The sequence below is a fragment of the Pseudomonas sp. CNPSo 3701 genome, from assembly GCF_028674975.1.
Taxonomy (GTDB): Bacteria; Pseudomonadota; Gammaproteobacteria; order Pseudomonadales; family Pseudomonadaceae; genus Aquipseudomonas; species Aquipseudomonas straminea.
This window is the reverse complement of the sequence record NZ_JAQZSI010000009.1, coordinates 1-54,872: the sequence shown is the minus strand read 5'-3', so window position 1 is coordinate 54,872 and position 54,872 is coordinate 1. Positions and strand designations below refer to the sequence as shown.

The following is a 54,872-nucleotide window of genomic DNA, read 5'->3' as shown; positions in this document are numbered from 1 at the left end:
ATGGCAGGATCAGCTTGGAAACGGCGGTGAGCATCTGCGCCGGCTGGAAGGGTTTGACCACCCAGGCCTTGGCGCCCGCGGCGCGGCCTTCTTCCTTCTTGGCTTCGCCGGCTTCGGTGGTCAGCATGATCACCGGGGTGAACTTGTAGGCAGGCATCTGCTTGACGTTCTTGACGAAGGTGATGCCGTCCATATTGGGCATGTTCACGTCACTGATGATCAGGTGCACCTTGCGGCCGTCGAGTTTGCTCAGCGCATCCTTGCCGTCGCAGCCTTCGATGACCTGATAACCGGCCCCTTTGAGCGTAATGCTGACGACCTGGCGGATGGAGGCGGAGTCGTCGACGATGAGTACGGTCTTGCTCATGGGAAACCTCAAAAAAACGTGATGTCGGAGTCGTTGCTTTTGGCGCTGCTTTTTTCACCCCGATGAATCTGGTGCTGCTCGGGGGTGGTGTAGGTCTGAGACAGCTCGGCTAGCCAGCGGTCGGCGTCCAGCGCGGGGGGCGCGAGATTCTGCTGGCGCTGCACGCTGCGGTTCTGGATGTGGGCGTGCAGCTTGTCCTGGTCGGCGGCGATATGGCCGAGTGTCTGGCTGATGCGGTCCTGAAACTGCAGCGATACCAGCACTTCGGAGATGTCCTGGGCGACCGACTCGCTCTGCGTGCGCATGGTTTCGTTGTGTTGAACGATGTCGCTGGCGTTTTGCTTGAAGCGACTGATCACCCCGGCGATTACTTCGCTGGCCTTGTTCAGGGTGGCGGTGTCGGTCTTGGTGTACTCCTGGGAAATGTCCAGGGTCTTGTGGATCGCATCGTTGACGATTACCACGGTCTCGCCGATGCGCTGGCCGGTATCCCCGGACATCGAGGACAGCTTGCGCACTTCATCGGCAACCACCGCGAAGCCGCGGCCACTCTCGCCAGCGCGGGCGGCTTCGATGGCGGCGTTGAGGGCCAGCAAGTTGGTCTGCTTGGCGATGTTGGCCACATCCTGGGCCATGTCCTGCAGCTGGTCGGTGAAGCTGGAGAGTTGGGTGATCTCCTTGAGCAGCGACTCCTTGCTGGCCAGAGCGTCGCGCAGGGCGACGATGATCATATCCAGCTCGTATTCGCTGCTCGACAGCAGCGCCACCAGACGCTTGCCGGCGTCGCGCTCGGTGCTGCCACCCAGGCTGCTCTGGATCCGCGTGGCCAATTGGGCGAAGCGCTCGCTCAGGGAGCTGATGGATTCTTCGGTATGGCTGCGGGCGTTCTCGATTTGCTGCGACCAAAGCGGCAGCACCTGCTCGCACAGCTGTTCGACGCTTTCGTCCTGATTAGGCTGTGGCTCGTGGCTATGCAGCTGATCCGAGGATGTCGAACCAGCGCTCCTCCGGCGCAGGGCAAAAACGATGACGGCGCTGGCGACCAGCAGAATGGCCAGGGCCGGCAAGGTGCCGAGCACTTGTTGGCCAACCAGAATCACAGCGGCGATGCCTGCAAGGACGATCAATAGGGGGGCTAGCAGAGGGGTGGAAAGGTCACGCATGTGAGGCTCCGTGGCGGACTGGGCGCAGACTCCACGGAACCGGCAAGGGGTGGGCTGGGCTCCAGCGCAGTGACCAAGCATTCCTTTGGATATCGGCAGCATGCATCAAGCATCTTCTTGGGGTGCATCGGTGTTGACTGATATTTCTCTGGGTTTAGGCGCCGTAAAGACCTAGGGATTTCCTTAGGCTGTATCGGAATTCATTTGGTTAGAAGCAAAACGAATCAGGTCTGCATTCGTTGCAAAGTGCATCTTTTCCATCAGATTTATCTTATGGGTGCTGACTGTCTTGTTACTGATCGTCAATTGTTTGGCTATGTGATTAACGCTCAAGCCGGCCGCCAGTAGGCGCATGATCTGGAACTCTCGGTTGGTCAAACTGTCCAGTCCGCTCCTGTTGGCAGGCTTCAAGCTGCTCAAGGCAATCGGCTCGACCAGTTCTGGATCGATGAAACGATTGCCGGTACTCACTTTTCTGACTGCATCCACCAACACTTCCGGAGACTGGCCTTTGGTGAGATAGCCCGCCGCGCCGCTGCGCAGCGCGCGCAGGGCCAGTTGGGGATCGTGGTGCATGCTCAACACCAGTATGGGAGTCTTGGGGTATTGATGGCTGATGCGGGTGATCAGTGCTTCGCCGCTAAGGCCCGGCATACTGAAGTCGAGCAGGAGCAGATCTGCCAGGGTACTGCGCAGCTTGTCCAGCGCCTGGGCGCCATCGGCAGCCTCCGCGACGACGCGGATGTCATCGTAGAGTTCGAACAGACGCTTGAGGCCGGCGCGCATCAGCGCATGGTCGTCGGCGATCAGCAGCTTGATCATCAGAAAATCCTTAAAAACGCTGTGTAGCGCATGGGGCTGAAAAGTCTTGTCGGCTCGCCGCGTCGCTGGTGGTGCGCGGGCTTGTCGGTTGCGGCGGCAGATGAATGTCACGGGGGAGCGCGCTGATTCGTTGTAAGTCGTCGAACAGGCGAAGCGAGGTTGTTTTCAGGCCGCCTTGCGCACGGCTGACAGGGCTGCCGAACTGCGAAGCCATCAAGGTTTTGAAACGCAAGCAAGAGGTACGCTTGCGCTGCCGGTCGCGGACTGTCGTGTGGTTTTTTGCGCCGCGCCTGCGGTGGCGCAGGATGTCCGCTGCCGCGTTATCTGACGCGGGTTTCGGATGGCGCAGGTGGGAGAGTGTCGTCGCGTGTTTCACCTGAACTCTTCTCGCTTCCTATGCGGCGGTTGAACGGCGTGCTCTGGGCCTACGCAGAATCTGCCGCTTTCTTAAGCGTAGACCCTGCAACCAGTGACGCCTGACGCGACTGCGTTGACGCCGCTGAAACAGAGAGCAAACGTCATGCCTATATGTCGGCAGCTGATGTCAGAACTGCAATGCGCACGAGTGGGATTTTTCGAGGCAGGGGAATCGACCCATTGTCCGGGCGATCGGTAGCGGCGAGGTGCGGGATCACGACACTGCGCCTAGGGGGCGCATCAGCTGAGCGGGCCTGGGGTCGCCAGGTACCGCTCTGCTGGAGTGGGCCTGCCGCGAGGCGCGGCAGGCAATGCCGTCAGCTGTTGGGCAGCAGCCGGCAGGTCAGGCTCTTGATGTAGCGGGTTTCGGCGATGGCTGGGTGCACCGGATGATCCGGGCCCTGGGCGCCGCGCTCGAGCAGCTGGATGTTGCGGTCCAAGTGGCGGGCGCTGGTCAGCAGGATGTTCTGCAGGTTGTCTTCGTCCAGGTGCATGGAGCAGCTGGCGCTGACCAGAACGCCGTCCTTGTTGAGCAGGCGCATGGCGGTTTCGTTGAGGCGGCGATAGGCGGCCTCACCGTTCTTGATGTCCTTCTTGCGCTTGATGAAGGCGGGTGGGTCGGCGATCACCACGTCGAAACGCTCTTCGGCTGCCTTCAGCTCACGCAGGGCGGCGAACACGTCGCCTTCCACGCAGGTGACCTTTTCGGCGAAACCGTTGAGTGTGGCGTTGCGCTCCACGCCGTCGAGGGCGAACGCCGAGGCGTCCACGCAGAACACTTCGCTGGCGCCGAACGCCGCGGCCTGTACGCCCCAGCCGCCGATGTAGCTGAACAGGTCGAGCACGCGCTTGCCCTTGACGTAAGGCGCCAGGCGCGCGCGGTTCATGCGGTGGTCATAGAACCAGCCGGTCTTCTGGCCTTCGATCACCGGCGCCTCGAACTTCACGCCGTTCTCTTCCAGGGCCACCCACTGCGGCACGACGCCGAAGGCGGTGTCGACGTAGCGCTCCAGGCCCTCGGCATCACGGGCGGCGGAATCGTTCTTGAGCAGGATGCCGCTGGGCTTGAGCACCTGGATCAGTGCAGCCAGCACGTCGTCCTTGTGGCGTTCCATGGTCGCCGAGGCCAGTTGCACCACCAGAATGTCGAAGAAGCGGTCGACTACCAGGCCCGGCAGCAAATCGGAGTCGCCGTACACCAGGCGGTAGCAGGGCTGGTCGAACAGCCGCTCGCGCAGGCTCAGGGCGACGTTGAGGCGGTGCACCAGCAGGGATTTGTCCAGTACGTGTTTGACGTCGCGCGACAGCAGGCGGGCGCAGATCAGGTTGTTGGGGCTCAGGGCAACGATGCCCAGGGGCTTGCCACCGGCAGCCTCGAGGATGGCCTGGTCACCGGCTTCGAACGCGTTGAGCGGCGTGACGGCAACGTCGATCTCGTTGCTGTAGACCCACAGGTGGCCGGCGCGCAGGCGTCGGTCGGCGTTGGCTTTCAGGCGCAGGCTAGGCAGGGACATGGTGGGCTCCGTCGCAAAAAACGCGCATTCTAAACGAGGAGCCCGGTAGCTGCTTGCCGCAGTTGCAACGCGTGGACGCGCGGCTGCATCACCGCGACGTACACGGCCGCGGCTCAGGCGGCGAGCGCAGCGATCAGCTTCTCGTTGAAGGCTGGCAGGTCGTCCGGCGTGCGACTGCTGATCAGCTTGCCGTCGACCACCACTTCCTTGTCCACCCAATTGGCACCAGCGTTCTTCAGGTCGTCGGTCAGCGAAGGGTAGCTGGTCAGGGTCTTGCCCTTGAGCAGATCGGCACTGGCGAGAATCCAGGCGCCATGGCAGATCACCGCGATCGGCTTGTTGGCCTTGGCGGCGTCCTTCACCAATTCCACTGCCATCTCGTCGAGGCGGATGGTGTCGGCGTTGACTACGCCGCCGGGCAGCACGATGGCATCGTAATCGTCGATCTTCGCGGTATCGAAGGTCTTGTCGACGGTGAACGCATCGGCTGGCGTGGTGTGGTTCCAGCCAGTGACCTTGCCGGATTTGCTGGACAGGATCTCAGCGGTGGCACCAAGTTCTTCGAGTGCCTGTTTGGGGCCGGTCAGTTCGACCTGCTCGAAACCGTCGGTAACCAGCAGAGCGATACGTTTGCCTGTCAGGGACTTGCTCATCGAAAACACCTCTCTGAAATGTGCTGAGTGAGCAATATTCGGGGATGTGTCGGGCTGCTTAGTTCAGGTCAGGCGACGACCTGCAGTTTTGTTCTGTAACCGCTGACGCAAAAGTCGCCACGCTCAGGGTAGACTGAGTACTCCATCATCTTCACTTCGCCGCCTCCATGGACAAAGAACTTTCGGCCGAGCAGATACAAGCGTTTCTGCAAGGCATCAGCGTGCCGCCACAACCGCAGATCATGGTCGATCTACAGTTCGAGCAGTACATGCCCAACCCGGACCTGAAGGCCATTGCGCGGCTGATCAGCCAGGATCCGGGGCTGTCCGGCGCCTTGCTGAAAATCGTCAACTCGCCGTATTTCGGCTTGGCCAACCGCATCGGTTCCATTCAGCATGCGGTCAATCTGCTGGGTAGCCGCTCGGTCATCAACATGGTCAACGCCCTGTCGATCCGTGGCGAGATGACCGATGAGACCATCGTCACCCTCAACCGCTTCTGGGATACCGCCCAGGACGTGGCCATGACCAGCCTGACCCTGGCCAAACGTATCGGTTACGAGTCCGTGGACGAGGCCTACACCCTCGGCCTGTTTCACAACTGCGGTATTCCGCTGATGCTCAAGCGCTTTCCGGATTACATGAGCGTGCTCGAGGAGTCCTACGCCAGCGCCAGTGCCGAGCGGCGCGTGGTCGACACCGAGAACCGCCTGCTCAATACCAACCACGCGGTGGTCGGCTACTACACTGCCAAGTCGTGGAACCTGCCGCTGCACCTGTGCCAGGCCATCGCCAATCACCACAACGTGCTGGCCATCTTCGCCGAAGACAACGACAACGACGCCCAGCTCAAGAACCTGCTGGCGATCCTCAAGATGGCCGAGCACATCTGCCGCAGCTATCAGGTGCTGGGTAACCAGGATGAGGATCATGAGTGGCAGAGCATCGAGGCGCTGATCCTCGATTACGTGGGGCTCTCTGGCTATGACTTCGAGAACCTGCGTGAGAGCATCCGCGACCTGGGCGCTGCCTAAGGCGCCGTCCCTGAATCCGTTTCGAGTCCGTCATGCCTGAATTGCCAGAAGTCGAAACCACGCGCCGTGGTATCGCCCCCCATCTGATCGGCCAGCGCGTCAGCCGGGTCATTGTTCGGGAGCGGCGCCTGCGCTGGCCGATCCCCGAAGACCTCGACGTGCGCCTGTCCGGTCAGCGCATCGAAGCCGTGGATCGACGTGCCAAGTATCTGTTGATCAAGGCCGAGGTCGGCACGCTGATCAGCCACCTGGGCATGTCGGGTAACCTGCGCCTGGTCGAGGCCGGGCTTCCGGCGGCCAAGCACGAACATGTGGATATCGAGCTGGAATCCGGCCTGGCGCTGCGCTACACCGACCCGCGCCGCTTCGGCGCGCTGCTGTGGAGCGAGCTGCCGCTGGAGCACGAGCTGCTGGTGCGCCTGGGGCCTGAACCGCTGACCGAGCTGTTCGATGGCGAGCGTTTGTATCAGCTGTCGCGCGGCAAGGCGGTGGCGGTCAAACCGTTCATCATGGACAACGCGGTGGTGGTCGGCGTGGGCAACATCTACGCCACCGAGGCGCTGTTCGCCGCTGGCATCGACCCGCGCCGCGCGGCTGGTACGGTGTCGCGGGCGCGCTACGTGCGCCTGGCTCAGGAGATCAAGCGCGTGCTGGCCCACGCCATCGAGCGCGGTGGCACCACCCTGCGCGATTTCATCGGCGGCGACGGCCAGCCCGGTTACTTCCAGCAGGAGTTGTACGCCTACGGTCGCGGCGGTGAATTCTGCAAGGTGTGCGGCAATACCCTGCGCGAGGTGAAGCTGGGCCAGCGGGCCAGCGTTTATTGCCCGAAGTGCCAGCGCTGAGTCGCTTCGTCCGATAACGTGACCACTTGTTCAGCGATTGACGGCCATCACGCGACAATTGCCGGCGCGCTGTTATAGTTAGCGGCATCGTCCCGTATACCTCTGAAGGATCGCCCCATGAAACTGTTTCGCTCTTGCGCTGCTGTTCTGGCGCTGACTGCTGCCTCGCTGGCGCACACCGCCCATGCGCAAGAAGTGCAGCAGAACGCCAGCGGTGACCCGCTCTACACCGTCAATGCCCCGGATGGTTTCGCCATGATCGGCGACCTGCTGATCGCTCGCCCGCTGCTGATCGGCGCCACTGCCATCGGCGCGGCCGCTTTCGTCGTCGCCTTGCCGTTCTCGGCCATGGGCGGTGGCATCGGTGCTACTGGCCGTGCGCTGGTGGTCGAGCCGGGTAAGGCGGCTTTCGTACGCTGCCTGGGTTGCACCGGTGACGGTTACAACCAGCGCCAGTGATCGCGGATTTCTTGCAATAAAAAGCCCCTAACCGAGGGGCTTTTTATTGCCTGACATCTTTCAGCGCATTGTCTGCACCGCGCTGCTGCCGATACCGCGCGGATCGCTGGCGGCTTCGACCTGGCCGCTGGCCTTGTTCCAGCGCAGCACCTGCCCGTTGCCGTACTCGCGCTCGACATTCTTGAGTTGATAGCCACGTGCCTGCAGCTCGGCTGCCTGGGCAGCGCTGAAGGCCTGTGGCTCGTGCTCGATGACGTCCGGCAGGTACTGATGGTGGTAGCGCGGCACGGCTGGCCAACTGGCGATGGGCTGACCGTCCAAGTACTGCAGGATCGACAGCAGCACCATGCTGGGAATGCGGCTGCCGCCCGGTGTGCCGAAACTGGTGAAGTCGCTCGGGCTGTCGATGAAGGTCGGGCTCATGCTCGACAGCGGGCGCTTGCCGGCGGCGATGGCATTGGCCTGGCTGCCGGCGAGGCCATAGGCGTTGGCACCGGCAAGGTCGGCGGCAAAATCGTCCATCTCGTCATTGAGTACCACGCCCGTGCCCGGCACCGTGAAGGCCGCACCGAACGGCAGATTGATCGACAGGGTGGCACTCAACGCGTTGCCATCGGCGTCCAGCACGGTGAAGTGAGTGGTGTGGTCGCCTTCCTTCCAGGGCTTGGCTGGCGGCAGCTCGCTGCTCGGCGTAGCGTGCTGCAGATCGATGCTGGCGCTCAGGCTTTTCAGGTAGTCCGGGTTGAGCAGGGCGGCTGCGGGATTTTCGACGAAGTCCGGGTCGCCCAGTTGGCCGCGGTCGCGGTAGGCGCGGCGCAGGGTTTCCACCACCAGGTGGGTGCGCTGCACCGGCTCGGCCGCCTGCCAGGGCAGGTGCTGCAGCATCAGCAGGCTTTGCGCCAGTGCCACACCGCCGGCCGAGGGTGGCGGCGCGCTGATCAACTCGCGGCCTTCGGCCAGCGGTACGCGAATCGGCTGGCGATTCACGGTGCGATAGTCGGCCAGATCCTGCAGCGTCCAGATACCGCCCGCAGCGCGCACCCCGGCGACCAGACGCTCGGCCACGGGGCCGGAGTAGAAGCCGTCGCGGCCGTGATTGGCCAGCTTCAACAGGGTGTCGGCCAACTCCGGCTGGCGCAGCAGCGCGCCTTCAGCGGGCACCTCGCCACCGCTCAGGAACAGCCGCGCGGTCTCCGCATCGTCACGCATCGCGGCTAGGCGCATGGTGGCGCGGTCGCGGTACACGCGGTCGACCGGGAAACCTTCGCGCGCCAGGCGAATGGCCGGCGCCAGGCTGTCGCGCAAGGGCAGTTTGCCGTGATGCTCGGCCAACTCGACCAGCGCGGCGGGTAGGCCAGGAATGGCGGCGGCCAGCGCACCATCGCGGGACAGCGCCGCCTGCACCTGGCCATCGCGGCGATAGAGATCGGCGTGGGCAGCGCCAGGTGCGCGTTCGCGGGCATCGAGAAAGTCGTAGCGGGCGTCGGCGCTGCGCAGCAGGAAGAAACCACCGCCGCCCAGGCCCGAGCCGTAGGGCTCGACCACGGCGAGCGCAGCGCTGATGGCGACGGCGGCGTCGAAAGCATTACCGCCGAGGGCCAGGGTTTCCTTGCCAGCGACCGTGGCGGCGGGGTGGGCGGTGGCGATGGCGCTGCTGCCGGGGCGCTCGGCGGCCTGCAGGCCGAGGCTGAGCAGCAGAAGCAGCGCGCCGGAGAGAGCGCGCAGGGAGTGGAAGCCGCGAAGGGAGCGGCGCACCCTCAGGCCTTGCCGGTAAGGGCTTTGTACTTGGCCATCAACTGCTCCTTGCTCTCGACGTTGTTCTCGTCGAGGGGAATGCAGTCCACCGGGCAGACCTGCTGGCACTGCGGCTCGTCGTAGTGGCCGACGCATTCGGTGCACAGGTTGGGATCGATCACGTAGATCTCCTCGCCCTGGGAAATCGCCGCGTTCGGGCACTCAGGTTCGCAGACGTCGCAGTTGATGCAATCGTCGGTAATGATCAGGGACATGAAAGGCAAGCTCCTGCCGGGCCAGCGGCCCCGACATATTCAAACGGATAGCCGCGATTGTGCCGGATTGTCACCGCTAGCGCACGCCTGTGCGCCATATGGCGCGCAGGCATGCCAGTGTTGGATCAGCGGTTCTTGAAGCGTTCGGTCAGCGCATCGGCGACGGCCGGGTGCACGAACTTGCTGATATCGCCGCCCAGGTTGGCGATCTCGCGCACCAGGGTGGAAGATATGAAGGAATACTTTTCCGACGGGGTGAGGAACAGGCTTTCCAGGTCCGGCGCCAGTTGGCGGTTCATGTTGGCCAGCTGGAATTCGTACTCGAAATCCGACACCGCGCGCAGGCCGCGCAGCAGCACGTTGGCGCCCTGTTCCTTGGCGAACGAGGCGAGCAGCGTGGAAAAGCCGATCACTTCGACGTTGGGCAGGTGCTTGGTGACTTCCCGGGCCAGCTCTACACGCTGCTCAAGGGAGAACAGCGGGTTCTTCTTCGGGCTGGCAGCGACCGCGATGACCACGCTGTCGAACAGGCGCGCGGCGCGCTCGACCAGATCGCCATGCCCCTTGGTAATGGGGTCGAAGGTGCCTGGGTATAACACTCGATTCATCGTGACGTCCTGGCAGGCGCGTTAGGGAGTCGGATGGTAGCGCAGCAAACCGGCACGGGCCAAGTCGCGGCCCGGCGAGCGGTGGCGGTTGTGGGCGTTAATCGCGCTGCCGCTCAGCGGATGAACAGCTTGTAGACCAGCTTCTGCAAGGCTTTGCCGTAGGGCGGATAGATCAGCCGCGCGAGGTTGAGGCGCTGCTTGATCAGCACGCCCTTGGCCTTGCTGAAGGTCAGAAAACCCTCGTGGCCGTGATAATGGCCCATGCCCGAAGCACCGATGCCGCCGAAGGGCATGTCGTCCTGCGCCACGTGCAGCAGGGTGTCGTTGATACAGACCCCGCCGGAGTGGCTGTGGTGCAGCACGTGCTGCTGCTCGCGACGGTCGTAGCCAAAATAGTAGATAGCCAGCGGACGCGGGCGCGCAGCGATATAGGCCAGGGCATCGTCGAGACGGTCATAAGGCACCACGGGCAGCAGCGGTCCGAAGATTTCGTCCTGCATCACCAGCATGCTGTCGTCGACGTTCAGCAGCAGGGTCTGCGGCATGCGCCGCTCCGTTGCTTCAGCCGTAAGAGCGATCACCTCGGCACCCTTGTGGCGGGCGTCGTCCAGATAGCCTTGAAGGCGCTGCTGCTGGCGCGTGTTGATGATGCTGGTGTAGTCCGGATTGCCCTCGATCTGTGGATAAAATCGCTGCATCACACGGCGGTAGGCATCTACGAAGCCGTTGACCCGCTGGCGCGGTACCAGCACGTAGTCCGGGGCTACGCAGGTCTGTCCGGCGTTCAGGGTCTTGCCGAAGGCGATACGCTCGGCGGCGTGTTCCAGCGGCACGTCCGCCGAGATGATGGCCGGGGATTTTCCGCCCAGTTCCAGGGTCACCGGTGTCAGGTTGTCGGCCGCGGCACGCATCACATGGCGGCCGATGCTGGTGGCCCCGGTGAACAGCAGGTGATCGAAAGGCAGCTTGGCGAAGGCCATACCGATCTCGGCCTCGCCCAGCGCTACGCTCACCAGGTCCTCGGGGAAGATGCTGGCCAGCAGTTCCTTGAGGTGTTGCGAGGTCTGCGGCGTGGCTTCGCTGAGTTTGAGCATCACCCGGTTGCCGGCGGCCAGTGCGCCGACCAGCGGGGCGATGGCGAGGAACAGTGGGTAGTTCCACGGCACGATGATGCCGACCACGCCCAGCGGCTGATAAATCACTCGTGCCGAGGCGGGCATGAATGCCAGGCCCACATGGCGCCGCGATGGTTTCATCCAGCGGCGCAGGCGTTTGCGCGTATAGCGGATGCCCTGCACGGTGGGCAGCATCTCGGCGAGCAGGGTTTCATCGGCGCTGCGATTGCCGAAGTCCTCGCTGATGCAGCGGATCAGCGCGTCCTGATCGGCGAGCAGGGCGGACTTGAGGCTGTCGAGCCAGGCGATGCGCTGGTCGGCCGAGGGCATGGGATTGGCCATGAAGGCCTCGCGTTGGGCCTGGAAACACTGCTGCAACTCGGCAATAGCCTGCTCGACCGGGCCGAAAAGGGTGACCATGCCGGTGTCCTTATCCACTCACTGGAGCTGCTGTGTACCACGTTCGATGGCCTGTAGCCATTGGGCGCGCGGCGTTCCAAGTGGTAGCCGTTGTTCCGAAGTGGTAGATCCGTTCAGGCCGTGGCAGTGCCTATACGTAGATGCAGGATGAGCGAGGCCAGCAGACACGCCAGGGCGATCCAGTCGGCAATCACCACGCGCCGCAAAGCCTCGTTGTAAGCGGGCTCGCTCCAGGCCAACAGGAGAAAGGACAACACGCTGACCAGGCCACCGATCAGGGCAATGCCGCGCAGGCCGGGCAGGAAGGCCGCGGCCACCAGTAATGCGCCGATCAGGCCGAAGAGCACGGCGCGATGACGCATGAGGATATGCAGGTTGGGTTCGTCGAAATTCAGACCGTAGAGTGCGTTCAGTCGCTCACCACCGAGTACTCCGGCTAGCGGGAGCAGGTGGATGATGCCAGCGACCAGCAGCAGAAAACCGATCAGCTTGCTCATCTCCAATGCTCCACTAAGGCTCCAGGCGATTCGGCCCGGCGGGATTCGATAATCATCGGGGTCTTCCTCAAGCTCCAGCGGGCAGCACGAGAATGGCGCAGCTGGAGTTCTAGGATAAGCATCGCAATGCGTCAAACAGGCTACGACGCAGCCGCTTGTGATTACCGCCGATCAGGCATGCCGCAGATGGGTTGGGCTCAGGTCTTCAGGCTTGCCAGCCACGCCGGGATACGTCTTTCCAGGTAATAGCCGGGCCGGCTCGGAGAGCCGTCGACGAAGCCGACATGGCCGCCCTTGGCGTGCAGCTCGAAGGTGATGCAATCAGCCAATTCTTCGGGCTCGGGCAGGCTGTGGGGATAGACGAATGGGTCGTCGCTGGACTGAATCATCAGCGTCGGCGTCTGGACTCGCCCCAGGTAGTAGCGGCTCGACGAGCGCCGGTAATAGTCGTCGGCGTTCTCGAAGCCGTGCAGCGGTGCGGTGATGCGGCCGTCGAAATCCCAGAAGGTACGCATGCCGTCCAGCGGGCCGAGCTTTTCCAGGATCGACAGCCGATCGGCCTGGCCCTGGTGGGCGAACAGGCGCTGCTTGTCCTTTACGTAGGCAACCATCGCGCGCATGAAGTGCGCCTGGTAGACCCGCGAAAAGCCAACGCCGATACGGTCGGCGCACTGGTCCAGGCGAAACGGCACCGACACCGCGGCTGCGCCTTGCAGGCCGCTGTCGGCGCCAGTTTCCCCCAGGTACTTGAGCAGCACGTTGCCGCCCAGCGAATAGCCCACGGCATACAGCGGCGCCAGGGGATGCTTGGCCTGCAGATGGCGGATGGTTTCGGCCAGGTCTTCGCTGGCGCCGGAGTGATAGCCGCGTGGCAGCAGGTTGGGCTCGCCCGAGCAGCCGCGCCAGTTCAGCGCCACGCTGGCCCAGCCCTGGGCCGCCAGCTGGCGTTGCAGACCGAGCGCGTAGTGGGAACTGGAGGAACCGGTCAGGCCGTGCAGCACCAGCACCAACGGCGCGTGGGCTTCGTGGGGGCCGTGCCAGTCGAGGTCGAGAAAGTCGCCGTCCTCCAGCCACAAGCGTTCGCGTTGGCGTTCGAGCATTGGCGAGCGACGGCACAGCGAGCCCCACAGGGTTTGCAGGTGCGGCCCGGGCAGCCACCAGGCGGGCTGGAAGCTGCTCGTCATCGGCGCGCGCTCACCCATCTGCAGGCCGCCATCGGCAGTTACGCCGAACGGCGCTCCCATAGTGCGTAATGCACCTGGCCAGCCTTCTGCTCACGGTGCAGGCGCCAGTTGCCGGGCATGCCGAGGCTGGAGGGCACTTGCTCGCTCTCGGTGTACACCCAGGCGTCGTCGGCCAGCCAACCGCGCTCTTCCAGCAGTGTGCAGGCAGGTAACAACAGATCCTGGCTGAACGGCGGGTCGAGGAACACCAGATCGAATAGTGTGGCTGGCTGGCTCTGCAGGTAGGCGAGGGCATCGCTCTGCAGCACCTGGCCGTTGTCGCAGCGCAGGGTGGCCAGGTGGCCGCGCAGGCTGGTCACTGCCGCCGGGTTGAGGTCCAACGCCAGGGCGCTGCCGGCACCGCGTGACAGCGCTTCGAGAAACAGCGCGCCGCTGCCGGCGAAGGGGTCCAGGACCCGTGCAGCTTCCACGTAGGGCGCGAGCCAGTTGAACAGAGTCTCGCGCACGCGGTTGGGTGTGGGCCGCAAGCCGTGTGCCATGGGGAAGGCGAACTGGCGACTGCGCCATTGCCCGGCAATGATGCGCAGTTGCCCGTCGCCACCATGGGTGACGGGCGCTTTGCCGGAAATCGGTCGTCTGGCCATCAGTGCTCCGGTACGGCAGCGGGTTGTTCAGCCGGCTTGTCGGTGGGTGGTGGCAGCTCTTTCTGCTCGACCTTCGGCCCAGCCGTGACGATCACCAGTGCCTCGGGGTCGAGATGCTTGGCCATGGCGGCTTTCACCTGCTCGACGCTGAGCGCCTGCACCTGGGCCATGAAATCTTCCAGGTAGGTCAGCGGCAGGTCGTAGAAACCGATGGCACCGAGCTGGCCGACGATGGCCGAGTTGCTGGCGGTGGACAGCGGGAAGCTGCCGGCCATCTCGCGTTTGGCGGCGTCCAGTTCTTCCTGGGTCGGGCCGCCCGCGATGAAGTCGCGCAGCAGATCCTTGACCAGCTGCAGGGTGCCGTCGCTGAGCTCGGCGCGGGTCTGCAGGTTGATCATGAACGGGCCGCGGGCCTGCATGGCGGTGAAGCCGGAATACACGCCGTAGGTCAGGCCGCGCTTCTCGCGCACTTCGGTCATCAGCCGGGTACCGAAACCGCCGCCGCCGAACACCTGGTTGCCCAGGTAAAGGGCGGCGTAGTCCGGGTCTTCACGGGTGATGCCGAGCTGGGCGATCAACAGGTGAGTCTGGTTGGAAGGGAAGTCGATATGGGTCAGGCCGGGCTTGGGCGCCTCGGGTTCGACGGTCTTGGTCAGGGCCGGGCCTTTGGGCAGCGATGCGGAAACCTCGGCTGCGATGGCTTCGGCTTCCTCGCGAGACAGGTCACCGACCAGGGCAATCACCGCGTTGCCGGCGGCATAGGCCTTGGCGTGGAAGGCCTGCAGCTGTGCGCGGCTGATGTCGGGCACCGACTGTGCTGTGCCTTCGCTCGGGTGTCCGTACGGATGCTTGCCATACAGGCGCTCGAACAGCTCCAGGCTGGCCAGCTTACCGGGGTTCTGCTTCTGGAATTCGAAGCCGGCGAGAATCTGGTTCTTGATGCGCGCCAGCGAGTCGGCCGGGAAGGTCGGTTTGCCGATCACCTGCTCGAACAGCTTCAGGGCCGGCTCGCGCTGCTCGGCGGTGCTGAGGCTGCGCAGGCTGGTGACCGCCATGTCGCGGTAGGCACCATTGCCGAACTCGGCGCCCAGGCTCTCGAAGCCGGCGGCGATGGCGCCGACGTCCTTGCCGGGCACGCCTTCGTTGAGCATGGCGTTGGTCAGCAGCGCCAGGCCGGGCACGTCGCCGTCCTGGCTGCTGCCGCCGGCGTAGGTCAGGCGCAGGTCGAACATCGGCAACTCGCGGGCTTCGACGAACAGCACCTTGGCGCCTTCGGCGGTCTTCCAGCTCTGGATATCCAGTTTGCGGCGCTCGGGCTCCTTGCCGTCCAGCTCGGCCAGTGACTGCAGTTTGCTGTCGTCGGCTTGTGCGGCTTGTGCGGCTTGTGCGGACTGGGCAGTGGGCTCGGCAGCGTCCGGTGCGCGTTTGACGGTGAAGGCCAGGGCCGCCAGCAGGGCGATCAGGAACAGCCCCAGCAGGGCGTAGCGCGGGCCGTTGCGCTTACTCATCGCGCTTCTCCTCGGGCAGAACGTGGGCGACGCTGAGGCGATCGCGGGTGAAGTAGGTCTTGGCGGCGTTCTGGATGTCGGCCGGGGTCACGGCCTCCAGCTCGGCGAGTTCCTGGTCGATCAGCTTCCAGGACAGGCCGACGGTCTCCAGCTGGCCGATGGCGGTGGCCTGGCTGCTGATCGAGTCGCGGTCGTAAACCAGTTCGGCGATCAGCTGGGCGCGTACGCGGGCCAGTTCCTCGGCCGACGGCGCTTTGTGCTGCAGGTCCTCAAGCTCGCGCCAGATGCCGGCCTCGGTTTGCTCCAGAGTCTTGCCGGTCTGCACGTTGGGCGTCGCGGAGATCGTGAACAGGCTGTCGCCGCGTGTGTAGCCGTTGTACCAGGCGCTGGCGCCGGACACCAATTCCTCGCCGCGCTCCAGGCGGCTGGCCAGGCGCGCGCTGTAGCCGCCGTCGAGCAGGGCGGCGATCAGGCGCAGCGCATGCACGTCACGCGGATTCTTGGCGGTGGCCAGGCCCGGCACGTTGAAGCCCATCATCAGGGTGGGCAGTTGGGTCTTCAGATGCAGGGTGATCTGCCGCTCGCCGGGCTCGGCCAGCTCCAGGGGGACCTTCGCAGCCGGTACGTCGCGCTGTGGGATCGCGCCGAAGTAGCGCTGGGCCAGGGCTTTGACGCCATCGACGGTAACGTCACCGACCACCACCAGAGTGGCGTTGTTGGGCACGTACCAGGTTTCGTACCAGTGACGCAGCTCCTGCACGCTCATGCGGTCCAGGTCGGCCATCCAGCCGATGGTCGGGATGCTGTAGCCGCTGGCCGGGTAGGCCATGGCCTTGAAGCGCTCGTAGGCCAGGCCCGAAGGTTTGTCGTCGGTGCGCAGGCGGCGCTCTTCCTTGATCACCTCGATCTCCCGGGCGAACTCTTCCGGCGGCAGGCGCAGGCTGGCCAGGCGGTCGGCTTCCAGCTCGAAGGCCACGCCCAGGCGGTCGGCGGCCAGCACCTGGTAATAGGCGGTGTAGTCGTCGCTGGTGAACGCGTTCTCTTCAGCGCCTAGGTCGCGCAGCACCCGCGAGGCTTCGCCGGGGCCGAGCTTGCGGCTGCCCTTGAACATCATGTGTTCCAGGGCGTGGGACAGGCCGGTCTGGCCAGCGGTCTCGTAGCTGGAGCCGACCTTGTACCAGATCTGCGAGACCACCACGGGGGCACGGTGATCTTCGCGGACGATGACCTTGAGGCCGTTGTCCAGGGTGAATTCGTGGGTCGGTTGCGGTGCCGCGGCGTGCGCACCGAATGGCAGGGCGCAGACGGCCAGTAGCAGGCCGGCGAGATGGCGGGCAAGTGAAGTGGACAAACCTCTCTCCTCGTTGAACCACGCCGGGCGTGGGGTTGCGGTCGGGTATGAGCGCGGTGCAGCGTCGCCGCGGCAGGCCGTCAGGGCGGTCGCGTGGCTTAGCCGTGGTGGCTGCGGAGGTGCTAGGATACGCATCCGTTTTAACGGCGACCACGTCTAGCAATGGCAGTTTGCAACTAATCAGCTGCCCAACTGCAAGCCCTCAGCCCCTCGTGCCCAGGCGCCATGGCGTTCGCCCCAGTGAGATAGCCGTCCTCCATGTTTGGTTCAAAAGACGACAACAAGACTCCGGCCCCCGAGCAGGGCGCCGAGAAAGCCGAGAAACGTGGCCTGTTCGGCTGGCTGCGCAAGAAACCGGCCGAGCCTACCGCTGCCGAGCCCGCGCAGCAGGCCGAGGTGCCCGAGGTAGCGGCGCAGAGCCAGCCAGAGCCGTCGCCACAAGCGCAGCCGGCTGAGGCCCCTCAGGTTTTGCAGAGCGCTACCGTCGATAGCGACCCGGGCAGCCGTGACCCGGTCGAGACATCTGCGCTCAGCGGGGCCGTCACCGCCGAGCCCGTGGTGGGCGACGCCACCCGCCATGGCCCTGAAGCCTTGCCTGAGCCGGTTGCCGAACAGCCGGCGGCGCAGCCTGAGCATTCGCCTGAGCTGGCCACCGGCAGCGACGTGCAGCATACCGTGCCTGCCACGCCAGCCGTGGTGCTGACCACCCCGGTCGAAGCGCTCGCCGAGCCAGTGGTCGAGCAGAACAAGCCGTCTGACAACAAGGGTGGCTGGTTCGCCCGCCTACGCCAGGGCCTGTCCAAGACCAGCGCCAGTATCGGCGAAGGCATGGCCAGCCTGTTCCTCGGCAAGAAGGCCATCGACGACGACCTGCTCGACGAGATCGAGACCCGTCTGCTCACTGCCGACGTCGGCGTCGAAGCCACTACGGCGATCATCGGCAGCCTGACCCAGAAGGTCGCGCGCAAGCAGCTGACCGACAGTGATGCGCTGTTCAAGGCGCTGCAGGAAGAACTGGCCGCCATGCTGCGCCCGGTCGAGCAGCCGCTGCAGATCGACAGCGCCAAGCGGCCCTACGTGATTCTGGTGGTCGGCGTGAACGGCGCCGGCAAGACCACCACCATCGGCAAGCTGGCCAAGAAGCTGCAGGGCGAGGGCAAGAAGGTCATGCTCGCCGCTGGCGATACCTTCCGGGCCGCTGCCGTCGAGCAGCTGCAGGTGTGGGGTGAGCGCAACAAGATCCCGGTGATCGCCCAGCACACCGGCGCCGATTCGGCCTCGGTGATCTTCGACGCCGTGCAGGCCGCCAAGGCCCGCGGCATTGATGTGCTGATCGCCGATACTGCCGGCCGCCTGCATACCAAGGACAACCTGATGGAGGAGCTCAAGAAGGTTCGCCGGGTGATCGGCAAACTCGATGACAGCGCGCCCCATGAAGTACTGCTGGTGCTGGATGCCGGTACCGGCCAGAACGCCATCAACCAGGCCAAACAATTCAACCAGACGGTGAACTTGACCGGGCTGGCCCTGACCAAGCTGGATGGTACGGCCAAGGGTGGGGTGATCTTCGCCCTGGCCAAGCAGTTCGGCCTTCCCATTCGCTACATCGGCGTTGGTGAAGGCATCGACGATCTGCGCACCTTCGAGGCCGAACCTTTCGTTCAGGCGCTTTTTCAGCAGCGGGAGCAGTGATGATCCGATTCGAGCAGGTCGGCAAGCGTTACCCCAACGGACATGTCGGGTTGCATGAGTTGAGTTTTCGCGTGCGGCGCGGCGAGTTTCTGTTCGTCACCGGCCACTCCGGCGCCGGCAAGAGCACCCTGCTGCGCCTGCTGCTGGCCATGGAGCGCCCGACCTCGGGCAAGCTGCTGCTGGCCGGGCAGGACCTGGGGCAGATCAGCAACGCGCAGATTCCCTTCCTGCGCCGGCAGATCGGCGTGGTGTTCCAGAACCACCAGCTGTTGTTCGACCGCAGCGTGTACGACAACGTGGCGCTGCCGCTGCAGATCCTCGGCCTGTCCAAGAGCGATATCGGCCGTCGTGTCGGCTCCGCGCTGGAGCGGGTTTCGCTGAGCGACAAGGCCGAGCTGTACCCCGGCGACCTGTCGACCGGGCAGCAACAGCGTGTCGGCATCGCCCGCGCCATCGTCCACCGGCCCGCGCTGCTGCTGGCTGACGAACCCACCGGTAACCTCGATCCGCGTCTGGCGGCAGAAATCATGGGCGTATTCGAAGACATCAACCGTCTCGGCACCAGCGTGTTGATCGCCAGTCACGACCTGGCACTGATCGCGCGCATGCGTCACCGCATGCTCACGCTGCAACGCGGCCGCCTAATCGGCGATGGGGAGGCCGGCGAATGAGCGCATCCCGCATCCCGCCACCGCAGCCGTCCCAGCGCGTAGGCGCGGCACCCAAGAATGCCGAACCGCAAGGCCCGGACAACGAACCGGATTTCCGCACCCTGGCGCGCGCCTGGGTGGAAAGCCACCGGGCCAGCCTGGTCGACAGCTTGCGTCGCCTTGGAAAGCACCCGATCGGCAGCTTCTTTACCTGCCTGGTAATGGCCGTGGCGCTGAGCTTGCCCATGGGCCTTTCGCTGCTGCTCGGCAACGTCGAGCGTCTTGGCGGCACCTGGGAGCGTGCTGCGCAGATCTCGGTGTTCCTCAAGATCGATGCCAGCGATAGCCAGGGCCAGGCCCTGCGCGAAGAAATCGCCGGCATGGACGACGTGGCCGAAGCCGAATGGATCAGTCGCGAAAAGGCCCTGGAAGAGTTTCAGCAGCAGTCCGGGCTGGGCGAAGCCCTCAAGGAGTTGCCGAACAATCCGTTGCCCGGCGCTGTGCTGGTAACGCCCAAGGAAGTCGACAAGGCTACTCTTGAGGCGTTGCGTTTGCGTTTAGCAGAGCTGCCCAACGTGGAGCAGGCACAGCTGGACTTGGTCTGGGTCGAGCGTTTGAGCGCAATCCTCAAGTTGGGCGACCGCTTCGTCTTCGGCCTGACGGTGCTACTGGTCATGGCGCTGCTGCTGGTGATCGGTAATACCATTCGCTTGCATATCGAGAACCGCCGTACCGAGATCGAAGTGATCAAGCTGGTCGGTGGCACCGATAGCTACGTGCGCCGCCCGTTCCTATATATGGGCGCGTTGTATGGCTTTGGAGCGGGTGTGCTGTCGTGGCTGGTGCTGGCCTTTGGGCTGAACTGGTTGAACGATGCCGTGGTGCACCTGTCGGGATTGTATGGCAGCGATTTCGCCCTGGCCGGTGTGCCCGCCGGCGACGGTCTGTCCCTATTGCTGGGAGCCGTGCTGTTGGGTTATATCGGTGCATGGCTGGCGGTGGCGCGGCATCTTCGTGAGTTGGCGCCCCGTTGAGGCGCTAGTTTGACGCCTCGCCAAGTTATTGATTTGGTTGATATTGACTATTGATCGGGGAACCAGGATGGTGGCTTCCGGTCATATTGCGCAGTGCTACACTGCGTACGTTTCGTGAATCGGAGGATTCGAATGTCCACTTCTTTGCAACCTGTTCATGCTCTGGTTCCAGGCGCCAACCTGGAAGCTTACGTGCATGCCGTTAACAGCATTCCGCTGCTGACGCCCGAGCAGGAGCGTGAACTGGCCGGTAATCTCTTCTACAAGCAGGACCTCGACGCGGCCCGCCAGATGGTATTGGCCCACTTGCGTTTCGTCGTGCATATCGCGCGCAGTTACTCCGGCTATGGCCTGGCCCAGGCCGACCTGATCCAGGAAGGCAACGTCGGCCTGATGAAGGCGGTCAAGCGTTTCAACCCGGAGATGGGTGTGCGCCTGGTTTCGTTCGCCGTGCACTGGATTCGTGCGGAAATCCACGAGTTCATTCTCAAGAACTGGCGGATCGTCAAGGTCGCGACCACCAAGGCCCAGCGCAAGCTGTTCTTCAACCTGCGCAGTCAGAAGAAGCGCCTGGCCTGGTTGAGCAATGACGAAGTCAACGCCGTGGCCGAAAGCCTCGGTGTCGAAGCCCGTGAAGTGCGCGAGATGGAAAGCCGCCTGACCGGTCAGGACATGGCCTTCGACCCGGCCGCCGATGCTGATGACGACAGCGCGTTCCAGTCGCCCGCTCAGTACCTGGAAGATCATCGCTACGATCCGGCCCGGCAGATGGAAGACGAGGACTGGAGCGATACCTCCAGCGCCAACCTGCACGAGGCCCTCGAGGCGCTCGACGAGCGTAGCCGCGATATCCTGCAGCAGCGCTGGTTGGCCGAAGAGAAGGCCACGCTGCATGAGCTGGCAGCTAAGTACAACGTCTCCGCGGAGCGTATCCGTCAGCTGGAGAAGAATGCGATGAACAAGCTCAAGGGCTCCATCGCCGCCTGATCCGGTCAGCAATACCCAAGCCGCCCCGACTTGTTCGGGGCGTTTTTGTTTGGGCGGCATAGAGACTGCGGATGTTGCCTGTTCTGGAATTGTGGGAGCGGGCGGGGATGCTTAGTTCATGCCCGCGAAATGGATTTCCCTGGAAGTTGAGTTCGCGGGCATGGCCCGCTCCCACAGGAAAAGACTAGGTTTTTTCCAGCCTTGCGCCTGCTACTTCGCCCACCAAGCCGGCCGTGGCGCTTGCAGCTGGCTCAGGTAATGGCTGCCGCCCAGCTGACGCATCTGGCGACGAATCCAGTTGGCGCGCTGATTAACGTAGCCGCTCGGGCGGCCGGCATCGAACTGTCGCGGATTGGGCAGCACTGCGGCGAGCAGACTCGCCTGGCGGGCCGACAGGTAGGACGCACCGATATTGAAGTGGTGCCGGGCGGCGGCTTCCGCGCCGAACACGCCGTCTGCCCATTCCGCGCTGTTGAGGTAAACCTCAAGGATGCGCTCCTTGGGCCACAGCAGTTCGATCAGTCCGGTAAACCACACTTCGATGCCCTTGCGCAGCCAGCTGCGGCCGGACCACAGGAACAGGTTTTTAGCTACCTGCTGGCTCAACGTGCTGGCGCCGCGCACCGAGCCGCCCTCTTGGTTGTGCGACAGCGCCGCCTTGATCGCCTCCACATCGAAGCCCCAGTGATAGGCGAATTTCTGGTCTTCACTTGCGATGACCGCGATCTTCAGGTCATCCGGCAACTGGTCCCAAGAGCGCCAGGTGCGCTGCAGGTCGATAGGCTTGCCGTCGACCCAGGACTCGATCTTGCGCTCGACCATCAGCGCCGTGCCCGGTGGTGGCACCCAGCGCAGGGCGAGCACCAGCAGGAAGGAGCCGGCGATGAACCAGAGCAGCGACTTCAGCAGGAGGCGGCGAAGGGATCGGAGCATGGGCAGGGAGCCGGGCTTGTTTGGCCGCTTAGTATAAGGTGCCTGGCGCCGTTGCGGGCAATGCAGCGGCCCGCTGCGGCAATCCAGGAGGCGCGCCGAGGCGTGTGGCGGCGTAAACTGCGTCTTTGTATTGGCAATCGGTGAGAGCGCTATGGTTCGCTTGTGGTTGTTGCTGTCGGCTTTCGCCGGCTTTTCCGGGGTCGCGTTGGGCGCGTTCGCGGCCCATGGTTTGAAGAGCAGGTTGAGCGCCGAGTACCTGGCCGTGTTTCAGACCGGCACCCATTACCAGCTGATCCACGCATTGGCCCTGCTGGGCGTGGCCATTCTGGCGCTGGTCGCGCCGGGGCGTCTGGTCAACCTGGCCGGTGCCTGCTTCGCCATCGGCATCCTGCTGTTCTCGGGCAGCCTGTACGCGCTGACCCTCAGCGGTATCGCCAAGCTGGGTATCATCACGCCGTTCGGCGGCCTGGCCTTTCTGGCCGGCTGGGCCTGCCTGGGGCTGCTTGCCTGGCGTATGGCCTGAGACTAATGGCGGGCCTGCGCCTTGGTCATCGCCGGGGATCGGGCTAGAATGCCGGCCCTTTCTCCTGTCATGACGGGTTGCCATGCATATCCAGTTGAACGGTGAAACCCTCGAGCTGCCCGAAGGCGCCAGCGTCGCCGACCTGATCGAGCGTCTGGAACTGACCGGGCGCCGCGTGGCGGTCGAACTTAACCTCGATATCGTCCCGCGCAGCCAGTACGCCAGCACAGCGCTGGCCGACGGCGACCGCCTCGAAGTGGTCCATGCAATCGGCGGCGGTTGAACTCGGCGCCGCGCCCTTCCAACTTTCTGCAGAGGAATCACCATGAGCCACGCAGTCAACGACAAGCCTTTTACCCTGGCTGGCCGCACCTATCAGTCGCGCCTGCTGGTCGGCACCGGTAAATACAAGGATCTCGACGAGACCCGCGACGCCATCGAGGCCTCGGGCGCGGAGATCGTGACCGTGGCGGTGCGTCGTACCAACATCGGTCAGAACCCGGGCGAGCCGAATCTGCTCGATGTGATTTCGCCGGATCGCTACACCATCCTGCCGAACACCGCTGGCTGCTACGACGCCGTCGAGGCCGTGCGCACCTGTCGCCTGGCCCGTGAGCTGCTCGACGGCCACAAGCTGGTCAAGCTGGAAGTGCTGGCCGACCAGAAGACCCTGTTTCCCAACGTGATCGAAACCCTCAAGGCCGCCGAAGTGCTGGTCAAGGAAGGCTTCGACGTGATGGTCTATACCAGCGACGACCCGATCATCGCCCGCCAGCTGGCCGAAATGGGCTGCATCGCGGTGATGCCGCTAGCCGGCCTGATTGGCACCGGGCTGGGCATCTGCAATCCCTACAACCTGCGCATCATCCTCGAAGAAGCCACCGTGCCGGTGCTGGTCGATGCCGGTGTGGGCACTGCATCGGATGCCACCATCGCCATGGAACTGGGTTGCGAGGCGGTGCTGATGAACAGCGCCATCGCCCATGCCCAACACCCGGTGCTGATGGCCCAGGCCATGAAGTACGCCATCGAGGCCGGCCGCCTGGCCTACCTGGCCGGGCGTATGCCGAAGAAACTTTATGCCAGCGCGTCCTCCCCATTGGAGGGGCTAATCCGCTGAGTCGCCTTTGCATAGGCGCCTGACGGGGACATGGGTCCCCGTTTCTCATTCCTCCTAGTGTCCCGAGTACCCCATGAGCGATATCGAGCAAACCCCAGCCGAAGAAAACCCACGGCACATGCGCGCCATCAAGAGTTTCGTGATGCGTGCCGGCCGCATGACCGAAGGGCAGCAACGCGGCTTCGACCTGGGCTTGCCGAAATTCGGCCTGGAGTTGAGCGATGGCATGCAGGATTTCGACGCGGTATTCGGGCGCCAGACGCCGCGTACCTTCGAGATCGGCTTCGGCATGGGCCACTCCACGCTGGAAATGGCCGCCGCGGCGCCCGAGCAGGATTTCATCGGTGTTGAAGTACACCGGCCGGGCGTGGGCGCATTGCTCAACGGGGTGATGACCCAGAACCTGACCAACCTGCGCGTGTACAACTGCGATGCGATGGAAGTGCTGCGTCAATGTGTGCCCGATGCCAGCCTAGACCGCGTGCTGCTGTTCTTCCCCGATCCGTGGCACAAGGCGCGTCATAACAAGCGCCGTATCGTCCAGCCGGCATTCGCCGAACTGGTGCGTCAGAAGCTCAAGGTCGGCGGCGTGCTGCACATGGCCACCGACTGGGAGCCCTACGCCGAGCACATGCTTGAGGTGATGAACGTGGCGCCGGGGTATCGCAACCTTGCCGCCGATGGTCGCTGCGTGGAGCGCCCGGCTGAGCGCCCGGTGACCAAGTTCGAGCGCCGTGGCGAGCGCCTCGGCCATGGCGTCTGGGATCTGAAGTTCGAGCGCATCGACTGAACAGATGACTCGCCTGTCGAAACGCCAGGCCCGCCGCGCAGCCCATGCGCGCAATCGCCCGCAGTGGCAGATGCCTCAGCCCAGCAGGCGCGCGGCCTGGGCCGCGCGCCTGCTGCTGCCATTGACCGCAATGGTCATGTTCATCAGTGCTGCGGCGATTCTCTTCACGGTCGTGCAGGCGCTTTACAGCGGTGTGGCCATTTCGCTGTCGCGTGTCGGTCCGTCGACCCTTTATTCGCTGGCCAGCGATCCACTGGGTTACTGGCTCACCCTGCTGTGGCACAGCGTCGTCGCGCTGTTTATCGGCGGCCTTGGCGGGTTCAGTTGGTGGATCTCGCGCCAGCGTTGATCAGGCCGTAACACCACGCAGTTGCTGCAGCAGGCGCGCGCCGAACACGTTGATCAGCAGGCCGAGCATGACGATGGCCGCGCCGATCCACTGCACGGCGCTCAGCGCCTCGCCGAGAAACAGCCAGGCCGAGCTGAGGCCGACCACGGGGACCAGCAGCGAGAACGGCGCGACCTGGCTGGCCGGATAGCGCGACAACAGTCGGCTCCACAGGCCGTAGCCGAGCAGGGTGGCGACAAAGGCCAGGTAGGCGATGGCCAGTGTCGAATTCAGGGAAATGCTGCGAAGCGCCGTCTCGATCTGCGCCGTGCCTTCGAGCAGCAGCGACAGAGCCAGGAACGGCAGCGGCGGGATCAGGCTGCCCCACACCACCAGACTGACCAGATTGACCTTGCCGATGCGCTTGGTGACCACGTTGCCCAGCCCCCACATCGCCGCTGCACACAGCGTCAGCACGAAACCGGCCAGGGTGAAGGCGCGACCGCTCTCGCTGCCGATCAGCAACAGGCCCGCCGCTGCCACCACCAGGCCGATCAGGCTGCTGCGCTTTACCGACTCACCGATGAATAGCGCGGCGAAGCCCAGGGTGAAGAACGCCTGGGCTTGCAGCACCAGCGATGCCAGGCCGGCTGGCATGCCGGCGTACATGGCCGAGAACAGAAAGGCGAACTGCCCCAGGGAAATGGTCAGGCCGTAGGCCAGCAGCCAGCGCAGCGGCATGTCCGGGCGGCGGATAAAGAGAATCGCGGGAAAGGCGGCGAGCATGAAACGCAGGGCGCCGAGCAGCATCGGCGGCACGCCGTCCAGGCCGACTTTGATGACCACGAAGTTCACACCCCAGGCGACGATCACCACGGCGGCCAGCAGAATGTCCTTGGGTGTCATGGGCGCGGCCTCGTGTGGTGGTATGCGGAGGCGCAGGCTAGCGCGGATGGGCGAGTCTGAAACGCCACAGTTAGCGGTCTTTTTCCCCATACAGAAATGAAAACGCCCCGAGCAGGTCGGGGCGTTTCGGTATCGACGATGCAGTCAGACGGTCAGCGTCCAGTCGTAGTCGACGATCAGCGGCGCGTGCTGCGAGAAACGCGGCTGGCGGGGCAGGCGGGCACTGCGCACGCTGCGGCGCATGCCCGGCGTGAGCAGCTGGTAGTCGAAGCGATAGCCCAGGTTGAGCATCTCCGCCTGCTCGTTGTCCGGCCACCAGCTGAACTGATCGGCCTCGCGATTGACCTCGCGTACAGCATCGACGTAACCCATGGTGCCGGTCACTTCGTCCATCCAGGCGCGCTCGGGCGCCATGAAACCGGGCGATTGCTGGCAGTCGCGCCAGTTCTTTACATCCAGCTTCTGATGAGCGACGTACAGCGAACCGCAATAGATGTAGTCGCGACGCTTGCGGCGTTGCTTGTCCAGGTACTTGGAGAAATCGTCCATGAACTTGAATTTCTGATTCAAGTTCTCATCGCCGCCCATGCCAGATGGCAGCAGCAGCGAAGCGATACTCACTTTATCGAAATCGGCCTGCAGGTAGCGCCCGTAGCGATCGGCCGTTTCAAAACCGAGCCCGCTGATCACCGCCTTGGGTTGCAACCGCGAATACAGTGCCACGCCACCCTGGCTTGGTACTTCTGCATCGCAGGCATAGAGGAAATAGCCATCCAGCTGGAGGGCTTGGTCGTCCATTTCAAAGGCGGAGGCACGGGTATCTTGCAGGCAGATCACGTCGGCATTCTGTGCTTGCAGCCAACTGAGCAAACCGCGCTCGACTGCAGCATGAATACCATTCACGTTCACACTGATGATCCGCATAAATGGCCCCCAAAAACACGTGCGTGTATGATACCTGAGCTAGACGCCGTTTAGTAATTCAAAGCCACATCCTGTGCCGCCTCAAGGTCATTCATGCAAACGTATCAGCGCGATTTCATTCGATTTGCCATCGAGCGAGGCGTTCTGCGCTTCGGTCAGTTCACCCTCAAGTCCGGTCGCGTCAGTCCGTATTTCTTCAATGCCGGGTTATTCGACAGTGGCCTGGCGCTGGCCAAGCTGGGGCGTTTCTACGCGGCAGCGGTGGTAGACAGCGGCATTTCCTTCGACGTGCTGTTCGGGCCGGCCTACAAGGGTATTCCGCTGGCGGCGAGTACAGGCGTGGCACTGGCCGAGCACCACGATGTGGATACGCCCTGGTGCTTCAACCGCAAGGAAGCCAAGGACCACGGCGAGGGCGGCACCCTGGTTGGTGCGCCGCTTAATGGCCGGGTGCTGATCATCGATGACGTGATCACTGCCGGCACTGCGATCCGCGAAGTGATGCAGATCATCCAGGCTCAGGGCGCCCAGGCAGCCGGCGTACTGATCGCTTTGGACCGCCAGGAGCGCGGCCGCGGCGAGCTGTCGGCGATCCAGGAAGTCGAGCGCGACTTCGGCATTCCGGTGGTCAGCATCGTTTCTCTGCAGCAGGTGCTGGAATATCTGGCCGATGATGCTGAACTGAAACAACACCTGCCCGCCGTTGAAGCCTACCGCGCCGAATTCGGTATCTGACCCCGGCTCGCCAAGAGAACGTGCCCATGTCCACCTCGTCCTTGCTGCGCAGTACCCTCTGGCTTGGCCTGCTGCTGCCGTTATGGGCGAATGCGGCGGAGATGTATCGCTATACCAATGCCCAGGGCATTACGGTGATCGACCGCCAGGGCGTACCCAGCGAGTTCATCGCCAAGGGCTATGAGGTGCTCAACGAGCAGGGGCGGGTGATCCGCGTGGTGCCGCCTGCGCCCACCGCGGAAGAAATGCAGAAGATTCTCGCCGATCGCGAACGGGCCAAATCCGATGCCCAGTTGCTGCGTCTGTACAGCAGCCTCGAGGATGTCGACCGTGCCCAGGCGCGCAAGCTGGCCGAACTCGACGGCCTGATCGGCGTGGCCAAGGGTAATCTGCAATCGGTGCGTCAGCAGCAGGCCAACCTGCAGAAGCAGGCGGCGGATCAGGAGCGGGCAGGGCGTGAAGTGCCCAAGCAGTTGCTCGATCAGATCAGCAGTCAGCGAGACGAGCAGGTGCGGCTTAAAAAGGATATCGAACGCTATCAGGCGGCGCGTGCCCAGGCGCAGAGCGCCTTCACCGCGGATCGGACGCGAGTCAGCGAGCTGCTCGGCCAGGGTAACTAGCCGCGCGCAAGGCGCGGCCTTCGCTTAGCGGCGCGGTACTGCGCGAGTGCGGCCGCTAGCGTCGATAGCGACGAACACGAACACCGCTTCGGTGACCTTGCGCCACTCGCTGGACAGCGGGTCGTCACTCCATACCTCCACCAGCATCTGGATCGAGCTGCGGCCGACTTCCAGCGCCTGGGTGTAGAACGACAATTGCGCGCCGACCGGCACCGGCACCAGGAAGGCCATGCGATCGATCGCCACGGTCGCCACACGGCCGGCCGCTACCTTGCTGGCCATGGCGGTGCCCGCCAGGTCCATCTGCGAAACCAGCCAGCCACCGTAAATGTCGCCGAAGCCATTGGTTTCGCGCGGCAGTGCAGTGATCTGCAATGCCAGGTCGCCTTGCGGTATCGGGTCTTCTTGTTCGAAGTCTTTCATCTGTTCACGGCTCGCGGCGCAGTGGTGGGCCCTGCGGGGCAGGGACGCAAAGTATACCGGCTGGGTCTCTACACCGCGACCTTAGCGCGTTGCAGGCATTGACGCACAGTCCTTTGCCGAACTCTGCGTACCTGTTTGCGTCGTCATCCAACTGTCACATTGATTACATAGAGTGGTCACATTGGCTGATGATACTGAGCCCCGTCCCAACCAACACGACCCTGATCGTGAGAAAGCGGTAAGCCGGGCGCTACGACCACGGCAGCCAGCCTCTCGATGATTACCACTCTGCTAGGAGCAAGGCATGAAACTGAAGCGTTTGATGGCGGCCATGACGTTTGTCGCTGCTGGCGTCGCTACCGCCAACGCGGTTGCCGCTGTCGATCCGGCTATTCCGGCCTACGAGAAGACCTCGGGTGTATCGGGCAACCTGTCCAGCGTCGGTTCTGACTCCCTGGCCAACCTGATGACCCTGTGGGCTGAGAGCTACAAGCAGTCCTACCCGAATGTGAACATCCAGATTCAGGCCGCCGGCTCCTCCACCGCGCCACCCGCGTTGACCGAAGGCACCGCCAACCTCGGCCCGATGTCGCGCGCCATGAAGGACAGCGAAATCCAGGCCTTCGAGCAGAAGTACGGCTACAAGCCGACCGCCGTTCCGGTGGCCATCGACGCCCTGGCGGTGTTCGTGCACAAGGACAACCCGATCAAGCAGCTGACCATGCAGCAGGTCGACGCGATCTTCTCCAGCACCCGTCTGTGCGGTGAAGCCAAGGATCTGAAGACCTGGGGCGATATCGGCCTGACCGGCGAGTGGGCCAGCAAGCCGGTGCAGCTGTTCGGTCGTAACTCGGTATCCGGCACTTACGGCTACTTCAAGGAAGAAGCCCTGTGCAAAGGCGACTTCAAGCCCAACGTGAACGAGCAGCCGGGTTCGGCTTCCGTGGTGCAGTCGATCTCCAGCACCGTCAACGCCATCGGTTACTCGGGCATCGGCTACCGCACCGCCAGCGTGCGCGCCGTTCCCCTGGTCAACAAGAAGGGTGAAGTCGAGGAAGCCAACGAAACCAACGCACTGTCGGGCAAGTACCCGCTGGCTCGCTTCTTCTACATCTACGTGAACAAGGCGCCGAACAAGCCGCTGAGCCCGCTGGACGCCGAGTTCCTGAAGATGATCCTGTCCAAGCAGGGCCAGGATGTGGTGGTCAAGGACGGCTACATCCCGCTGCCGCTCAAGGTCATCGAGAAGACCCGCAAGGAACTGGGTCTGTAAACAGGCCGCAGTAAGCCTTGCTGAAGCCCGCCTCTTATCGAGAGGCGGGCTTTGCTGCGTCACCGCACTGTAACTTTTCTGTCATACAGTCGCGTTAGATTGGCCACGCTCGCGAAATAGACGAAAAATACGGCGCGCTCATGGCCGCGCAGAGACGCTCTCTCCTATGAATGACTTGCCAAGTGACCCCATGACCGCCTCCCCCAATTCCCTCGGGCTGGACTTCAACACCCCGGCCCTGCAGCGCAAGCGCCGTATACGCGCGTTCAAGGATCGCCTGGCACGCTGGTGCGTATCCATCGGCGGCCTGGCCGTGCTTGGCGCCATCACCCTGATCTTCTTCTACCTCGCCTATGTCGTGCTGCCTATGTTCCAGGGCGCCGACCTGGAAAAGCGCGATGCCATCCAGCCCGCCTGGCTGGCCGATGCCGGCAATCCGCTTTTGATGACCCTCGAGGAGCAGAACCAGGTCGGCATGCGCCTGGCCCGCAACGGCAAGATCCAGTTCTTCGATGCCAAGACCATGCAGGCGCTGACCAGCATCGACCTGCCGCTGCCGGCCGGCAGCGAAGTGGTCTCGGTCGGTGAAGACCAGCCGGGCAGCCACCGTATCGCCCTGGGCCTGTCCAACGGCCAGGCGCTGGTGTTCGAGCACACCTATCGCATCACCTATCCGAACGACGTGAAGACCATCACCCCGGCGATCGTCTACCCGTTCGGTGAAACCCCGCTGACCCTCGATCCGCAAGGCCGGCCGCTGGAGCACATGGGCATCAGCGTCAACAGCGGCACGCTGCTGATCGCCGGCTCCGTGGGCAGTGAGCTGCAGGTGCTGAGCCTGAGCCGCGAAGAGAACATGATGACCGGCGAAGTGGAGGTCAGCGAGGAGCGCCTGGCGCTGCCGCAGATCGCCGAGCCGATCAAGGAGCTGATCATCGAGCCGCGCCAGCAATGGCTGTTCGTGATCAACGGCCGCGCCACCGCCGACGTCTTCGACCTGCGCGCCAAGGCCCTCAACGGCCGCTACAAGCTGCTCAACGATGGTGCCCGGGAAATCACCCACGCCGCCTCGCTGCTGGGCGGCATCTCGCTGCTCACCGGTGACAGTAGCGGCGGCATCGCCCAGTGGTTCATGGTCCGCGACGAGGATGGCAAGTCCTCGCTCAAGCAGGTGCGTGAATTCAAGCTGGCCGACAGCCCGATCAGGCAGATCCTCTCCGAAGAGCGCCGCAAGGGCTTCATCGCTCTGGACGCCAAGGGCAACCTGGGCATCTTCCACAGCACCGCGCATCGCACCCTGCTGGTCGAACCGGTGGCTGACGGCTTCACCATCGCCGCGCTGTCGCCGCGCGCCAACCGCGCGCTGGTCGAGGCCGACGGCAAGATCGAACGCCTGCTGATCGACAACCCGCACCCGGAAATTTCCTGGAGCTCGCTGTGGGGCAAGGTCTGGTACGAGAACTACGACAAGCCGGCTTACGTCTGGCAGTCGACCTCCGCCAGCACCGACGCCGAACCCAAGCTGAGCCTGGCACCGTTGGCCTTCGGTACGCTCAAGGCTGCCTTTTACGCCATGCTGCTGGCCGCCCCGCTGGCTATTGCCGCGGCGATCTACACCGCCTACTTCATGGCTCCGGCCATGCGCGGCAAGGTCAAGCCGGTGATCGAACTGATGGAAGCGCTGCCCACGGTGATCCTCGGCTTCTTCGCCGGCCTGTTCCTGGCGCCCTATGTAGAGGGGCATCTACCTGGCATCTTCAGCCTGCTGATCTTCACGCCCATCGGCATCCTGCTGGCGGGCTTCATCTGGAGCCGCCTGCCGGAGTCCATCCGCCTGCGCGTGCCGGACGGCTGGGAAGCGGCGCTGCTGATTCCGGTGATCCTGCTGGTCGGCATCGTCTCGCTTAGCATGAGCGGCCATCTGGAAAACTGGCTGTTTGACGGCAACATGCGCGGCTGGCTGACCAATGACCTGGGTATTCCGTTCGACCAGCGCAACGCCCTGGTGGTCGGCCTGGCGATGGGCTTCGCGGTGATCCCGAACATCTACTCGATCGCCGAAGACGCCGTGTTCAGCGTGCCCAAGAGCCTGACCTTCGGCTCCCTGGCGCTCGGTGCCACGCCCTGGCAGACCCTGACCCGTGTGGTGATCCTGACCGCCAGCCCGGGCATCTTCTCGGCGGTGATGATCGGCATGGGCCGCGCCGTCGGCGAGACCATGATCGTGCTGATGGCCACCGGCAACACGCCGATCATGGACATGAACATCTTCGAAGGCCTGCGCACCCTGGCCGCCAACGTGGCGGTGGAAATGCCCGAGTCGGAAGTCGGCGGTACCCATTACCGGGTGCTGTTCCTTTCCGCCCTGGTTCTGCTGTCGTTCACTTTCGTCATGAACACCTTGGCCGAGCTGGTGCGTCAGCGCCTGCGCGTCAAGTACGCTTCGCTCTGAGGACTGCAAGACCATGTCCGTGAAACAGCACAACCTGAAATCCTGGTTCAAGAGCGGCTCGCCGTGGATCTGGATGAACGCCGGTGCGGTGTCCATCGCCATCATCATGACCGTGGGCCTGCTGGCGGTTATCGCCGTGCGCGGCCTGGGCCACTTCTGGCCGGCCGATATCATCGAAGCCAGCTACCAGATTCCTGGTGAGCAGGCCAAGCAGATGGCCGGCGAAGTGGTGCAGAAGGAAGAGATTCCACGCGCCCGTCTGGCGGCGGCCGGCCTGCCGGTGAATACCGAGGGCGGTGAATTCATGACCCGCGAACTGCTCAAGGTCGGCAACCGTGATCTGTACGGTGCGGACTTCTCCTGGGTGGTCGGCGAATGGCTCGGTGAGCAGCGTCGGCCCGCCGACCTGACCGCCTTCGAGCGCCGCGAGTGGGGCAATTTCTACGGCTATCTGGTCAACGTCAAAGAAGAGGGCCGTCTGGTCGCCGAGGGCGATGCCGCCTGGGGCGAGTTGCAAAAGCGCCTGCAACGCGTCGATGAGCTGCACAGCGAGATCATCAGGCTGGAGAAACGCGACATCGGCCGCATCAACGCAGGCCTCGAGCGCGTAAGGCTGCAGACCCGCAAGCTGGAGCTCGATAACGCGCTGACCGAGGATGCCCAGGCAGATCTGGCCGCCGAGCGTTCCCGTTGGGACGCTGAATACAAGCAGCTGGAGGCCGAACTCAACGCCCGCTACCAGCAGTTCAACCGCGACAGCATGACCGTGCGCTCGGCCGATGGCCGCGAGCAGGAGATCAGCCTCGGCAAGGTGGTGCGCGCCTACCACCCGAACGCCATGTCGACCCTGGAAAAGATCGGCTTCTACGGCAGCAAGCTGTGGGAGTTCGTCAGCGATGACCCACGTGAGGCGAACACCGAAGGCGGCATCTTTCCGGCGATCTTCGGCACCATCATGATGACCCTGATCATGGCGGTGATCGTCACCCCGTTCGGCGTAATCGCCGCCATCTACCTGCGTGAGTACGCCAAGCAGGGCCCGCTGACCCGGGTGATCCGCATCGCGGTGAACAACCTGGCTGGCGTTCCAGCCATCGTCTACGGCGTGTTCGGTCTGGGCTTCTTCGTCTATGTGCTGGGTGGCTCGATCGACCGGCTGTTCTTCCCGGAAGCCGCGCCGGCGCCGACCTTCGGCACACCGGGCCTACTGTGGGCGTCGCTGACCCTGGCGCTGCTCGCCGTGCCGGTGGTGATCGTCGCCACCGAGGAAGGCTTGGCGCGCATTCCCCGCTCGCTGCGTGAGGGCTCGCTGGCCCTCGGTGCCACCAAGGTGGAAACCCTGTGGCGCGTGGTGCTGCCAATGGCCAGCCCGGCGATGATGACCGGCCTGATTCTCGCCGTGGCCCGCGCCGCCGGTGAAGTGGCGCCGCTCATGCTGGTCGGTGTGGTCAAGCTGGCGCCGAGCCTGCCCGTGGATGGCAACTATCCTTACCTGCACCTGGATCAGAAGATCATGCACCTGGGCTTCCACATCTATGACGTCGGCTTCCAGAGTCCCAACGTCGAGGCCGCCCGCCCGCTGGTTTACGCCACTGCGCTGCTGTTGGTACTGGTGATCGCGATTCTCAACCTGACGGCCGTATATCTGCGCAACCGCCTGCGCGAGAAGTACAAGGCCCTGGATCATTAAGGTGGCTGTAGGCCGCAGCGCGACGCGCCGAGCGTGAGCCGGCCAGCGCTGCAGCTTGAAGCCTGTAGCCCCGAAGGAGACTATTGATGCAACACGAAACCGCTACCCATAGCATCGACATTTCGGCCCTGGGCCGTGACAAGCAGAGCCTGAACCTGGCCAACGAAACCGTGGCCATCGAAGTGCCGGGCCTGAACCTGTTCTATGGCGACAAGCAGGCGCTGTACGACGTCAAGATGAACATCCCCAAGCAGCGCGTGACCGCCTTCATTGGCCCAAGCGGCTGCGGCAAGTCGACCCTGCTGCGTACCTTCAACCGCATGAACGATCTAGTCGACGGTTGCCGCGTGGAGGGCGAGATCAACATCGACGGGCGCAACATCTACCGCAAGGGCGAGGACGTCGCCGAGCTGCGGCGCCGCGTCGGCATGGTGTTCCAGAAGCCCAACCCGTTCCCCAAGAGCATCTACGAGAACGTGGTCTACGGTCTGCGCATCCAGGGCATCAACCAGAAGCGCATCCTCGACGAGGCCGTCGAGTGGGGCCTGAAGAGCGCCGCGCTGTGGGATGAAGTGAAGGACCGCCTGCACGACTCGGCCCTGGGGCTGTCTGGCGGCCAGCAGCAGCGTCTGGTGATAGCCCGTACCGTGGCGGTGCAGCCCGAAGTGCTGTTGCTCGACGAGCCGTGCTCGGCGCTCGACCCGATCTCCACCCTGAAGGTCGAAGAGCTGATCTACGAGCTGAAATCCAAGTACACCATCGTCATCGTTACCCACAACATGCAACAGGCCGCTCGGGTATCCGACTACACGGCGTTCATGTACATGGGCAAACTGATCGAATTCGGTGACACCGACACGCTGTTCACCAACCCGGCCAAGAAGCAGACCGAAGACTACATCACCGGCCGCTACGGCTGATGCCATGGCAAATACTCCCTGGCTTTGTCGGGCGTGCTCGCCGTACTACTCGTACTATCAGCGCACGCCCTTCGCAGCAAGGAGCATTTTCCAAAGGCCTCTGTGCTGAGATAAACGTTGAAGGTGCAGCGTGCGCACCATGGCCACTCAAGCGAAGCTTTCGCGGAGCGAAACCAGATGATCAATAAAGACAGCCTGAACCACCACATTTCCCAGCAATTCAATGCCGAGCTGGAGGAAGTGCGCAGCCACCTACTGGCCATGGGCGGCCTGGTCGAGAAACAGGTCAACGACGCGGTCACTTCGCTGATCGAGGCCGATTCCGGCTTGGCCCAGCAGGTACGTGAGGTCGATGACCAGATCAACCAGATGGAGCGCAACATCGACGAGGAATGCGTGCGCATCCTCGCTCGCCGTCAGCCGGCCGCTTCGGACCTGCGCCTGATCATCAGCATCTCCAAGTCGGTGATCGATCTGGAGCGCATCGGCGACGAAGCCACCAAAATCGCCAAGCGTGCCATCCTGCTGACCGAGGAAGGCGAGTCGCCGCGCGGTTACGTCGAGGTGCGCCATATTGGCGACCAGGTGCGCAAGATGGTCCAGGAAGCGCTGGACGCCTTCGCCCGTTTCGACGCCGACCTGGCGCTGTCGGTCGCCCAGTACGACAAGACCGTCGACCGCGAATACAAAACTGCACTGCGCGAGCTGGTTACCTACATGATGGAAGACCCGCGCTCGATCTCCCGCGTGCTCAACGTGATCTGGGCGCTGCGCTCGCTGGAGCGTATCGGCGACCACGCGCGCAATATCGCCGAACTGGTGATCTATCTGGTCCGCGGCACCGACGTCAAGCACATGGGCCTGACCCGCATGCGCGAAGAAGTGCAGAGCGGCGCCAAGGAGTGAGGTCTGCCCCCAAAGGGCCAAGGTTGGGCCTGTGCGCGGGGCCTCAGGGTTGCGCTTTAATGTTGGCAATAAGCCAGTGCACACGTCTATGCTAAGGGCCATTCGAGGGAGTGGTCGATGAGCAAAGTCAGTGTACTGGTGGTGGACGACGCCACCTTTATCCGTGATCTGGTAAAGAAGGGGCTGCGTGACCACCTTCCCGGTATCCAGATCGAAGAAGCAGTCAACGGCCGCAAGGCCCAACAGATCCTAGGCCGCAACCCGATCGATCTGATTCTCTGTGACTGGGAAATGCCGGAGATGTCCGGCCTCGAGCTGTTGCAATGGTGCCGTGAGCAGGAGTCGCTCAAGGGCGTGCCGTTCATCATGGTCACCAGCCGTGGCGACAAGGAAAACGTGGTGCAGGCCATTCAGGCCGGCGTATCGGATTTCATCGGCAAGCCGTTTTCCAACGAGCAACTGATTACCAAGGTCAAGAAAGCCCTGCAGCGCGCCGGCAAGCTGGCTGCCCTGATGTCCGCCGCACCGCCGAAAATGCTCAGCACTGGCGCCTTCGCCAACGATTCCCTGGCCGCCCTGACCGGTGGCAAGGCCGAGACCGTCCGCCCGGCGGCGCCTACCCAGGCAGCTACCGCTCCAGCCGCGGCGCCTGCGCCGGCCAAGGCCGCCACCCCGGCACCGGCGGGCCGTAGTCAGGGCCAACTGCGCTTGCCCGGCGGCATGATGGCCTGCGTGGTCAAGGCGCTGAGCCTCAAGGAAGCATTGCTGGTGGTCAAACGCGGTGAACTGCTACCGCAGGTATTGGAGAGCGCGGTGCTCGATCTCGAGCAGGGCGAAGCCTCGGAAGTGGCGCGTCTGAACGGCTACCTGCACAGTGTGGCAGCGTTCGAGCCGAAGCCTGACAGCGAATGGCTGCAGGTGGTGTTTCGCTTCGTCGATCGCGATCCGCAGAAGCTGGACTATCTGTCCCGCCTGATCGCTCGCGGCACCACCCAGAAGCACTTCACGCCCGGAGCGTGATCAGGCCCCGCCAGACACCGAGCTGCCGTGCGGCATGCTCGGTTCTCGTCTAGGCCACTTCGTTGAGGTGGCGCTGCCAGGAATCCGGAATCCGCTCCAGCCGTGGATAGTTGATGGCATCGAGCTGGTGCGCCTGCAGCAGAAACGGCGTGTGACGCAGGTTTTCCGGCAGATTACGCAGCTCCGGTATCCACAGACTCACGTACTCACCCTGCGGGTCGTACTGGCGCGCCTGCTTGAGGGCATTGAAGGTGCGCTTCAGGCGTGGGTCGCTGCCAACGCCGGCCAAATACGCCCAGTTGCCCCAGTTGCTCGCCGGGTCGTAATCGATCAGGTGTTCCTCGAACCAGGCCGCGCCGTGACGCCAGTCCTGCTGCAGGTCACTGACCAGATAGCTGGCCACCACCTGACGGCCACGGTTGGACATATAACCGGTGGCAGCCAGCTCGCGCATGTTGGCGTCCACCAGCGGCATGCCCGTACGGCCATGGGCCCACTGCTCGAAACGCTCGTCAATCTGTTGCGGTGCTCGCTCGGTGGCCTTCAGGCCGCCCGGCTCGAACAGCGCCTGGCCATAACGCTGCAGGGTGCAGCGGAAGAACTCGCGCCACAGCAATTCTGCCCACAGCCAGTAGGTCGACTCGTTGGCGCCGTATAGCGACTCGTGGCGACGCAGTTCGGCGGCGGTACGGCGTGGCGACAGAGAGCCATTGGCCAGCCAGGGCGAGAACTTGGACGAGTACTCGCTGCCGATCATGCCGTTGCGGGTTTCCTTGTAAGTACGCACGTTCTGGCTGTCCCACAGGTAGTCGCGCAGGCGCGCCAGGGCGGCGGTCTCGCCACCGGAGAACGGGAAGGCGCTGGGCACCAGGCTCAGGGCATCGCCAAGGCCCAGTTGCGATTGAGTGGGCAGGCCGTAGGCGCTGATGTCCAGGCTTTCGGGCAGCGGCGGCAGCTGTTCGGGCGCCGACTGCGGCTGAAACACGTACTGGCGCGCGTCGATCAGGGTGCGGAACTGGCTGTACACCGTTGGCAACTGATCGAGCGGGCAGGGCAGCTCGGCTTCGCTGAACAGCCCATTGTTCTGGGCGGTACGCAGCGGCACCGGCCCAAGGGCTTCGCGTACCCGGGCGAGCACAGCGCGCTCCTGGGGGGCGATCTCGTCGAGGGTGATGACCTGGCGCATATCGAACTGGCCGACCAACTGCGCGATCACCTCTTCCGGTTTGCCGCTGACCACCAGCAGCTTGGAGCCGCGCTGGCGCAGCGCGCTGTCCAGAGCAGTCAGGCTTTCCAGCAGGAAGCGTGCGCGGTGCACACCGATACGTCGGCTGCCGAATTCGTCGAACTGCAGCAGCGCCGGGTCGAGTACGTAGAGCGGCAGCAGGCAGTTGGACGCGAGTGCGGCCTGCAGGGCGGGGTGATCATCGAGGCGAAGATCCTGTTTGAACCAGAGCAGCGCGCGCATGGCATGTTCCCTCATATTCGACTGCATGTTGATCGTGCAGAGGTATGACAAGTTCAGCGCCGTCCGGCGGCGATCAAAGGTCGTGGCCACTGACTTGAAGGCTCTTAGCCACTAAACTGCGCGGCTGTTTTCAAGGAGCCCTTTCAATGGATATCTTCAGCATCGCCGTCTTGCTGTTTCTGGTCACTGACCCGTTCGGCAACATCGCCATCTTTATCGCGGCTTTGAAGAATGTCCGCCCCGAGCGGCGCATGTGGGTAGCTGCGCGCGAACTGCTGTTCGCCCTGGGGTTGTTGCTGCTGTTTCTCACCTTTGGTGACAAAGTGCTCAGCGCATTGGGCCTGTCGCGGGAGGCAACGGCGATTGCCGGCGGTATCATCCTGTTCGTCATCGCCATGCGCTTGATCTTTCCCAGCCCGCAAGGCGTACTGGGCGACGTGCCCGACGGCGAGCCGATGCTTGTGCCGCTGGCCACGCCGGCGGTTGCAGGTCCTTCGGCGCTGGCGGTATTGATGACCTTGCGAAACACCCATGAGGGCGCGCTGTGGGAGCTTTACCTGGCGTTGATCATGGCCTGGGCCGCGACCGCTTTCATCCTGCTGCAGGCGTCTTTCCTGCAGCGATTCCTTGGCCCTCGTGGGCTGACCGCAGTGGAGCGACTGATGGGCATGCTGTTGATCATGCTCAGCGTCGACATGCTGCTGGACAACATTCAGAGCGTATTGCACATCCAGCCATGAAATTTCTCAGTCTTGTCCTGTTCGTCCTCGTACTCGCCGGCTGCAGCAGCGGCCCGCGCATCGACCACAGCTATACCGCCGTCGGCCAGAACAGCCGCGTGCAGTACATCGTGCTGCATTACACCTCGACCGATCTGCCCCACTCGCTGGAGCTGCTGACCAAAGAAGAGGTCAGTGCCCATTACCTGATCAACGCCGTGCCGCCGACCATCTACCAGTTGGTCGACGAGAACCGCCGCGCCTGGCATGCCGGGGTCAGCGAGTGGCGGGGCCGCACCTGGTTAAACGGCACCACCATCGGCATCGAGATGGTCAACCAGGGCTATTTCGACACGCCTAATGGTCGTTACTGGCAGCCTTACGCCCAGCCGCAGATCGATGCGCTGATCGTGCTGCTCAAGGACATCATGCAGCGCCATCACCTGCCGCCGGGCAGCATCATTGGCCACAGCGATATCGCGCCACAGCGCAAGGTCGATCCGGGGCCGATGTTTCCCTGGAAGCAACTGGCCGATGCCGGACTGATGCCCTGGCCGAACGCCGAGGTTGTGGCCCGCCAGCAGGCGGTGTTCAGCACCAGTCTGCCGAGCGTCGCCTGGTTCCAGCAGCAGCTGGCCGAGCAGGGCTACACGGTGCCGAGCACGGGCGTGCTGGATGAGGAAACCCGCAACGTGATTCGCGCCTTCCAGATGAAGTACCGGCAGGCGCTCTACGACGGGCAGCCGGACGCGGAAACTGCAGCCCTGCTGCTGGAGGTCAATCGCCTCGCCAAGGGCTGAGGCGATTAAAGAGGCAGGGCGAGGTGGAAGCGTGCACCTTGCCCTGGCTGGGATTCGGCGCCGATGCGTCCGCCGTGCAGCTGGACGATCTCCTTGCACAGCGCCAGACCAAGGCCGGCGCCACCCTTCTTGTGGCCGATCTGGACGAACGGCTCGAACAGCCTGGCCTGCTGGCCGTAGGCAATCCCTTCGCCTTCATCCTCGACGCTGATCAGCAGGCGCTCTTCCTGGCGCTGGGCGCACAGGCGCAGGGTGCCGCCCTCCGGGCTGTGCCGTAGGGCGTTGTCGATCAGGTGGTCGAGCACGCGCTCGATCTGCGCGCGATCCAGGTGAGTGCGCGGCAGGGCATCGCCCATCTCCAGCTGTATGTCGATCTGTCGGGTCTGGGCTTTGCTCAGGTGGCGCCGTACGGCGTTGTCGAGCAGCTCGGGAATGTCGCAGGGCGCCAACTCGAGCTTCTGCACACCGCTCTGGTAGCGCGAGAAATTCAGCAGGTCCTCGATCAGGTGCACCAGCCGCTCCATCTCCTCGTCGACGATATTCACCAGATCGGCTTCACGGGATTCTGTCGCGAACTTGCTGCGCTCACGCAGCAGGCCGAACGCCATGTGCATGCCGGTCACCGGGGTGCGCAGTTCGTGGGAGGCGCGCAGCACGAATTCGTTGCGCGCGCGCTCGAAGGCGCGCTGCTCGGTCACGTCGTGCAGCACCATCACCGCGCCGAGGATATGCCCCTGGCTGTGGCTGACCGGCGTCAGGCTGTAGTTGAGCAGGCGCGTCTCGCCATTGGCCTCCACCTGCAGGTCGGCCAGGCGCTGCTCCAGGTTGTGGCCTTGCAGCACGTGCTGCAGCTGTTCGTCCAGTTCCGGGCGGCCGAGCGCCTGGCTAGGGCGCTGGCCGAGCGGCTGGTCGTCCCAGCCGAGCTGGCGCTGGGCCACCGGGTTGAAGTGTTCGAGCAGGCCGTCGCGGCCAAAGATCAGCAGGCCGTCGTCGATGCTGTCGAGCACCGCTTGCAGGCGCCGCTGCTCGGACATCAGTGCTTCGACGTTGCTGCTCTTGAGCTGGCGCAAGCTCTCGGCCATCAGGCCGAAGCGGCGACTGAGCGCCGACAGCTCGGCCACCGGGGTGATCGGCAGGGTGACCTGGAAGTCGCCGCGGCCGATCTGGTCGGCCGCGCGGGCGAGAGCATCGATCGGCTGGCCGACGCGGCGGGCGATGGTGTGGGCGGTGATGAAGCCGATCACCAGCACCGCCAGTCCGACCAGGCCCAGCAGCCCGGCGATCAGCCAGGCGCGTTCCTGGGCCTGCACCTCGGCGTCCTTGACGGCGGCTACGTACTGGACCTGCAAGGTGTTGAGGCGGTCGCGAACGGTTTCGATGGTCTTGGCGAAATCGTCGTTGGTCAGCAGCTCATCACGCACCGTCAGGGGGTCTTCGAGCATGGTGCTGAACGTCTGGTAGGCGTCCTGGATCTGCTGGACCGCCTGGCGATCAGCCTCGGTCACGCTGCTTTTCAGACTGTCGTCGAGCCAGCCGCGGATGCGCTGATCGGATTCCTGCAGGCGTTGTACCGTGCTGTCGTCGAAGTCTTCGCCAAGCATCAGGAACAATTGCCGGCCTAGTTCCTGGCGCAGATCCAGGCTGGTGCTGATGATTTCCAGGTTGTGCGCCAGGGAACGACTCTGCGACTGGGTCAACTGCAGGACGCTGAAGATGCCCAGGCTCAACCCCAGCAAGGCTACGGTCAGCAGCGCGCTGGTGCTGAGAAACAGCTTGCTGCGTAGTTTCATAGGCCGAGCTGCTTGCGTTTGCGATACAGGGTCGAGGCGTCGATGCCCAGGGTCTTGGCGGCCTGGTCGAGGGTGTCGCTGTTGGCCAGCACAGCGGCGATGTGGGCCTTTTCCAGCTCCTCGAGGCTCAGGTCGGCGCCGACCCGTGGCGCGCTGTTGGCCGCCGGCGCGCTCATGCCCAGGTGGGCCACGTCCACCCATTCGCCTGGGCAGATGATGCTGGCGCGTTCGATGACGTTGCGCAGTTCACGGATATTACCGGGCCATTGGTAGGCGAGCAGCGCCTTGGTGGCGTCCTCGTTGAAGCCGCGGGCCGGGCGGGCGTAGTCCTTGACGAAGCGGGCCAGGAAGCGATTGGCCAGGGTCAGGATGTCGTCGGCGCGTTCGCGCAGTGGCGGCAGGGTCAGGGTGATGACGTTCAGGCGATACAGCAAGTCTTCTCGGAAGTGACCTTCGCGGACCATCTCGTTGAGGTCGCGGTTGGTGGCGGCGAGGATGCGCACGTCAGCATGGCGGGTGACCGGGTCGCCAACGCGCTCGTATTCCTTGTCCTGGATGAAACGCAGCAGCTTGGGTTGCAGGGTCAGCGGGAAGTCGCCGATTTCGTCGAGGAACAGGGTACCGCCATCCGCCTGGTTGACCCGGCCCAAGGTGCTTTCGCTGGCGCCGGTGAAGGCGCCGCGGCTGTGGCCGAACAGCTCGCTTTCCATCAGCTCCGCGGTCAGCGACGGGCAGTTGATGGTCACGCAGGATTTCTTCGCGCGTCGGCTCCAGCCGTGAATGGCCCGTGCCAACTCGCCCTTGCCGGTACCGGACTCGCCGAGAATCAGAATGTTGGCATCGGTGGTTGCCACCTGCCGGGCGGTTTCCAGAATCGCCATCATCGCCGGGCTGTGCGAGTCGATGCCGTCGCTGGGCTTGCGCACTTCGCCTTCCAGGGCTTCGAGGCGCGCGGACAACTGGCGTACTTCCAGCTGCTTGGCGGCAGCCAGGCGCAGTTGATCGGGGCTGCATGGCTTGACCAGATAATCGGCGGCGCCGGCCTGCATGGCGTCCACGGCGCTGTCGATGGCTGAGTGGGCGGTGACGATCACCACGCGCATCCACGGCGCCTGCACGCGCATCTGGGCGAGCACGTCCAGGCCATTTTCATCTCCCAGGCGCAAATCGAGAAAGCACATGTCGAATACCTGGCGCTGCAGCAGCGATTCGGTTTGCGCGGCGCTGTTGGCGGTCGTGACCTGGTAGCCCTCGTCCTCCAGGCAATAGCGGAAGGTACGCAGGATAGCCGCTTCGTCGTCGACCAATAGGATGCGCCCGCTCTGACCTGTTGCTTCCATTTACGTGCTCCATGGGGGGAATGGCAGAGATTATCTGGAAATCTTCGTGCAAGTTGCACGGCTAGTATGGCGCGATCTTGCATCGTGCAAGCGGCCCATAGCCAGGCATTGGATTTAACCGGCTGATTTTAGTTGGTTTTTATTTTTCAAGCTGCCTGGCATACCGCTTGCGACCCCACCCGGTCCGCTTGCGAGCGGCTTTTTTGGCTAAAAAGGAGGCGTTACATGCTGTTGAGACAATCCACGTTGGCCATGGCTATCGCCGGTCTGATTACTCTGGCTCCGCTCGCGCAGGCGGCCGAAGGCGATCTGGCCCGGCAATTGAGCGATGCCCGCCAGCAGGGAGCCATCGACACCGCATTCGCACTCAATCGTCACCTCGACCCCTTCGATATCGAGGTGAGCGTGGAAGATGGCGTCGTCACGCTCAAGGGCGCGGTGGAGAACTCTGCCGAGCGTGAGCTTGCCAGCGAACTGGCGAGCAGCATCGAAGGTGTTCGTCAGGTGGATAACCAGTTGCAGATCGACGCCGATCTGTCGCCACCGGTGCTCGAAGACCAGGCGCGGATCGTCACCGACAAGACCCTGGCCCAGCGTTTTGATGACGCTACCCTGGCTGCCACAGTCAGGTCCCGCCTGCTATGGAACACCAATACCGAGGGCCTGGACATTCAGGTGCGTGCCGAGAATGGCGTGGTCAGCCTCAGCGGCAATGCCGGTACCCCGGCTGCCAAGGAACTGGCCGGCGAGTTGGTCACCAATACCGAAGACGTGCGCGAAGTGCACAACCACCTGAGCATCAACACCGCCGACAGCACCTCGGCCGAAGCGCAGAACGCCGCCAGCGATGCCGCAGCCTCGATCAGCGATGCGTGGATCACCAACAAGATCAAGGCCAGCTACCTCTATAGCCGCAACCTCGATGCCCTGAACATCAAGGTCGAAACCCGCGAAGGCTTCGTGCGACTCAGCGGCACCGTACTCAGCAACGCCGAAAAACGTCTGGCCGTGGAAACAGCGCGCACCATCCGCGGTGTACGTGGCGTCGATGCCGACGCACTGCGTATCTCCGGCTAATCACCCTCAGGGCGGGCCATTCGGGCCCGCCCACCGTTTCATCCGCTACAGACCCTTCTCAGGAGAGCCACCATGAGCCAGAAGACCGAGCAACTTAACGAGCTGATCGCCATTATTCGCGATGGTCAGCGCTTTTATGAACACGCCCACGACGAGATCGACAATGAACAACTCAAGGCGCTGCTGCGTGAAATGGCCGAGGCCAAGCACCAGATTATCCAAGCGCTGGCGGTCAAGGTCGCTGCCAACCACGAGGCGCCTGCCAGTAGCGGAACCCTGGTAGGCAAGATGCGCCAAGCCTATGCCGATGCCCGCGCTACCTTGTCGAGTGACGAAGAGGCCACCTATGTGGCGCAGCTCGAAGAAGCCGAAGACCGCATTCTCGAAGCCTTCGAGGATGCTTTGGAGAGCGCTCAGCCTGACGTGCAGGCCCTGCTGGCCGTAGAGATGCCCAAGGTACGTGAGTGTCATCAGCGTATGAGCGCACTAAGCAAGAAGATGCAGTGAGGCAGGCGCCTGCGGTGTCGTGCAGAACGCCCGAGCCGCAGGCGGCCATCGTGCAGGATGCCAATGGTGGCATTTTATTTATTGTCTATAAGTATCTGTTTTAAAAGGAATTTATTTTTTTTAAAAGCTGGCACGCAGGCTGCAATTATCCCCTCATGAGAAGAACGCCGAGCCGTTCGACAGCGAATATGAGGAACCACCATGAACCTGCACCGCGCCCATACCGAGATTCTGATTCTTGCCGTCGCCGCCGTAATGGTTCTGCTGGTCAGCATCGCCAAGGCGCCGGAGCAAAAGGTCGCAGCGCCGCAGGTTTCCACCTCTATCAGTACCCCCATCGAACAATCTCCAGCCAAAGCAAGCCCGGCTGCGCTACGGGCCGTACCCGCTTCTTTGCACACTGTCAGCGCCTCGACGGCGCATAGCGAGGACGACTGGGTACGTGCCGACTCCGTTCAGGCCCCGGCCAAGCAGACCCGCTGGGTGTTCTGAGACGACTTAACAAATTCACAAGTGTTGCACCCGTAAGACCTCAAAAATACCAAGGAGAAACGCCATGCTGAGTTGGGCCATTACCTTTCTGATCATCGCCATCGTTGCTGCCGTACTGGGTTTCGGTGGTATCGCAGGCACTGCCACAGGTATCGCGAAAATCCTTTTCGTGGTGTTCCTGGTGATGTTCATCGTTTCGTTCATCATGGGTCGTCGCCCACGGGGCTAGGCGAGGCATGCTGATGAATCGATTCAAGACGCTCGCTGCCGCTCTCTTGCTGGGCGGTAGTGCGGCGGCCTTGGCCGCCAATACCGATGGCGAGTTTCGCCTCAACGAGTTGCTGACCAGCAACACTGAGTATCGTGAAGCCTGGCAGGATCTGATTCGCGATGAGGAGCGTCTGCCCGAATGGGTGATCAACCTCAGTGGCATCGCCAAGCCGATGAAGACCCTGGAGGAAGACGGTGACTCCTATCTGGTCGGGCAATTGTGCGAAACCTCGGACTGTTTCAATCAGCGCCTCTACGTTGCCTTTTCCCAGGACGGGGACGATGCCTACGCCCTGTGGGTGCAGGTACCTGCCGGACTGCCCAAGGACAAGACACCCAGCAAGCACGCTGATCTGCGCTGGCTCGGTGAGCCGGACGACGGCATCAAGCAGCTGCTCCAGGAACAGTTGAAGAAAGACCCCAACTGGTACTGATGCAACCAAACGGCGCCTTCTGGCGCCGTTGCTCTATCCGGGCCGCTACAAATTCCCCTCGCTTGCCACTTTTCATATGCCGGCGCGTATCATCGACCGCTATGTTTGGCGGGGGTGACTTATGCTCAATGGCTTGTGGCTGAGCTTTTTCTTGGTAGCAGCGGTGGCGGGCCTAAGCCGTTGGCTATTGGCCGATGATCCGGCAGTGTTCGCGGCGATGGTCGAGAGCCTGTTCGCCATGGCCAAGCTCTCGGTCGAGGTGATGGTGGTGTTGTTCGGCACCCTGACCCTGTGGCTCGGCCTGCTGCGCATCGCCGAGAAAGCCGGCCTGGTGGATGCCCTGGCCCGAGTGCTTGGCCCACTGTTCGCCCGCTTGATGCCCGAAGTGCCGCGTGGCCATCCCGCCTTGGGGCTGATCACCATGAACTTCGCCGCCAATGGGCTTGGCCTGGACAACGCCGCCACACCCATCGGCCTCAAGGCGATGCGCGCCCTGCAGGACCTCAACCCGAGCAGTACCACGGCGAGCAATGCGCAGATCCTGTTTCTGGTGCTCAACGCTTCATCGTTGACGCTCTTGCCGGTCACCATCTTCATGTACCGCGCCCAGCAGGGCGCGCCGGATCCGACTCTGGTGTTCCTGCCGATCCTGCTGGCGACCAGCGCCTCGACTCTGGTTGGCCTGCTGTCGGTGGCGATTATGCAGCGCCTGCGCCTGTGGGATCCTGTGGTGCTGGCCTATCTGATTCCCGGTGCCTTGCTGCTCGGCAGTTTCATGGCGCTGCTGGCGGGCCTGTCGGCCACGGCCCTGGCGGCGCTGTCTTCGCTGATGGGCAATCTGACGTTGTTCGGGGTGATCATCGCCTTTCTGGTACTTGGCGCGTTGCGCAAGGTGCAGGTGTACGAGCAGTTCATCGAGGGCGCCAAGGAGGGCTTCGACGTGGCCAAGAGCCTGCTGCCGTACCTGGTGGCGATGCTCTGCGCCGTCGGGGTGCTGCGCGCCTCGGGCGCCCTGGAGATGGCCCTGGACGGTATTCGCTGGCTGGTCGCTTGGGGCGGCTGGGACACCCGCTTCGTCGATGCGCTACCCACCGCCATGGTCAAGCCGTTCTCCGGCAGTGCGGCGCGTGCCATGCTGATCGAAACCATGCAGAGTCATGGCGTCGACAGCTTCCCCGCGCTGGTGGCGGCCACCGTTCAGGGCAGTACCGAAACCACCTTTTACGTACTGGCCGTGTACTTCGGTGCGGTCGGCATCCAGCGCGCCCGACATGCCGTGGGCTGCGCCCTGTTGGCCGAACTGGCCGGCGTGATCGCGGCAATCGCCGTGTGCTACTGGTTCTTCGGCTGATCGCCAGAGTCTTCAGCCGGCGCAGCTGAGGGCTGCTCGGCCGGCTCTACTTCGGGTTCGGGGTCGGCGGGCGGCTCGGTCGACTCTAGCGCCGGTTCGGCCGGCGCTTCAGGTTCATCCTTTGGCGCCTCGGCCGGTTGCTCGGGGTTGGCAGCCGGCAGGTCTTTGGTGCTTGGCGAACTCGCCGACGCGCTGCCATCGGCGGTGACCTCGAAGCGCAGCACGCCGATCATCTGCCCGGCATCGGTCAGCACCTGAATCTCCCAGTCGCCTTCCACGTCCTGGGGGAAATTCTTCTTGTGGGTCCAGGCGCGGTAGCCTTTTTCGCGGCCGCCGTGGATATCCAGGGCGATACGCTCCAGCTCCTTACCGTTGTGTTCCCAGACGTGATAGATGCGCTCGTCCAGTCCGCGCGGTGCGTTGATCGCCGTGTAGGCGTACAGGCCGTTGGCGCGCAGCTGGCTGACGGTGAGCTGACCGATGCCTTCGCCGGGGGAGCGGTTCTGGTTGTCGAACTCGGTGGTGATCGCCACTTCGGTCAGCCACAGCGTGGCCGGCGGCACCCAGGTGCGGGTTACCCAGCCGAATGCACCGATGGCCAGGGTCAGGCCGACCAGTAGCAGGCCGCGCCACCATTTGCGCACGGTGATGATGGTGAACAGGCTGGGAAACGACAGCACCACCGCCGCGGCGAGCGAGTACTGATAGCTCTGCGTGGTGTTGAGCTTGAAGATGATCGGCAGCGCCGTGAGCATCACCGCGAACAGCGCCAGGGTGTGATAGGCCAGAAAGATCCAGCGACGCGGCGCCAGCCACTTGTAGTAAAGCGGGTCGGTGATCGACACCAGCGCCGCGGCGGTCAGCAAGCCGCTGAACAGCGCCTGGCTACTGTTCCAGGTGGTGGTGATGAAGAAGAACGGCAAAACGAAGAACAGACTTTCTTGGTGGATCATCTGCGTGGCGTAACGCAGCAACGGCCGCGGCAGCTCGAAACCGAAGCGCGCGGCGATGCGTTCGCGCAGCACGTTTTCGAGAATCAGCCATAGCCAGCTGACCAGCAGCACCAGGGCCAGCACCTTGGCCAACCCGGCCTGACGGTCGACCAGCACGAAGCTGGCGACACCGGAGAAAAAACCGAAAACGGCGATGGCGCCCGGATGCCGCTGCATCAGCGCGATGATCCGGAATATGAAGCTTTTGCTGGAATCGAGTAGAGACAAGGCAGTTCTGGCAGTCATCTAGAACGATGCGCAGGATACTGCATTTGCCCTAATTTGCGGCTTCCGCCGATCAGGCGCAGTTCGTCTGAAGTGCGGCGATGGGATCCCTCTAGGCGAGGTGCTACAGGGCTTGTGGGAGCGCGCCATGCGCGCGAAATCATGAACATAACTCGTCTTATAGATTGCTACGCGGTCCTGCTGCCTGTGAGACCAATCAGCTCATAACCCGATACTGCTGCGCCTTCCCCAACAACCAATCCCGAAACGCCTGCAACGCCGCCGACTCTACCTTGCGCTCCGGCACGGTCAGGTAATAGGCGCGGCCGCCGTCCGGTACCGGCCGATCGAGGGCGACTACCAGGCTGCCGTCGGCCAGCTCGCGCTGGATAAGAAACGGCGGGATCAACGCCACCCCCATCTCATGACAGGCCGCCTGGGCGAGCATCGAGAACAGTTCCAGGCGCGGGCCGGTCATGTCGCGACTGACGTTCAGCCCCTGCGCCGCGAACCACTGGCGCCAGGCGTAGGGGCGGGTGCTCTGCTGCAGCAGCGGCAGCTCGGCGATGCGCTCGACGGTGGCTGGCTGGCCGCCGAGCAGCGTCGGGCTGCACACCGGCGTCAGGTGTTCATGCATCAGAAAATGCGCCTCGGTACCCGACCAGTCGCCATCGCCGAAATAGATCGCCGCATCGAAACCGGTGTCGGCGAACAGGAACGGCCGTGTGCGGTTGGTCAGGTGCACGGTGACCTCCGGGTGCAATCGCTGGAAGTCCTTGAGCCGCGGCAGCAACCATTGCGTCGCGAAGGTCGGCACCACGGCGAGCTCCAGGCTCATGGCGCCCTGGGCACCCATCAGCGCCAGGGTGTCGCGCTCCACGGCATCGAGCTGCGCGGCCACCTTGGCCGCGTAGGCGGTACCCGCCTCGGTCAGCAATACGCCGCGGCGCGAGCGGCGAAACAGCTCAACGCCAAGAAAGGCTTCGAGCCCGGCGATCTGCCGGCAAACCGCGCCCTGGGTCAACGCCAGTTCATCGGCTGCACGGGTGAAGCTCTGGTGGCGGGCGGAGGCCTCGAAGGCGACCAGTGCCGAGGTGCTGGGAATCTTGCGACGCATCTGTGCAAGTACCTCACTGGATAGCGCGTTTTATTGATCCTCAGGCTATCTCGGAGTGAGGTTTTTGCACAGTGGCGTGCAGATTAGTCGTTTGCGGGCAGCCGGCTAGGCTTTTAGTCTCAGCCCACTAAGTGACTGCACGAGGATTTCGCGATGGCCGGCAAGGCAAGCTTCAACTGGATCGACCCGCTGCTGCTCGACCAGCAGCTCACCGAAGAAGAGCGCATGGTGCGTGACAGCGCCGAGCAATTCGCCGCCGACAAGCTGGCGCCGCGGGTGCTCGAGGCCTTCCGCCATGAAAAGACCGACCCGGCGATCTTCCGCGAGATGGGTGAAACCGGCCTGCTTGGCGCGACCATTCCTGAAGCCTACGGCGGCAGCGGCCTCAACTACGTGTGCTACGGGCTGATCGCCCGCGAAGTGGAGCGCATCGACTCCGGCTACCGTTCGATGATGAGCGTGCAGTCGTCGCTGGTGATGGTGCCGATCAATGAATTCGGCAGCGAAGCGACCAAGCAGAAGTACCTGCCCAAGCTGGCCACTGGCGAATACATCGGCTGCTTCGGCCTCACCGAGCCGAATTACGGCTCCGATCCGGGCTCGATGATCACCCGCGCCAAGAAGGTCGACGGCGGTTACCGCCTGACCGGCAATAAGATGTGGATCACCAATAGCCCGATTGCCGATGTCTTCGTGGTCTGGGCCAAGGACGATGCCGGCGAGATTCGCGGTTTCGTGCTGGAAAAGGGCTGGGAAGGCCTGTCGGCGCCGGCCATTCACGGCAAGGTCGGCCTGCGCGCGTCAATTACTGGCGAAATCGTCATGGATAACGTGTTCTGCCCCGAAGAGAACGCCTTTCCCGATGTGCGCGGTCTGCGCGGCCCGTTCACCTGCCTGAACTCGGCTCGCTACGGCATCAGCTGGGGCGCGTTGGGCGCTGCCGAAGCCTGCTGGCACACGGCGCGCCAGTACACTCTGGATCGTCAGCAGTTCGGCCGCCCATTGGCCGCCAACCAGCTGATCCAGAAGAAGCTGGCCGACATGCAGACCGAAATCACCTTGGCCCTACAGGGCTGCCTGCGCCTGGGGCGGATGAAGGACGAAGGCACCGCAGCGGTGGAGATCACCTCGATCATGAAGCGCAACAGCTGCGGCAAGGCCCTGGATATCGCCCGGATGGCCCGTGACATGCTGGGCGGCAACGGCATCAGCGACGAATTCGGCGTGGCCCGTCACCTGGTCAACCTCGAGGTGGTAAATACCTACGAAGGCACCCACGATGTGCACGCGCTGATTCTGGGGCGGGCGCAGACGGGCATCCAGGCCTTCTTCTAAGCCGCTTCAGGTTGTTGATCGTTCCCGCGCCTGGCGTGGGAACGCCTGCGTCATCTCCGTACGAGGCCTCTGCGATGTCCGGTGCTCTGTCTCATCTGCGTGTGCTCGATTTGTCCCGCGTGCTCGCCGGCCCCTGGTGTGGGCAGAACCTGGCCGACCTCGGCGCCGAGGTCATCAAGGTCGAACGGCCCAAGGTCGGCGATGACACCCGCCATTGGGGGCCGCCCTACCTGCGTGATGGCGAGGGGCGCGATACCAGCGAGGCGGCCTATTTCCTCGCCGCTAACCGCAACAAGCAGTCGCTGACCCTGGACTTCACCCAGGCCGAAGGTCAGCGCTTGGTGCGCGAGCTGGTAGTCAAATCGGACATTCTGATCGAGAACTTCAAGGTTGGCGGCCTGGCAGCCTACGGGCTGGATTACGCCAGTCTCAAGGCGATCAACCCGCGGCTGATCTATTGCTCGATCACCGGTTTCGGCCAGAGCGGCCCATACGCCAAACGTGCCGGCTACGATTTCATGATCCAGGGCCTGGGCGGTCTGATGAGCCTTACTGGCCAGCCCGATGGCGGCGAGGGCGGCGGCCCGGTCAAGGTCGGCGTCGCGCTGACCGACATCCTCACTGGGCTGTACGCTACGGTCGCCGTGCTGGCGGCGCTGGCGCACCGCGACAAGACTGGCGAAGGCCAGCACATCGACATGGCCCTGCTCGACGTGCAGGTGGCGTGCCTGGCCAACCAGGCGATGAACTACCTAACCACCGGTGTTTCGCCGAAGCGCCTGGGCAATGCCCATCCCAACATCGTGCCATACCAGGCCTTCCCGACCGCCGATGGCGACCTGATTCTCACCGTGGGTAACGACAGCCAGTTCCGCAAGTTCTGCGAAGTGGCCGGCCATCCCGAATGGGGCCTGGACCCGCGCTTTGCCAGCAACGGCCAGCGTGTCGCCCACCGGGCCGAGCTGATCCCGCTGATCCGCCAGGCCACGGTGTTCCGTACCACCGCGCAATGGGTCAGCCTGCTCGAAGCTGCGGGCGTACCATGCGGGCCGGTCAACGATCTGCAGCAGGTGTTCGCCGATCCGCAGGTGATCGCCCGGGGGCTGCGTCTTGACCTGCCCCATCCATTGGCGGGCAACACGCCCCAGGTGGCCAGCCCGCTGCGGCTGTCGGCCAGCCCCGTCGAATACCGCCAGGCGCCGCCACTGCTGGGTGAGCATACCGAGCGGGTGCTGGGCGATGTGCTGGGGCTGGATGCTTCGCAGATCAAGGCACTGCGTACACAAGGTGTGATCTGACCCGGCGGTGATCGCCACCGGGTCAGGAGCGGTACTTGGATTAGGCGTCCAGCTGGGAAGCCGGGCCGAAGAACTCGTAGTGGCACTGTTCGCCGGGAACCCCAAGGTCGTTCAGGTGCCGCTTTACCTGCGCCATGAAGGGCTTCGGCCCAAGGAAGTAAGCGTCCAGGTCGCGGTCTTCCGGCAGCCAGTCGGCCAGTTGTTCGCGGCTGACCACGCCCTGGGCATGGGGCTGGTCGCCGTCACGCGGGGCGCTGTAGCAGAAGCGGTAACTGATCTGTGGGTAAGCGCGGCTCTGTTCTTCGATCCACTGCTTGAAGGCATGCACGCCGCCGTGGCGCGCATAGTGGATGAAATGAATCGGTCGGCCGCTCTCGCGGGCTGCTTCCAGCATGGTCAACGCCGGGGTGATGCCCACGCCCGCAGTGATCAACGCCAGGGGCTTGCTCGAGGGGCGCAGCACGAAGTCACCTGCCGGTGGGAACAGTTCCAGGGTGTCGCCTTCCTGGATATGGTCATGCAGGTAATTGGACACCTTGCCCTTAGCTTCGCGCTTGACGCTGATACGGTACTCACGGCCGTTGCCCTGGGCGGAAAGCGAGTAGTTGCGGCGTTGCTCCTGACCGTCGATGACCATGCGCAGGCCGATGTATTGGCCCGGCTGTTGGCGTAGCACGGCGCCGCCGTCCACCGGTGCCAGAAGGAATGACGTGATTTCCTCGCTCTCCGGCGTCTTGCTGACCACCTTGAAGTCGCGCGAGCCGCGCCATCCGCCCGGCGCCTGTTCGTGTTCCTTGTACGCCTGTTCTTCAGCGCCGATCAGGATGTCCGCCAGTTGCCCGTAGGCCACGCCCCAAGCCTGGATCACTTCGTCCGTAGCGATTTCCTCTCCCAGCACTTCGCGAATGGCCCGCAGCAGGCAGCTGCCCACGATCGGGTAGTGCTCCGGCAGGATCTGCAGCGCCACATGCTTGTTGACGATCTGGCCTACCAGCGGGCCGAGCGCCTCCAGGCGGTCGATATGCCGGGCATACATCAGCACCGCATTGGCCAGGGCGCGTTGCTGGGCGCCGCTGGCCTGGTGGGCCTGGTTGAACAGTGGGCGTACCTCGGGGTACTCCTTCAGCATCATTGCGTAGAAGTGTCGGGTCAGGGCTTCGCCGCCGGTTTCCAGCAGCGGGACGGTGGCTTTGATGATGGCGCGTTGTTGGTTGCTCAGCATGGTGATCGTTCCTGTCGCAAGGCATGGATGTTTTCTCTACCTGGCTCATTACAGATCCCGTGCCAACTCGGGAGGCCGCTGGATTAGTGGGGTTGGGCATGCTATGAGTCTTTTTGACCTTTTCGTTTTGGTGTCTTTATGACTCTCTTAGTGTCTTTATGACCTCGAATCCTTTGCTGGTCGCCCTGCTTCCGCTGGTGGATGACCTGTCCCGTGAACTTCCCGAGCGTGAGCGCTATCGGCGTTTGCTCGCTGCATTGCGGCAGCTGTTTCCCTGTGACGCCGTGGCGCTGCTCAGGCTCGATGGCGACGTGTTGGTGCCGCTGTCCGTGGAGGGGCTGAGTGCCGACACCATGGGCCGGCGCTTCAAGGTGAGCGAGCATCCGCGCTTGCATGAGTTGCTGCAGCACCGTGGGCCTACCCGATTCGCTGCCGACTGCGAGTTGCCCGATCCCTACGATGGCTTGCTGGAAGGGCAGCATGGGCACCTGGAAGTGCATGACTGTCTGGGCTGCCCGCTTTATGTGAAGGAGCAGCTCTGGGGGCTGCTGACCCTGGACTCGCTGCAGTCGAGCAGCTTCGGTCGTGTCGACCTGGGCATGCTGGAAGCTTTCGCCAGTCTCGCGGCGGCAACTGTGGCGGCCAGCGAGCGCATTTCCCTGCTCATGGGGCGCGTGGAAGATGAGCAGCGCCGCGCCGACCTTTATAAGCAAGCAGCTGCTGCCGTGCGGCCTAGGGAGATGATCGGCCAGAGCCCCAGACACAAGGCGCTGCTGCAGGAAATAGAGCTGGTCGGCAGCAGTGACCTGACGGTGCTGATCAGCGGCGAGACAGGAGTGGGCAAGGAACTGGTGGCCGAGGCGCTGCATGGAGCTTCGGCCCGGGCCTCACGGCCCATGGTCAGTATCAACTGCGCGGCGTTGCCGGATACCCTGGTGGAGAGCGAGTTGTTCGGTCACGTCCGGGGCGCATTTTCGGGGGCGGTCAGCGAGCGGCGCGGCAAGTTCGAACTGGCTGACGGCGCAACCCTGTTTCTCGATGAGGTAGGCGAGCTGCCCTTGGCAGTGCAGTCCAAGCTGCTGCGTGTATTGCAGAGCGGGCAACTGCAGCGTGTGGGGTCGGATCGCGAGCACCGGGTCGATGTGCGGGTGCTGGCGGCTACCAACCGCGACCTGGCCGAAGAAGTGCGGGCCAGGCGCTTTCGTGCCGACCTCTATCATCGCCTGAGCGTCTACCCGCTAAAGGTGCCGGCCCTGCGTGAGCGGGGGCGCGATGTGTTGCTGCTGGCGGGGTACTTTCTCGAGACAACCGTGCGCGCCTGGGGCTGCGCAGCCTGCGCCTTGCATCGGATGTGCAGAAGACGCTGCTACAACATGACTGGCCCGGCAATGTACGAGAGTTGGAGCACCTGATCGGCCGCGCAGCGATCAAGGCGCTGTCGGCCTGTGCCGAGCGTCCGCAGATACTGACCATCGACAGCCGTGCGCTGGATCTGCATCCCGCGCATCGTAGCTATATAGAAGAGGAGGTAAGCGGGGCTGGCGAGTCAGAGGTACCGCCGGGGGGGCAGTCGCTTCGCGACGCGGTGGATGACTACCAGCGGCGTCTTATAGAAGCAGCCCTCGATCGTCATGCCGGGCGCTGGGTGGACGTGGCGCGTGAGCTGGCAGTGGATCGGGCCAACCTGCAGCGGTTGGCCCGGCGGCTGGGCCTGAAATAGACCTGTTCGGGTTGCTGCTTATATAGAAGGAGCCCGTCTGGCAGCTTTATTTCAATTAGATGAAATAACCCCTTGACCTCAGTTTCGAGGGGCCTATAATGCGCACCACTTCCGGCGCAGTCTGATCTGAAAACTCCTTGTAGATCAACGAGTTAGACGAAAATAAAGGTTGCACGGAC

At 63.5% G+C, this 54,872-nt stretch carries 56 protein-coding genes and 1 pseudogene (2 of these 57 only partly in view); 31 read left to right on the top strand and 26 right to left on the bottom strand.

The genetic code is table 11. The features are described 5' to 3' along the window. Nucleotides 1-2, bottom strand: a 2-nt sliver of a protein-coding gene (locus PVA39_RS22000; protein ID WP_274125858.1) for an STAS domain-containing protein. Its footprint begins 319 nt before the window's first position; a 2-nt sliver of its 321-nt coding sequence is all that appears in the window; only part of the start codon is in view: it crosses the left edge, with 2 bases visible at nt 1-2; the stop codon falls past the left edge of the window. Beyond that, nucleotides 1-367 carry the 5' portion of a response regulator gene (locus PVA39_RS21995; RefSeq protein ID WP_093506688.1) on the bottom strand. 2 nt of this gene lie to the left of the window's left edge, so the window shows 367 of its 369 coding nt (coding positions 1-367); the start codon lies at nt 365-367; its stop codon straddles the left edge of the window (only 1 of its three bases is visible, at nt 1). Before PVA39_RS21995 ends, PVA39_RS22000 begins: the two co-directional genes overlap by 4 nt. 8 nt (nt 368-375) lie before the next feature. Further along, complete coding sequence (locus PVA39_RS23615; RefSeq protein ID WP_443201002.1) at nt 376-1,098, bottom strand: methyl-accepting chemotaxis protein; 723 nt, start codon at nt 1,096-1,098, stop codon at nt 376-378. A 615-nt stretch (nt 1,099-1,713) separates the two neighbouring features. Further along, nucleotides 1,714-2,352 carry a response regulator gene (locus PVA39_RS21985; protein WP_274125856.1) on the bottom strand — a complete coding sequence of 213 codons (639 nt, stop codon included), beginning with the start codon at nt 2,350-2,352 and terminating at the stop codon, nt 1,714-1,716. A gap of 10 nt (nt 2,353-2,362) precedes the next feature. Next, a complete protein-coding gene (locus PVA39_RS21980; RefSeq protein ID WP_274125855.1) occupies nt 2,363-2,728 on the bottom strand; it encodes a hypothetical protein in 366 nt (121 codons plus the stop codon). Between the two features lie 358 nt (nt 2,729-3,086). Continuing rightward, nucleotides 3,087-4,283 carry a class I SAM-dependent rRNA methyltransferase gene (locus PVA39_RS21975; protein ID WP_274125854.1) on the bottom strand — a complete coding sequence of 399 codons (1,197 nt, stop codon included), beginning with the start codon at nt 4,281-4,283 and terminating at the stop codon, nt 3,087-3,089. 113 nt (nt 4,284-4,396) lie between these two features. Continuing rightward, nucleotides 4,397-4,936 carry a type 1 glutamine amidotransferase domain-containing protein gene (locus PVA39_RS21970; protein WP_093506695.1) on the bottom strand — a complete coding sequence of 180 codons (540 nt, stop codon included), beginning with the start codon at nt 4,934-4,936 and terminating at the stop codon, nt 4,397-4,399. Between the two features lie 221 nt (nt 4,937-5,157). Between PVA39_RS21970 and PVA39_RS21965 the strand changes: the two genes are divergently transcribed. From PVA39_RS21965 to PVA39_RS21955, 3 genes are all read left to right on the top strand, one after another. Continuing rightward, entirely contained in the window at nt 5,158-5,970 is an 813-nt protein-coding gene (locus PVA39_RS21965; RefSeq protein ID WP_167363179.1) for an HDOD domain-containing protein, read from the top strand. 32 nt (nt 5,971-6,002) lie between these two features. Next, entirely contained in the window at nt 6,003-6,815 is an 813-nt protein-coding gene (gene mutM / locus PVA39_RS21960; RefSeq protein WP_147177858.1) for a bifunctional DNA-formamidopyrimidine glycosylase/DNA-(apurinic or apyrimidinic site) lyase, read from the top strand. Nucleotides 6,816-6,932: 117 nt separating this feature from the next. Then, nucleotides 6,933-7,274, top strand: coding sequence for a hypothetical protein (locus PVA39_RS21955; RefSeq protein WP_013789296.1), 342 nt, complete (start codon nt 6,933-6,935; stop codon nt 7,272-7,274). 60 nt (nt 7,275-7,334) lie between these two features. Here the strand turns inward: PVA39_RS21955 and ggt are convergent, their stop codons facing one another. The 9 genes from ggt to PVA39_RS21910 form a co-directional block, all read right to left on the bottom strand. After that, the gene (ggt, locus tag PVA39_RS21950; protein WP_443201001.1) at nt 7,335-9,029 is read right to left on the bottom strand and encodes a gamma-glutamyltransferase; all 1,695 of its coding nucleotides are present in this window, start codon (nt 9,027-9,029) and stop codon (nt 7,335-7,337) included. Nucleotides 9,030-9,031: 2 nt separating this feature from the next. After that, nucleotides 9,032-9,283: a YfhL family 4Fe-4S dicluster ferredoxin gene (locus PVA39_RS21945; RefSeq protein WP_013789298.1), complete on the bottom strand. Its 252-nt coding sequence runs from the start codon at nt 9,281-9,283 to the stop codon at nt 9,032-9,034. 125 nt (nt 9,284-9,408) lie between these two features. Then, nucleotides 9,409-9,891, bottom strand: a complete 483-nt coding sequence (gene coaD / locus PVA39_RS21940; RefSeq protein ID WP_147177862.1) for a pantetheine-phosphate adenylyltransferase — start codon at nt 9,889-9,891, stop codon at nt 9,409-9,411. Between the two features lie 113 nt (nt 9,892-10,004). Further along, nucleotides 10,005-11,426 carry a coniferyl aldehyde dehydrogenase gene (locus PVA39_RS21935; RefSeq protein WP_274125850.1) on the bottom strand — a complete coding sequence of 474 codons (1,422 nt, stop codon included), beginning with the start codon at nt 11,424-11,426 and terminating at the stop codon, nt 10,005-10,007. Between the two features lie 113 nt (nt 11,427-11,539). Next, nucleotides 11,540-11,923: a phosphopantetheine adenylyltransferase gene (locus tag PVA39_RS21930; RefSeq protein WP_274125848.1), complete on the bottom strand. Its 384-nt coding sequence runs from the start codon at nt 11,921-11,923 to the stop codon at nt 11,540-11,542. A gap of 197 nt (nt 11,924-12,120) precedes the next feature. Further along, nucleotides 12,121-13,107: a hydrolase gene (locus PVA39_RS21925; protein ID WP_274125948.1), complete on the bottom strand. Its 987-nt coding sequence runs from the start codon at nt 13,105-13,107 to the stop codon at nt 12,121-12,123. 38 nt (nt 13,108-13,145) lie between these two features. Then, nucleotides 13,146-13,751 (bottom strand): 16S rRNA (guanine(966)-N(2))-methyltransferase RsmD, encoded by a 606-nt coding sequence (gene rsmD, locus PVA39_RS21920; RefSeq protein WP_274125847.1) that lies wholly within the window; start codon nt 13,749-13,751, stop codon nt 13,146-13,148. Beyond that, the gene (locus PVA39_RS21915; protein WP_274125845.1) at nt 13,751-15,259 is read right to left on the bottom strand and encodes a M16 family metallopeptidase; all 1,509 of its coding nucleotides are present in this window, start codon (nt 15,257-15,259) and stop codon (nt 13,751-13,753) included. Before PVA39_RS21915 ends, rsmD begins: the two co-directional genes overlap by 1 nt. Beyond that, nucleotides 15,252-16,610 (bottom strand): M16 family metallopeptidase, encoded by a 1,359-nt coding sequence (locus PVA39_RS21910; protein WP_443201000.1) that lies wholly within the window; start codon nt 16,608-16,610, stop codon nt 15,252-15,254. The genes PVA39_RS21915 and PVA39_RS21910 overlap by 8 nt, the downstream gene beginning before the upstream one ends. A 258-nt stretch (nt 16,611-16,868) precedes the next feature. On the opposite strand from PVA39_RS21910, the gene ftsY reads away from it, so the two are divergent. The 4 genes from ftsY (at nt 16,869) to rpoH (ending at nt 20,973) form a co-directional block, all read left to right on the top strand. Beyond that, entirely contained in the window at nt 16,869-18,302 is a 1,434-nt protein-coding gene (ftsY, locus tag PVA39_RS21905) for a signal recognition particle-docking protein FtsY (RefSeq protein ID WP_274125843.1), read from the top strand. Beyond that, the gene (ftsE, locus tag PVA39_RS21900; RefSeq protein ID WP_093506717.1) at nt 18,302-18,973 is read left to right on the top strand and encodes a cell division ATP-binding protein FtsE; all 672 of its coding nucleotides are present in this window, start codon (nt 18,302-18,304) and stop codon (nt 18,971-18,973) included. The genes ftsY and ftsE overlap by 1 nt, the downstream gene beginning before the upstream one ends. Next, the gene (gene ftsX, locus PVA39_RS21895; protein ID WP_274125841.1) at nt 18,970-19,986 is read left to right on the top strand and encodes a permease-like cell division protein FtsX; all 1,017 of its coding nucleotides are present in this window, start codon (nt 18,970-18,972) and stop codon (nt 19,984-19,986) included. The genes ftsE and ftsX overlap by 4 nt, the downstream gene beginning before the upstream one ends. Before the next feature lie 132 nt (nt 19,987-20,118). Beyond that, nucleotides 20,119-20,973 (top strand): RNA polymerase sigma factor RpoH, encoded by an 855-nt coding sequence (gene rpoH, locus PVA39_RS21890; protein WP_013789309.1) that lies wholly within the window; start codon nt 20,119-20,121, stop codon nt 20,971-20,973. A gap of 210 nt (nt 20,974-21,183) precedes the next feature. Here rpoH and mtgA read toward each other — a convergent pair whose 3' ends face one another. Beyond that, nucleotides 21,184-21,906 carry a monofunctional biosynthetic peptidoglycan transglycosylase gene (mtgA, locus tag PVA39_RS21885; RefSeq protein ID WP_274125839.1) on the bottom strand — a complete coding sequence of 241 codons (723 nt, stop codon included), beginning with the start codon at nt 21,904-21,906 and terminating at the stop codon, nt 21,184-21,186. Nucleotides 21,907-22,057: 151 nt separating this feature from the next. Here mtgA and PVA39_RS21880 point away from each other — a divergent pair, with 151 nt between their 5' ends. The 5 genes from PVA39_RS21880 (at nt 22,058) to PVA39_RS21860 (ending at nt 24,688) form a co-directional block, all read left to right on the top strand. Then, nucleotides 22,058-22,429: a DUF423 domain-containing protein gene (locus PVA39_RS21880; RefSeq protein WP_093506725.1), complete on the top strand. Its 372-nt coding sequence runs from the start codon at nt 22,058-22,060 to the stop codon at nt 22,427-22,429. Nucleotides 22,430-22,511: 82 nt separating this feature from the next. After that, nucleotides 22,512-22,712 carry a sulfur carrier protein ThiS gene (thiS, locus tag PVA39_RS21875; protein WP_093506726.1) on the top strand — a complete coding sequence of 67 codons (201 nt, stop codon included), beginning with the start codon at nt 22,512-22,514 and terminating at the stop codon, nt 22,710-22,712. A gap of 42 nt (nt 22,713-22,754) precedes the next feature. Then, nucleotides 22,755-23,549: a thiazole synthase gene (locus PVA39_RS21870; RefSeq protein ID WP_013789313.1), complete on the top strand. Its 795-nt coding sequence runs from the start codon at nt 22,755-22,757 to the stop codon at nt 23,547-23,549. Nucleotides 23,550-23,667: 118 nt separating this feature from the next. Further along, a complete protein-coding gene (gene trmB / locus PVA39_RS21865) occupies nt 23,668-24,339 on the top strand; it encodes a tRNA (guanosine(46)-N7)-methyltransferase TrmB (RefSeq protein WP_274125946.1) in 672 nt (223 codons plus the stop codon). A 4-nt stretch (nt 24,340-24,343) separates the two neighbouring features. Next, the gene (locus PVA39_RS21860) at nt 24,344-24,688 is read left to right on the top strand and encodes a hypothetical protein (protein ID WP_274125836.1); all 345 of its coding nucleotides are present in this window, start codon (nt 24,344-24,346) and stop codon (nt 24,686-24,688) included. On the opposite strand, the gene PVA39_RS21855 is transcribed toward PVA39_RS21860, so the two are convergent. Beyond that, on the bottom strand, nt 24,689-25,573 hold the full coding sequence (locus tag PVA39_RS21855) for an EamA family transporter (protein WP_274125835.1): 885 nt from the start codon (nt 25,571-25,573) through the stop codon (nt 24,689-24,691). A 144-nt stretch (nt 25,574-25,717) separates the two neighbouring features. Then, a complete protein-coding gene (locus tag PVA39_RS21850) occupies nt 25,718-26,497 on the bottom strand; it encodes an exodeoxyribonuclease III (protein WP_013789317.1) in 780 nt (259 codons plus the stop codon). A gap of 93 nt (nt 26,498-26,590) precedes the next feature. On the opposite strand from PVA39_RS21850, the gene pyrE reads away from it, so the two are divergent. After that, nucleotides 26,591-27,232 carry an orotate phosphoribosyltransferase gene (pyrE, locus tag PVA39_RS21845; protein ID WP_013789318.1) on the top strand — a complete coding sequence of 214 codons (642 nt, stop codon included), beginning with the start codon at nt 26,591-26,593 and terminating at the stop codon, nt 27,230-27,232. Between the two features lie 26 nt (nt 27,233-27,258). Next, a complete protein-coding gene (locus PVA39_RS21840; RefSeq protein ID WP_274125834.1) occupies nt 27,259-27,852 on the top strand; it encodes a DUF4124 domain-containing protein in 594 nt (197 codons plus the stop codon). A 24-nt stretch (nt 27,853-27,876) separates the two neighbouring features. Here PVA39_RS21840 and PVA39_RS21835 read toward each other — a convergent pair whose 3' ends face one another. Beyond that, a complete protein-coding gene (locus tag PVA39_RS21835) occupies nt 27,877-28,275 on the bottom strand; it encodes an acyl-CoA thioesterase (protein ID WP_027903190.1) in 399 nt (132 codons plus the stop codon). Nucleotides 28,276-28,579: 304 nt separating this feature from the next. Between PVA39_RS21835 and PVA39_RS21830 the strand changes: the two genes are divergently transcribed. The 6 genes from PVA39_RS21830 (at nt 28,580) to PVA39_RS21805 (ending at nt 36,536) form a co-directional block, all read left to right on the top strand. Further along, nucleotides 28,580-29,548, top strand: a complete 969-nt coding sequence (locus PVA39_RS21830) for a PstS family phosphate ABC transporter substrate-binding protein (protein WP_093506738.1) — start codon at nt 28,580-28,582, stop codon at nt 29,546-29,548. A gap of 166 nt (nt 29,549-29,714) precedes the next feature. Then, complete coding sequence (locus tag PVA39_RS21825) at nt 29,715-32,000, top strand: ABC transporter permease subunit (protein ID WP_274125833.1); 2,286 nt, start codon at nt 29,715-29,717, stop codon at nt 31,998-32,000. A gap of 13 nt (nt 32,001-32,013) precedes the next feature. After that, complete coding sequence (gene pstA / locus PVA39_RS21820) at nt 32,014-33,690, top strand: phosphate ABC transporter permease PstA (protein ID WP_274125832.1); 1,677 nt, start codon at nt 32,014-32,016, stop codon at nt 33,688-33,690. Nucleotides 33,691-33,776: 86 nt separating this feature from the next. Beyond that, nucleotides 33,777-34,610 carry a phosphate ABC transporter ATP-binding protein PstB gene (gene pstB / locus PVA39_RS21815; RefSeq protein WP_274125831.1) on the top strand — a complete coding sequence of 278 codons (834 nt, stop codon included), beginning with the start codon at nt 33,777-33,779 and terminating at the stop codon, nt 34,608-34,610. A gap of 177 nt (nt 34,611-34,787) precedes the next feature. Further along, a complete protein-coding gene (gene phoU / locus PVA39_RS21810) occupies nt 34,788-35,516 on the top strand; it encodes a phosphate signaling complex protein PhoU (protein WP_093506742.1) in 729 nt (242 codons plus the stop codon). 117 nt (nt 35,517-35,633) lie between these two features. Further along, nucleotides 35,634-36,536 carry a response regulator gene (locus PVA39_RS21805; protein ID WP_274125830.1) on the top strand — a complete coding sequence of 301 codons (903 nt, stop codon included), beginning with the start codon at nt 35,634-35,636 and terminating at the stop codon, nt 36,534-36,536. Between the two features lie 49 nt (nt 36,537-36,585). Here the strand turns inward: PVA39_RS21805 and PVA39_RS21800 are convergent, their stop codons facing one another. Further along, entirely contained in the window at nt 36,586-38,004 is a 1,419-nt protein-coding gene (locus tag PVA39_RS21800; RefSeq protein ID WP_274125829.1) for a DASH family cryptochrome, read from the bottom strand. Nucleotides 38,005-38,150: 146 nt separating this feature from the next. On the opposite strand from PVA39_RS21800, the gene PVA39_RS21795 reads away from it, so the two are divergent. Both PVA39_RS21795 and PVA39_RS21790 read left to right on the top strand, forming a co-directional pair. Further along, on the top strand, nt 38,151-38,744 hold the full coding sequence (locus PVA39_RS21795; RefSeq protein ID WP_093506748.1) for a MarC family protein: 594 nt from the start codon (nt 38,151-38,153) through the stop codon (nt 38,742-38,744). Next, a complete protein-coding gene (locus tag PVA39_RS21790; RefSeq protein WP_274125828.1) occupies nt 38,741-39,523 on the top strand; it encodes an N-acetylmuramoyl-L-alanine amidase in 783 nt (260 codons plus the stop codon). Before PVA39_RS21795 ends, PVA39_RS21790 begins: the two co-directional genes overlap by 4 nt. A 5-nt stretch (nt 39,524-39,528) precedes the next feature. On the opposite strand, the gene PVA39_RS21785 is transcribed toward PVA39_RS21790, so the two are convergent. Both PVA39_RS21785 and algB read right to left on the bottom strand, forming a co-directional pair. After that, on the bottom strand, nt 39,529-41,313 hold the full coding sequence (locus PVA39_RS21785; protein ID WP_274125827.1) for a KinB sensor domain-containing domain: 1,785 nt from the start codon (nt 41,311-41,313) through the stop codon (nt 39,529-39,531). Beyond that, nucleotides 41,310-42,653, bottom strand: a complete 1,344-nt coding sequence (algB, locus tag PVA39_RS21780; protein ID WP_274125826.1) for a sigma-54-dependent response regulator transcription factor AlgB — start codon at nt 42,651-42,653, stop codon at nt 41,310-41,312. Before algB ends, PVA39_RS21785 begins: the two co-directional genes overlap by 4 nt. A 225-nt stretch (nt 42,654-42,878) precedes the next feature. On the opposite strand from algB, the gene PVA39_RS21775 reads away from it, so the two are divergent. The 6 genes from PVA39_RS21775 (at nt 42,879) to PVA39_RS21750 (ending at nt 46,784) form a co-directional block, all read left to right on the top strand. Further along, complete coding sequence (locus tag PVA39_RS21775) at nt 42,879-43,730, top strand: BON domain-containing protein (RefSeq protein ID WP_274125825.1); 852 nt, start codon at nt 42,879-42,881, stop codon at nt 43,728-43,730. 72 nt (nt 43,731-43,802) lie between these two features. Continuing rightward, on the top strand, nt 43,803-44,237 hold the full coding sequence (locus PVA39_RS21770; protein ID WP_093506758.1) for a ferritin-like domain-containing protein: 435 nt from the start codon (nt 43,803-43,805) through the stop codon (nt 44,235-44,237). 201 nt (nt 44,238-44,438) lie between these two features. After that, nucleotides 44,439-44,729 (top strand): hypothetical protein, encoded by a 291-nt coding sequence (locus tag PVA39_RS21765; protein WP_274125824.1) that lies wholly within the window; start codon nt 44,439-44,441, stop codon nt 44,727-44,729. Nucleotides 44,730-44,793: 64 nt separating this feature from the next. Then, complete coding sequence (locus PVA39_RS21760) at nt 44,794-44,958, top strand: DUF1328 domain-containing protein (protein ID WP_013789335.1); 165 nt, start codon at nt 44,794-44,796, stop codon at nt 44,956-44,958. A gap of 13 nt (nt 44,959-44,971) precedes the next feature. After that, on the top strand, nt 44,972-45,433 hold the full coding sequence (locus tag PVA39_RS21755; RefSeq protein ID WP_274125823.1) for an inhibitor of vertebrate lysozyme family protein: 462 nt from the start codon (nt 44,972-44,974) through the stop codon (nt 45,431-45,433). A gap of 121 nt (nt 45,434-45,554) precedes the next feature. After that, nucleotides 45,555-46,784, top strand: a complete 1,230-nt coding sequence (locus PVA39_RS21750) for a nucleoside recognition domain-containing protein (protein WP_274125822.1) — start codon at nt 45,555-45,557, stop codon at nt 46,782-46,784. Here the strand turns inward: PVA39_RS21750 and PVA39_RS21745 are convergent. Continuing rightward, entirely contained in the window at nt 46,766-48,022 is a 1,257-nt protein-coding gene (locus tag PVA39_RS21745) for a DUF5924 family protein (RefSeq protein ID WP_274125821.1), read from the bottom strand. The genes PVA39_RS21750 and PVA39_RS21745 overlap by 19 nt on opposite strands. Before the next feature lie 196 nt (nt 48,023-48,218). Then, complete coding sequence (locus PVA39_RS21740; RefSeq protein WP_274125820.1) at nt 48,219-49,118, bottom strand: LysR family transcriptional regulator; 900 nt, start codon at nt 49,116-49,118, stop codon at nt 48,219-48,221. Nucleotides 49,119-49,271: 153 nt separating this feature from the next. Between PVA39_RS21740 and PVA39_RS21735 the strand changes: the two genes are divergently transcribed. Next, a complete protein-coding gene (locus PVA39_RS21735) occupies nt 49,272-50,453 on the top strand; it encodes an acyl-CoA dehydrogenase (protein ID WP_147177895.1) in 1,182 nt (393 codons plus the stop codon). Between the two features lie 74 nt (nt 50,454-50,527). Then, nucleotides 50,528-51,751, top strand: a complete 1,224-nt coding sequence (locus PVA39_RS21730) for a CaiB/BaiF CoA transferase family protein (protein WP_274125819.1) — start codon at nt 50,528-50,530, stop codon at nt 51,749-51,751. A gap of 40 nt (nt 51,752-51,791) precedes the next feature. Here PVA39_RS21730 and hmpA read toward each other — a convergent pair whose 3' ends face one another. Then, nucleotides 51,792-52,973: an NO-inducible flavohemoprotein gene (gene hmpA, locus PVA39_RS21725; protein ID WP_274125818.1), complete on the bottom strand. Its 1,182-nt coding sequence runs from the start codon at nt 52,971-52,973 to the stop codon at nt 51,792-51,794. A 158-nt stretch (nt 52,974-53,131) separates the two neighbouring features. Between hmpA and norR the strand changes: the two are divergent. Continuing rightward, nucleotides 53,132-54,693: pseudogene (norR, locus tag PVA39_RS21720) on the top strand (nitric oxide reductase transcriptional regulator NorR). The last annotated feature ends 179 nt before the right edge of the window (nt 54,694-54,872 follow it).

What these genes read in the sequence shown, in the direction of transcription:
- PVA39_RS21740 (WP_274125820.1), bottom strand. Translation starts at nt 49,118, where the DNA reads ATGCGTCGCAAGATTCCCAGCACCTCGGCACTGGTCGCCTTCGAGGCC.
- PVA39_RS21800 (WP_274125829.1), bottom strand. Translation starts at nt 38,004, where the DNA reads ATGCGCGCGCTGCTCTGGTTCAAACAGGATCTTCGCCTCGATGATCAC.
- ftsY (WP_274125843.1), top strand. Translation starts at nt 16,869, where the DNA reads ATGTTTGGTTCAAAAGACGACAACAAGACTCCGGCCCCCGAGCAGGGC.
- coaD (WP_147177862.1), bottom strand. Translation starts at nt 9,891, where the DNA reads ATGAATCGAGTGTTATACCCAGGCACCTTCGACCCCATTACCAAGGGG.
- PVA39_RS21785 (WP_274125827.1), bottom strand. Translation starts at nt 41,313, where the DNA reads ATGAAACTACGCAGCAAGCTGTTTCTCAGCACCAGCGCGCTGCTGACC.
- PVA39_RS21985 (WP_274125856.1), bottom strand. Translation starts at nt 2,352, where the DNA reads ATGATCAAGCTGCTGATCGCCGACGACCATGCGCTGATGCGCGCCGGC.
- mutM (WP_147177858.1), top strand. Translation starts at nt 6,003, where the DNA reads ATGCCTGAATTGCCAGAAGTCGAAACCACGCGCCGTGGTATCGCCCCC.
- PVA39_RS21880 (WP_093506725.1), top strand. Translation starts at nt 22,058, where the DNA reads ATGGTTCGCTTGTGGTTGTTGCTGTCGGCTTTCGCCGGCTTTTCCGGG.
- PVA39_RS21850 (WP_013789317.1), bottom strand. Translation starts at nt 26,497, where the DNA reads ATGCGGATCATCAGTGTGAACGTGAATGGTATTCATGCTGCAGTCGAG.
- PVA39_RS21735 (WP_147177895.1), top strand. Translation starts at nt 49,272, where the DNA reads ATGGCCGGCAAGGCAAGCTTCAACTGGATCGACCCGCTGCTGCTCGAC.
- rsmD (WP_274125847.1), bottom strand. Translation starts at nt 13,751, where the DNA reads ATGGCCAGACGACCGATTTCCGGCAAAGCGCCCGTCACCCATGGTGGC.
- PVA39_RS21830 (WP_093506738.1), top strand. Translation starts at nt 28,580, where the DNA reads ATGAAACTGAAGCGTTTGATGGCGGCCATGACGTTTGTCGCTGCTGGC.
- PVA39_RS21870 (WP_013789313.1), top strand. Translation starts at nt 22,755, where the DNA reads ATGAGCCACGCAGTCAACGACAAGCCTTTTACCCTGGCTGGCCGCACC.
- hmpA (WP_274125818.1), bottom strand. Translation starts at nt 52,973, where the DNA reads ATGCTGAGCAACCAACAACGCGCCATCATCAAAGCCACCGTCCCGCTG.
- PVA39_RS21925 (WP_274125948.1), bottom strand. Translation starts at nt 13,107, where the DNA reads ATGACGAGCAGCTTCCAGCCCGCCTGGTGGCTGCCCGGGCCGCACCTG.
- mtgA (WP_274125839.1), bottom strand. Translation starts at nt 21,906, where the DNA reads ATGCTCCGATCCCTTCGCCGCCTCCTGCTGAAGTCGCTGCTCTGGTTC.
- ftsX (WP_274125841.1), top strand. Translation starts at nt 18,970, where the DNA reads ATGAGCGCATCCCGCATCCCGCCACCGCAGCCGTCCCAGCGCGTAGGC.
- PVA39_RS21825 (WP_274125833.1), top strand. Translation starts at nt 29,715, where the DNA reads ATGAATGACTTGCCAAGTGACCCCATGACCGCCTCCCCCAATTCCCTC.
- PVA39_RS21795 (WP_093506748.1), top strand. Translation starts at nt 38,151, where the DNA reads ATGGATATCTTCAGCATCGCCGTCTTGCTGTTTCTGGTCACTGACCCG.
- PVA39_RS21775 (WP_274125825.1), top strand. Translation starts at nt 42,879, where the DNA reads ATGCTGTTGAGACAATCCACGTTGGCCATGGCTATCGCCGGTCTGATT.
- PVA39_RS21945 (WP_013789298.1), bottom strand. Translation starts at nt 9,283, where the DNA reads ATGTCCCTGATCATTACCGACGATTGCATCAACTGCGACGTCTGCGAA.
- trmB (WP_274125946.1), top strand. Translation starts at nt 23,668, where the DNA reads ATGCGCGCCATCAAGAGTTTCGTGATGCGTGCCGGCCGCATGACCGAA.
- pstB (WP_274125831.1), top strand. Translation starts at nt 33,777, where the DNA reads ATGCAACACGAAACCGCTACCCATAGCATCGACATTTCGGCCCTGGGC.
- PVA39_RS21755 (WP_274125823.1), top strand. Translation starts at nt 44,972, where the DNA reads ATGAATCGATTCAAGACGCTCGCTGCCGCTCTCTTGCTGGGCGGTAGT.
- PVA39_RS21790 (WP_274125828.1), top strand. Translation starts at nt 38,741, where the DNA reads ATGAAATTTCTCAGTCTTGTCCTGTTCGTCCTCGTACTCGCCGGCTGC.
- algB (WP_274125826.1), bottom strand. Translation starts at nt 42,653, where the DNA reads ATGGAAGCAACAGGTCAGAGCGGGCGCATCCTATTGGTCGACGACGAA.
- PVA39_RS21855 (WP_274125835.1), bottom strand. Translation starts at nt 25,573, where the DNA reads ATGACACCCAAGGACATTCTGCTGGCCGCCGTGGTGATCGTCGCCTGG.
- PVA39_RS21935 (WP_274125850.1), bottom strand. Translation starts at nt 11,426, where the DNA reads ATGGTCACCCTTTTCGGCCCGGTCGAGCAGGCTATTGCCGAGTTGCAG.
- ftsE (WP_093506717.1), top strand. Translation starts at nt 18,302, where the DNA reads ATGATCCGATTCGAGCAGGTCGGCAAGCGTTACCCCAACGGACATGTC.
- PVA39_RS21750 (WP_274125822.1), top strand. Translation starts at nt 45,555, where the DNA reads ATGCTCAATGGCTTGTGGCTGAGCTTTTTCTTGGTAGCAGCGGTGGCG.
- thiS (WP_093506726.1), top strand. Translation starts at nt 22,512, where the DNA reads ATGCATATCCAGTTGAACGGTGAAACCCTCGAGCTGCCCGAAGGCGCC.
- PVA39_RS23615 (WP_443201002.1), bottom strand. Translation starts at nt 1,098, where the DNA reads ATGATCATCGTCGCCCTGCGCGACGCTCTGGCCAGCAAGGAGTCGCTG.
- phoU (WP_093506742.1), top strand. Translation starts at nt 34,788, where the DNA reads ATGATCAATAAAGACAGCCTGAACCACCACATTTCCCAGCAATTCAAT.
- PVA39_RS21930 (WP_274125848.1), bottom strand. Translation starts at nt 11,923, where the DNA reads ATGAGCAAGCTGATCGGTTTTCTGCTGCTGGTCGCTGGCATCATCCAC.
- PVA39_RS21970 (WP_093506695.1), bottom strand. Translation starts at nt 4,936, where the DNA reads ATGAGCAAGTCCCTGACAGGCAAACGTATCGCTCTGCTGGTTACCGAC.
- PVA39_RS21955 (WP_013789296.1), top strand. Translation starts at nt 6,933, where the DNA reads ATGAAACTGTTTCGCTCTTGCGCTGCTGTTCTGGCGCTGACTGCTGCC.
- PVA39_RS21760 (WP_013789335.1), top strand. Translation starts at nt 44,794, where the DNA reads ATGCTGAGTTGGGCCATTACCTTTCTGATCATCGCCATCGTTGCTGCC.
- PVA39_RS21765 (WP_274125824.1), top strand. Translation starts at nt 44,439, where the DNA reads ATGAACCTGCACCGCGCCCATACCGAGATTCTGATTCTTGCCGTCGCC.
- pstA (WP_274125832.1), top strand. Translation starts at nt 32,014, where the DNA reads ATGTCCGTGAAACAGCACAACCTGAAATCCTGGTTCAAGAGCGGCTCG.
- PVA39_RS21860 (WP_274125836.1), top strand. Translation starts at nt 24,344, where the DNA reads ATGACTCGCCTGTCGAAACGCCAGGCCCGCCGCGCAGCCCATGCGCGC.
- pyrE (WP_013789318.1), top strand. Translation starts at nt 26,591, where the DNA reads ATGCAAACGTATCAGCGCGATTTCATTCGATTTGCCATCGAGCGAGGC.
- PVA39_RS21915 (WP_274125845.1), bottom strand. Translation starts at nt 15,259, where the DNA reads ATGAGTAAGCGCAACGGCCCGCGCTACGCCCTGCTGGGGCTGTTCCTG.
- PVA39_RS21840 (WP_274125834.1), top strand. Translation starts at nt 27,259, where the DNA reads ATGTCCACCTCGTCCTTGCTGCGCAGTACCCTCTGGCTTGGCCTGCTG.
- PVA39_RS21770 (WP_093506758.1), top strand. Translation starts at nt 43,803, where the DNA reads ATGAGCCAGAAGACCGAGCAACTTAACGAGCTGATCGCCATTATTCGC.
- rpoH (WP_013789309.1), top strand. Translation starts at nt 20,119, where the DNA reads ATGTCCACTTCTTTGCAACCTGTTCATGCTCTGGTTCCAGGCGCCAAC.
- PVA39_RS21835 (WP_027903190.1), bottom strand. Translation starts at nt 28,275, where the DNA reads ATGAAAGACTTCGAACAAGAAGACCCGATACCGCAAGGCGACCTGGCA.
- PVA39_RS21975 (WP_274125854.1), bottom strand. Translation starts at nt 4,283, where the DNA reads ATGTCCCTGCCTAGCCTGCGCCTGAAAGCCAACGCCGACCGACGCCTG.
- PVA39_RS21745 (WP_274125821.1), bottom strand. Translation starts at nt 48,022, where the DNA reads ATGACTGCCAGAACTGCCTTGTCTCTACTCGATTCCAGCAAAAGCTTC.
- PVA39_RS21730 (WP_274125819.1), top strand. Translation starts at nt 50,528, where the DNA reads ATGTCCGGTGCTCTGTCTCATCTGCGTGTGCTCGATTTGTCCCGCGTG.
- PVA39_RS21805 (WP_274125830.1), top strand. Translation starts at nt 35,634, where the DNA reads ATGAGCAAAGTCAGTGTACTGGTGGTGGACGACGCCACCTTTATCCGT.